The 55,790-nt window shown below is 67.3% G+C and carries 53 protein-coding genes (2 of these 53 cut by a window edge); 28 read left to right on the top strand and 25 right to left on the bottom strand.

Annotation, left to right across the window (positions count from 1 at the left end):
- Window positions 1-136, bottom strand: the start of a protein-coding gene (locus LJ725_RS10030) for a flavin reductase family protein (RefSeq protein WP_230550517.1). It extends 500 nt beyond the left edge of the window; 136 of the gene's 636 nt are visible here — the first part of the coding sequence; its start codon is at window positions 134-136; the stop codon falls past the left edge of the window.
- Between the two features lie 10 nt (window positions 137-146).
- Window positions 147-1,337 carry an NAD(P)/FAD-dependent oxidoreductase gene (locus LJ725_RS10025; RefSeq protein ID WP_230550516.1) on the bottom strand — a complete coding sequence of 397 codons (1,191 nt, stop codon included), beginning with the start codon at window positions 1,335-1,337 and terminating at the stop codon, window positions 147-149.
- A 30-nt stretch (window positions 1,338-1,367) separates the two neighbouring features.
- Here LJ725_RS10025 and LJ725_RS10020 point away from each other — a divergent pair, with 30 nt between their 5' ends.
- The 8 genes from LJ725_RS10020 (at window position 1,368) to LJ725_RS09985 (ending at window position 7,617) form a co-directional block, all read left to right on the top strand.
- Window positions 1,368-1,982, top strand: coding sequence for an SCO family protein (locus LJ725_RS10020; protein WP_230550515.1), 615 nt, complete (start codon window positions 1,368-1,370; stop codon window positions 1,980-1,982).
- Window positions 1,983-2,058: 76 nt separating this feature from the next.
- On the top strand, window positions 2,059-3,279 hold the full coding sequence (locus tag LJ725_RS10015; RefSeq protein ID WP_230550514.1) for a polyhydroxyalkanoate depolymerase: 1,221 nt from the start codon (window positions 2,059-2,061) through the stop codon (window positions 3,277-3,279).
- A gap of 60 nt (window positions 3,280-3,339) precedes the next feature.
- On the top strand, window positions 3,340-4,143 hold the full coding sequence (locus LJ725_RS10010) for a mechanosensitive ion channel family protein (protein ID WP_230550513.1): 804 nt from the start codon (window positions 3,340-3,342) through the stop codon (window positions 4,141-4,143).
- A 17-nt stretch (window positions 4,144-4,160) separates the two neighbouring features.
- On the top strand, window positions 4,161-5,018 hold the full coding sequence (locus tag LJ725_RS10005) for a metallophosphoesterase (protein WP_230550512.1): 858 nt from the start codon (window positions 4,161-4,163) through the stop codon (window positions 5,016-5,018).
- A 75-nt stretch (window positions 5,019-5,093) separates the two neighbouring features.
- Entirely contained in the window at window positions 5,094-5,495 is a 402-nt protein-coding gene (locus LJ725_RS10000; RefSeq protein ID WP_230550511.1) for a YciI family protein, read from the top strand.
- The gene (locus tag LJ725_RS09995) at window positions 5,492-6,736 is read left to right on the top strand and encodes an RNA polymerase sigma factor (RefSeq protein WP_230550510.1); all 1,245 of its coding nucleotides are present in this window, start codon (window positions 5,492-5,494) and stop codon (window positions 6,734-6,736) included. Before LJ725_RS10000 ends, LJ725_RS09995 begins: the two co-directional genes overlap by 4 nt.
- A gap of 78 nt (window positions 6,737-6,814) precedes the next feature.
- A complete protein-coding gene (locus LJ725_RS09990) occupies window positions 6,815-7,225 on the top strand; it encodes a VOC family protein (RefSeq protein ID WP_230550509.1) in 411 nt (136 codons plus the stop codon).
- A gap of 2 nt (window positions 7,226-7,227) precedes the next feature.
- A complete protein-coding gene (locus LJ725_RS09985) occupies window positions 7,228-7,617 on the top strand; it encodes a DoxX family protein (RefSeq protein ID WP_230550508.1) in 390 nt (129 codons plus the stop codon).
- A gap of 6 nt (window positions 7,618-7,623) precedes the next feature.
- Here the strand turns inward: LJ725_RS09985 and LJ725_RS09980 are convergent, their stop codons facing one another.
- From LJ725_RS09980 to recQ, 3 genes are all read right to left on the bottom strand, one after another.
- Window positions 7,624-9,669 (bottom strand): hybrid sensor histidine kinase/response regulator, encoded by a 2,046-nt coding sequence (locus LJ725_RS09980; RefSeq protein ID WP_230550507.1) that lies wholly within the window; start codon window positions 9,667-9,669, stop codon window positions 7,624-7,626.
- On the bottom strand, window positions 9,669-11,159 hold the full coding sequence (locus LJ725_RS09975) for an ATPase domain-containing protein (RefSeq protein ID WP_230550506.1): 1,491 nt from the start codon (window positions 11,157-11,159) through the stop codon (window positions 9,669-9,671). The genes LJ725_RS09980 and LJ725_RS09975 overlap by 1 nt, the downstream gene beginning before the upstream one ends.
- Window positions 11,160-11,275: 116 nt before the next feature.
- Window positions 11,276-13,096, bottom strand: coding sequence for a DNA helicase RecQ (recQ, locus tag LJ725_RS09970; protein ID WP_230550505.1), 1,821 nt, complete (start codon window positions 13,094-13,096; stop codon window positions 11,276-11,278).
- A gap of 160 nt (window positions 13,097-13,256) precedes the next feature.
- Here recQ and LJ725_RS09965 point away from each other — a divergent pair, with 160 nt between their 5' ends.
- Together LJ725_RS09965 and LJ725_RS28925 are read left to right on the top strand one after the other, a co-directional pair.
- Window positions 13,257-13,490 carry a DUF3309 family protein gene (locus tag LJ725_RS09965; RefSeq protein WP_230550504.1) on the top strand — a complete coding sequence of 78 codons (234 nt, stop codon included), beginning with the start codon at window positions 13,257-13,259 and terminating at the stop codon, window positions 13,488-13,490.
- Window positions 13,491-13,593: 103 nt separating this feature from the next.
- Window positions 13,594-13,728, top strand: coding sequence for a hypothetical protein (locus LJ725_RS28925; protein ID WP_268990564.1), 135 nt, complete (start codon window positions 13,594-13,596; stop codon window positions 13,726-13,728).
- 3 nt (window positions 13,729-13,731) lie between these two features.
- On the opposite strand, the gene LJ725_RS09960 is transcribed toward LJ725_RS28925, so the two are convergent.
- The gene (locus LJ725_RS09960) at window positions 13,732-22,287 is read right to left on the bottom strand and encodes a GH36-type glycosyl hydrolase domain-containing protein (protein ID WP_230550503.1); all 8,556 of its coding nucleotides are present in this window, start codon (window positions 22,285-22,287) and stop codon (window positions 13,732-13,734) included.
- A 232-nt stretch (window positions 22,288-22,519) separates the two neighbouring features.
- Here LJ725_RS09960 and LJ725_RS09955 point away from each other — a divergent pair, with 232 nt between their 5' ends.
- Entirely contained in the window at window positions 22,520-22,876 is a 357-nt protein-coding gene (locus tag LJ725_RS09955; protein ID WP_230550502.1) for a hypothetical protein, read from the top strand.
- A gap of 117 nt (window positions 22,877-22,993) precedes the next feature.
- Here LJ725_RS09955 and LJ725_RS09950 read toward each other — a convergent pair whose 3' ends face one another.
- From LJ725_RS09950 to LJ725_RS09940, 3 genes are read right to left on the bottom strand one after another with little or no spacing between them, the layout of a single operon-like run.
- A complete protein-coding gene (locus LJ725_RS09950; protein ID WP_230550501.1) occupies window positions 22,994-23,767 on the bottom strand; it encodes a short-chain dehydrogenase/reductase in 774 nt (257 codons plus the stop codon).
- A 10-nt stretch (window positions 23,768-23,777) separates the two neighbouring features.
- Window positions 23,778-24,668, bottom strand: coding sequence for an MBL fold metallo-hydrolase (locus tag LJ725_RS09945; RefSeq protein ID WP_230550500.1), 891 nt, complete (start codon window positions 24,666-24,668; stop codon window positions 23,778-23,780).
- A 10-nt stretch (window positions 24,669-24,678) separates the two neighbouring features.
- Window positions 24,679-26,361 carry an outer membrane protein assembly factor BamB family protein gene (locus tag LJ725_RS09940; RefSeq protein WP_230550499.1) on the bottom strand — a complete coding sequence of 561 codons (1,683 nt, stop codon included), beginning with the start codon at window positions 26,359-26,361 and terminating at the stop codon, window positions 24,679-24,681.
- A gap of 125 nt (window positions 26,362-26,486) precedes the next feature.
- On the opposite strand from LJ725_RS09940, the gene LJ725_RS09935 reads away from it, so the two are divergent.
- The 4 genes from LJ725_RS09935 (at window position 26,487) to LJ725_RS29150 (ending at window position 29,213) form a co-directional block, all read left to right on the top strand.
- Window positions 26,487-27,638 (top strand): CaiB/BaiF CoA transferase family protein, encoded by a 1,152-nt coding sequence (locus LJ725_RS09935; RefSeq protein WP_230550498.1) that lies wholly within the window; start codon window positions 26,487-26,489, stop codon window positions 27,636-27,638.
- An 8-nt stretch (window positions 27,639-27,646) separates the two neighbouring features.
- On the top strand, window positions 27,647-28,342 hold the full coding sequence (locus tag LJ725_RS09930) for an EI24 domain-containing protein (RefSeq protein ID WP_230550497.1): 696 nt from the start codon (window positions 27,647-27,649) through the stop codon (window positions 28,340-28,342).
- 9 nt (window positions 28,343-28,351) lie between these two features.
- On the top strand, window positions 28,352-28,741 hold the full coding sequence (locus LJ725_RS09925) for a hypothetical protein (protein ID WP_230550496.1): 390 nt from the start codon (window positions 28,352-28,354) through the stop codon (window positions 28,739-28,741).
- 118 nt (window positions 28,742-28,859) lie between these two features.
- Window positions 28,860-29,213: a hypothetical protein gene (locus LJ725_RS29150; protein ID WP_329958354.1), complete on the top strand. Its 354-nt coding sequence runs from the start codon at window positions 28,860-28,862 to the stop codon at window positions 29,211-29,213.
- Between the two features lie 16 nt (window positions 29,214-29,229).
- On the opposite strand, the gene LJ725_RS09915 is transcribed toward LJ725_RS29150, so the two are convergent.
- Complete coding sequence (locus LJ725_RS09915) at window positions 29,230-30,708, bottom strand: alpha/beta fold hydrolase (protein ID WP_230550495.1); 1,479 nt, start codon at window positions 30,706-30,708, stop codon at window positions 29,230-29,232.
- A 118-nt stretch (window positions 30,709-30,826) separates the two neighbouring features.
- Here LJ725_RS09915 and LJ725_RS09910 point away from each other — a divergent pair, with 118 nt between their 5' ends.
- Window positions 30,827-31,639 carry a LytTR family DNA-binding domain-containing protein gene (locus LJ725_RS09910; protein WP_230550494.1) on the top strand — a complete coding sequence of 271 codons (813 nt, stop codon included), beginning with the start codon at window positions 30,827-30,829 and terminating at the stop codon, window positions 31,637-31,639.
- Window positions 31,640-32,054: 415 nt separating this feature from the next.
- Entirely contained in the window at window positions 32,055-32,900 is an 846-nt protein-coding gene (locus LJ725_RS09905; RefSeq protein WP_230550493.1) for a class I SAM-dependent methyltransferase, read from the top strand.
- A gap of 30 nt (window positions 32,901-32,930) precedes the next feature.
- Here LJ725_RS09905 and gtdA read toward each other — a convergent pair whose 3' ends face one another.
- Window positions 32,931-33,974, bottom strand: a complete 1,044-nt coding sequence (gtdA, locus tag LJ725_RS09900; protein ID WP_230550492.1) for a gentisate 1,2-dioxygenase — start codon at window positions 33,972-33,974, stop codon at window positions 32,931-32,933.
- A gap of 7 nt (window positions 33,975-33,981) precedes the next feature.
- Window positions 33,982-34,797 (bottom strand): gamma-glutamyl-gamma-aminobutyrate hydrolase family protein, encoded by an 816-nt coding sequence (locus tag LJ725_RS09895; protein ID WP_230550491.1) that lies wholly within the window; start codon window positions 34,795-34,797, stop codon window positions 33,982-33,984.
- Window positions 34,798-34,968: 171 nt separating this feature from the next.
- Here LJ725_RS09895 and secB point away from each other — a divergent pair, with 171 nt between their 5' ends.
- Window positions 34,969-35,493 (top strand): protein-export chaperone SecB, encoded by a 525-nt coding sequence (secB, locus tag LJ725_RS09890; protein WP_230550490.1) that lies wholly within the window; start codon window positions 34,969-34,971, stop codon window positions 35,491-35,493.
- A gap of 39 nt (window positions 35,494-35,532) precedes the next feature.
- Here the strand turns inward: secB and dnaQ are convergent, their stop codons facing one another.
- Genes dnaQ through LJ725_RS09875 form a run of 3 tightly spaced genes read right to left on the bottom strand, consistent with a single transcriptional unit; the run spans window position 35,533 to window position 37,907 of the window.
- Entirely contained in the window at window positions 35,533-36,216 is a 684-nt protein-coding gene (dnaQ, locus tag LJ725_RS09885; protein ID WP_230550489.1) for a DNA polymerase III subunit epsilon, read from the bottom strand.
- A 26-nt stretch (window positions 36,217-36,242) separates the two neighbouring features.
- The gene (gene coaE / locus LJ725_RS09880; RefSeq protein ID WP_230550488.1) at window positions 36,243-36,905 is read right to left on the bottom strand and encodes a dephospho-CoA kinase; all 663 of its coding nucleotides are present in this window, start codon (window positions 36,903-36,905) and stop codon (window positions 36,243-36,245) included.
- A 24-nt stretch (window positions 36,906-36,929) separates the two neighbouring features.
- Window positions 36,930-37,907, bottom strand: coding sequence for a quinone oxidoreductase family protein (locus tag LJ725_RS09875; RefSeq protein ID WP_230550487.1), 978 nt, complete (start codon window positions 37,905-37,907; stop codon window positions 36,930-36,932).
- A 113-nt stretch (window positions 37,908-38,020) separates the two neighbouring features.
- On the opposite strand from LJ725_RS09875, the gene LJ725_RS09870 reads away from it, so the two are divergent.
- The 5 genes from LJ725_RS09870 to LJ725_RS09850 are packed head-to-tail and all read left to right on the top strand — an operon-like array spanning window position 38,021 to window position 42,306.
- Window positions 38,021-39,160, top strand: coding sequence for a PQQ-dependent sugar dehydrogenase (locus LJ725_RS09870; protein WP_230550486.1), 1,140 nt, complete (start codon window positions 38,021-38,023; stop codon window positions 39,158-39,160).
- Between the two features lie 4 nt (window positions 39,161-39,164).
- Window positions 39,165-39,764, top strand: a complete 600-nt coding sequence (locus tag LJ725_RS09865; RefSeq protein WP_230550485.1) for a Maf family protein — start codon at window positions 39,165-39,167, stop codon at window positions 39,762-39,764.
- On the top strand, window positions 39,761-40,663 hold the full coding sequence (locus LJ725_RS09860; RefSeq protein ID WP_230550484.1) for a shikimate dehydrogenase: 903 nt from the start codon (window positions 39,761-39,763) through the stop codon (window positions 40,661-40,663). The genes LJ725_RS09865 and LJ725_RS09860 overlap by 4 nt, the downstream gene beginning before the upstream one ends.
- A gap of 3 nt (window positions 40,664-40,666) precedes the next feature.
- The gene (locus tag LJ725_RS09855; RefSeq protein WP_230550483.1) at window positions 40,667-41,101 is read left to right on the top strand and encodes a PaaI family thioesterase; all 435 of its coding nucleotides are present in this window, start codon (window positions 40,667-40,669) and stop codon (window positions 41,099-41,101) included.
- On the top strand, window positions 41,098-42,306 hold the full coding sequence (locus LJ725_RS09850) for an MFS transporter (protein WP_230550482.1): 1,209 nt from the start codon (window positions 41,098-41,100) through the stop codon (window positions 42,304-42,306). The genes LJ725_RS09855 and LJ725_RS09850 overlap by 4 nt, the downstream gene beginning before the upstream one ends.
- A 136-nt stretch (window positions 42,307-42,442) precedes the next feature.
- On the opposite strand, the gene rho is transcribed toward LJ725_RS09850, so the two are convergent.
- The 10 genes from rho to ubiE all read right to left on the bottom strand — a co-directional run bounded on the left by rho (window position 42,443) and on the right by ubiE (window position 51,169).
- Complete coding sequence (gene rho, locus LJ725_RS29305; RefSeq protein WP_230550481.1) at window positions 42,443-43,822, bottom strand: transcription termination factor Rho; 1,380 nt, start codon at window positions 43,820-43,822, stop codon at window positions 42,443-42,445.
- 185 nt (window positions 43,823-44,007) lie between these two features.
- Window positions 44,008-44,922: an NAD(P)-dependent oxidoreductase gene (locus LJ725_RS09840; RefSeq protein ID WP_230550480.1), complete on the bottom strand. Its 915-nt coding sequence runs from the start codon at window positions 44,920-44,922 to the stop codon at window positions 44,008-44,010.
- Entirely contained in the window at window positions 44,919-45,392 is a 474-nt protein-coding gene (locus LJ725_RS09835; protein ID WP_230550479.1) for a GNAT family N-acetyltransferase, read from the bottom strand. The genes LJ725_RS09840 and LJ725_RS09835 overlap by 4 nt, the downstream gene beginning before the upstream one ends.
- Window positions 45,393-45,395: 3 nt before the next feature.
- A complete protein-coding gene (locus LJ725_RS09830; RefSeq protein ID WP_230550478.1) occupies window positions 45,396-45,830 on the bottom strand; it encodes a carboxymuconolactone decarboxylase family protein in 435 nt (144 codons plus the stop codon).
- A 36-nt stretch (window positions 45,831-45,866) separates the two neighbouring features.
- A complete protein-coding gene (locus LJ725_RS09825; protein WP_230550477.1) occupies window positions 45,867-46,328 on the bottom strand; it encodes an RrF2 family transcriptional regulator in 462 nt (153 codons plus the stop codon).
- 16 nt (window positions 46,329-46,344) lie between these two features.
- Window positions 46,345-46,827 carry a dUTP diphosphatase gene (dut, locus tag LJ725_RS09820; RefSeq protein ID WP_230550476.1) on the bottom strand — a complete coding sequence of 161 codons (483 nt, stop codon included), beginning with the start codon at window positions 46,825-46,827 and terminating at the stop codon, window positions 46,345-46,347.
- A 36-nt stretch (window positions 46,828-46,863) separates the two neighbouring features.
- Window positions 46,864-48,090, bottom strand: coding sequence for a bifunctional phosphopantothenoylcysteine decarboxylase/phosphopantothenate--cysteine ligase CoaBC (gene coaBC / locus LJ725_RS09815; protein WP_230550475.1), 1,227 nt, complete (start codon window positions 48,088-48,090; stop codon window positions 46,864-46,866).
- A 13-nt stretch (window positions 48,091-48,103) separates the two neighbouring features.
- Window positions 48,104-48,844 (bottom strand): sulfite exporter TauE/SafE family protein, encoded by a 741-nt coding sequence (locus LJ725_RS09810; RefSeq protein WP_230550474.1) that lies wholly within the window; start codon window positions 48,842-48,844, stop codon window positions 48,104-48,106.
- 3 nt (window positions 48,845-48,847) lie between these two features.
- Window positions 48,848-50,371, bottom strand: coding sequence for a 2-polyprenylphenol 6-hydroxylase (gene ubiB, locus LJ725_RS09805; protein ID WP_230550473.1), 1,524 nt, complete (start codon window positions 50,369-50,371; stop codon window positions 48,848-48,850).
- The gene (ubiE, locus tag LJ725_RS09800; protein WP_230550472.1) at window positions 50,372-51,169 is read right to left on the bottom strand and encodes a bifunctional demethylmenaquinone methyltransferase/2-methoxy-6-polyprenyl-1,4-benzoquinol methylase UbiE; all 798 of its coding nucleotides are present in this window, start codon (window positions 51,167-51,169) and stop codon (window positions 50,372-50,374) included.
- Between the two features lie 25 nt (window positions 51,170-51,194).
- On the opposite strand from ubiE, the gene LJ725_RS09795 reads away from it, so the two are divergent.
- From LJ725_RS09795 to LJ725_RS09775, 5 genes are all read left to right on the top strand, one after another.
- Window positions 51,195-51,929 (top strand): SDR family oxidoreductase, encoded by a 735-nt coding sequence (locus LJ725_RS09795; RefSeq protein WP_230550471.1) that lies wholly within the window; start codon window positions 51,195-51,197, stop codon window positions 51,927-51,929.
- A gap of 145 nt (window positions 51,930-52,074) precedes the next feature.
- Window positions 52,075-53,013 carry an ABC transporter permease gene (locus tag LJ725_RS09790; protein ID WP_230550470.1) on the top strand — a complete coding sequence of 313 codons (939 nt, stop codon included), beginning with the start codon at window positions 52,075-52,077 and terminating at the stop codon, window positions 53,011-53,013.
- Window positions 53,010-53,897 (top strand): ABC transporter permease, encoded by an 888-nt coding sequence (locus LJ725_RS09785; RefSeq protein WP_230550469.1) that lies wholly within the window; start codon window positions 53,010-53,012, stop codon window positions 53,895-53,897. The genes LJ725_RS09790 and LJ725_RS09785 overlap by 4 nt, the downstream gene beginning before the upstream one ends.
- Before the next feature lie 29 nt (window positions 53,898-53,926).
- Window positions 53,927-55,456 (top strand): ABC transporter substrate-binding protein, encoded by a 1,530-nt coding sequence (locus tag LJ725_RS09780; protein WP_230550468.1) that lies wholly within the window; start codon window positions 53,927-53,929, stop codon window positions 55,454-55,456.
- Window positions 55,457-55,481: 25 nt separating this feature from the next.
- A protein-coding gene (locus LJ725_RS09775) for an ABC transporter substrate-binding protein (RefSeq protein ID WP_230550467.1) crosses the window boundary here: on the top strand, window positions 55,482-55,790 show its start. It continues 1,263 nt past the right edge of the window; only the first 309 of its 1,572 coding nucleotides appear in the window; it begins with the start codon at window positions 55,482-55,484; the stop codon falls past the right edge of the window.

Genomic DNA, 55,790 nt, shown 5'->3' with positions numbered 1-55,790 from the left:
AAAAGCTGTAGGGCGCGAGGTTGACCCGGCCCTGTCCGTCGACCGTCGAGATCCAGCCGATCGGCCGCGGCACGATCAGCGCCTTGAGCGGATCCTGCGGCAGTCCATGGTCACGCTTGCTGGCATCGTAGAACATCTGTCGTCCCTCACCCGAATTTCACCGGTGGTGTCTGCACCGTCGGCGCGGCCGCATCAAGCAGCGCCTGCCGCCCGCCCGATCGCGGCGGATAGATGCGCTCGCGGTTGATCAGCTCCTTCGTCCGCTTGGCGGTCGCTCCGCTGGACACGAGCTTGCGGTCCCAGCCCTCGGTGTAGAGCGCCCCCCAGGGACCCAGGTCGAGGATGGTCGTGTACCAGCCGATGGCGAGCGGCAGCTTCGGCTGTCCCAGCAGGTCGCGGACGGCATTGTGGCCGGCGAACCGGCCCATCGGCCGTCCATGCTGGCACGACATCACGCATCCATGCGTGCCGTCGATCAGGAAGGACACGACGTCGCCGGCGGCGAACTCGGCCTGGAGGCCCCGGATCTTCAGCGTCGGATCGACCGGTAGACGGCCGAGCCGGTCGCGCTCGACCGCGAAGGCCGACGTGAGCGGATGGGCCCGCATGCCGGCGCACCACACGACGGTCGCCGCCTCGATGCGTTCGCCACCCTCGAGCATCGCTCCTCCGGCATCGACCGCCGTCACGGAAACGCCGCCCCGCATCTCGACACCCAGCGACCGCAACGCCTCCTCGATGACGGGCATCGCTTCGGCGCCCATGTCCGAACCGATGCGTGGCGCGTGATCAGCCAGGATCACGCGTGGCTTCGTTACACCCGCTACGCGCAGCTTGCCCGGCATCTCGGCCGCGGCTTCGATACCCGTCAGCCCGCCGCCCACCACCAGCACCGTCGACGCGGCCGCGTTCAGATCGGCAATATGACTGTTGAGCCGCATCGCCCCGTCATAGGTATCGACATCGAAGCCATGTTCCGCGAGGCCGGGGATCGGCGGCCGCGCGAGCCGGCTGCCCAGGGCGAAGACGAGGCGGTCGTAGCCGATGCTCCGCGCCACGCCATCGACTGCGTAGTCGACACGCCGGTTCCGAACGTCGATTGCCGTCACCGTTCCCTGGAGTCGATGCACGTCGACCGGCCCTAGCACGTCGTCGAGCGCGACGCGCGTATCCGACAGGTCGACCTCGTAGTTGCGAACCCGGATCGAATGCCATGGCGTGTCGTTCAGCAGCACGATCTCGAGATCGGCGTCGAACACCTCGCGCGCCCGCGCCGCGGCCAGTGCGCTCCACAGGCCGGCGAACCCGCCGCCCAGAACCAGGATGCGTTCCTTCATCACGTCGAGTTGTGCGACGAGCGGTCCGGCTTGTCGAGACGGCCCGCCCGGCCCATGTTCGGCGGCATGTCACGCACCATGAAGGCGCTGCTCGGCATCTGGATCGCGGCCCTCGTCTTCGCCGCCGGCTGGATCGCCTGGGATGCCACCAAGGACGGCAAGCCGTCGATCGGCGGCCCCTTCCAGCTCGTCGACCAGGACGGCCGGCCATTCTCCAGCGACCAGCTCAAGGGCAAGCCGACGCTCATCTACTTCGGCTTCACCTATTGTCCCGACGTCTGCCCGACCTCGCTGCTGCTGATGGAGACGGCAGTCGAGAAGCTGGGACCGGACGCGGCCAAGAAGGTGAACCTCGTGTTCATCACGATCGACCCCGAACGCGACACGCCGGCGCTGCTCAAGGGCTACGTGCCCAACTTCGGGGCGGGCATCATCGGCCTCACCGGCACGCCCAAGCAGATCGCCGACGTGGCCAAGGCCTATCGCGTCTACTACCAGAAGGTGCCGGGGAAGGAGGGCTCACCCTACCTGATGGATCACTCTTCGATCGTGTACCTGCTCGACCGCAACGGCCGCTTCGTCACCCACTTCACCCACGACGCCAAGGCCGAGGCGATCGCCAGCGCCGTGGGGCGGTTGCTCTAAGTCATTGAATTATAACGATTGTTGCGACGCACTATAAGCGTGACATAGGCGGTTCGGAGCGTACAATCCGCGCCCCATGCTCTATCAAGCCTACGAATTCCAGCGCCAGCTCGCCGCCCCCATCCGGATGTGGGCCAGCGCTCTCGAACAGGTCTATTCCAGCCCTTACAATCCGTGGACCGAGACCTGGTTCGGCAAGTCGGTCGCCGCCGGCGCCGAGATCATGACCCGCCTGACCCAGAACTACGGCAAGCCGGCGTTCGGGTTGAAGACCACGCAGGTCGGCGACGAGACGGTCGCGGTCAACGAAGAGATCCTGCTGCGCAAACCGTTCTGCCAGCTCCTGCATTTCCATCGCGACACGACGCGGCGCGACCCGAAGGTGCTGGTCGTGGCGCCGATGAGCGGCCATTACGCCACGCTGCTGCGCGGCACGGTCGAGGCGCTTCTGCCCGACCACGACGTTCACATCACCGACTGGATCGACGCGCGCGAAGTGCCGCTCAGCCAAGGCAACTTCGACCTCGACGACTACATCGACTATGTCGCCGAGTTCTGCCGGTACCTTGGCCCCGACGTCCACGTCATCGCCGTCTGCCAGCCCTCGGTCCCGGTCATGGGCGCCGCCGCGCTGATGGCCGAGGCGAAGGAGCCGCGCCAGCCCAAGTCGATCACCCTGATGGGCGGCCCGATCGACACGCGCGTCAGCCCCACGGTCCCCAACGACCTGGCGATGCGCAACTCGATGATGTGGTTCCGCCAGAATGTCATCTCGACGGTGCCGCTCAACTATCCGGGTGCGCTGCGCCGCGTCTATCCCGGCTTCCTGCAGCTGACCTCGTTCATCAGCATGAACCTCGACCGGCATGTGAACGCGCACATGCGCCAGTTCGAGCATCTGGTGAAGGGCGACGACGAGCCGGCCGGCGCGCATCGCACGTTCTACGACGAGTATCTCGCGGTGATGGATCTCAGCGCCGAGTTCTATCTCCAGACGATCGAGGTCGTGTTCAAGGAACACCTGCTGCCGCGCGGCGAATGGGTGAGCCGGGGCCGCAAGATCGACCCGTCCTTCATCGAGACGGCGCTGATGACGGTCGAGGGCGAGCTCGACGACATTTCCGGCGTCGGCCAGACCAAGGCCGCGCATGCCCTGACGCCGAATATCCCCGGCGCGCGTCACGTGCACTGGGAACAGCCCCGCGTCGGTCACTACGGCATCTTCAACGGTCGCAAGTGGCGCGAACAGATCATGCCGCGCGTGCGCTCGTTCATCCGCGAGAACGACGCCCGCTGACGCAAGCGTACCCGCCGGGCAAGAGGCAACCGGCGGCGCCGTCCGGGCGTTGCCTCCCTCATGGGTATCGAAGAACAGTGGAATAACGCCGCCAACGTGCTGGTGGCCCTGATCACGACCTACGGCCTTCGGGTCGTCGGTGCGATCATCATCCTGTGCGCCGGCTGGATGACGTCGCGTCTGCTCTACACGGCCGTGGTGCGGCTCTGTCAGCAGACCCCTCGCATCGACCGCACTGTGGCGCTCTTTCTCGGCAACGCGGCACGTTACACCGTTCTCGTCTTCACCTTCGTCGCGGTCCTCACGACCTTCGGGATAGCCACAACCAGCTTCGTCGCGGTCCTTGGCGCGCTGGGCATCGCGATCGGCCTGGCCCTGCAGGGAACGCTCAGCAACCTCGCGGCGGGCATCATGCTGGTCGTGTTCCGTCCCTTCCATATCGGCGATCGCGTCGAGACCGGCGGCGTCACGGGCATCGCGCGAGAGATCAACCTGTTCTTCACCGAGATCGACGGCGACGACAATACACGCGTCATCATCCCCAACGGCAAACTGTGGGGCGAGATCGTGAAAGTGCCGACCCGCAACGACACGGCGCGTCTGGAATTCCGCGTGCCCCGTCCCGCCAACGAGGATGTCGGCACCGCGATCTCGCGGCTGCGCGGCCTGATCGAGGGAGACCAGCGGGTACTGAATGTCGGCGCCATCGGCATCGATTCCCTGGAGGCGGACAAGTACACTCTCGCTGCACAGGTCTGGGTGCCGCGCGACGCCGCAACGCCCTTCAAGTTCGACCTCAATCGTAGCATCAAGGAAGAGTTCGACCGCAAGCCGCCCGCCGCGGTGGAGCGCCGCGCCGGATAGGGCTAACCTCGCTCCTCATGAGCGCCTTGCCCGTCGAAATCTCCGAGTGGAAGCCCGCGCCCTTCGACCTGAAGGGCGAGACAGTGTTCGCGATCGGCGACGTGCATGGCTGCGCCGCCGAGCTCGGGGCGTTGCGGGCCACGATCACGAGGCTCGCAGGCGAGGCAGAGGGCCGGCGCCGGCTGATCTACCTGGGCGACATGATCAATCGAGGGCCCGACAGTATCGGCGTACTCGAACAATGGGCCGGCAGCGAGGAGGCCCACGGCGTCGATCATGTCGACCGCCTGATGGGCAACCACGAGATCATGATGATGCTGACCGTCGTCGGCGGGCCGCACGCGCACAAGGCCGAGACGATGTGGCTGTCCAAGCGCATGGGCGGCCACATCCTGCTCGATCAGATGGCGGCCCGCGCTGGCCGTCCGGCGACGCATGCCGATCAGGGCCTGCTGCACGACGCCCTGGGCGAGGCAGTGGTGCACCGGCTGCAGGGCATGCGCTCGCACGTGCGGCTGGGCAACACGGTGTTCGTGCACGGCGGCCTCGACCCGCACGCCGAGGAGGATGAGTTCCTGGCCCGCCCCTGGCTGATCTTCACCGAGGCGCGCTGGGCGTGGATCAACCACGGTTTCCTCGACTGGAAGAAGGGGTTCGGCGGCACGCTGGTGGTCCATGGCCATACGCCGCCCGACAAGCACAAGGCGATCAGCGGCATGGACGACACGCACCTCTTCGAGGGCGATCGCCTGTGCCTCGATGGCGGCAGCGCCCGCACCGGCATCGTCGCCGGGGCGGAAATCCAGCACGGGCGTTACCGCATTCTGAAAGCCGGCGTTCCCTTCGAGAATCCTGTCTCGTCCGACGCCGAATAGGCGACAATTTTTGGGGCGAACCTGTCGGCAGGCGCCCCGTTCGCTCGTCCTGGGTAACAGAGGGACCGGAGACCCATGCTCTACGCCATTCTTTGCTACAATTCCGAGGAAGCCGTCGGCGCCTGGTCCAAGGACCATCACGACCAGACGATGCAGCGACTCTATGCCGTCAACGACAAGCTCGCCCGGCAGGGCCGGCTGGGTCCCGTGGCGCGGCTGCTGCCGACCACGGCCGCCACGACCCTGCGCAAAGGGCGCGAGGAGATGGTGATCGACGGGCCTTTCGCCGAGACCAAGGAGCAGCTCCTCGGCTTCTACGTCATCGACTGCGCCTCGCTGGAGGAAGCCATCCACACGGCCAAGGAGCTGGCAAAGGCCAATCCCGGCACCGGCAGCTACGAGATCCGACCGGTGGCCGAGTTCCATCCCAGCCAGTTGCCTGACGAACGGGGCCACGCGAAGAAGCCAGCCGCATGAACGATCTCGGCTGGATCGATCCGGTCCTCGGCGCGGCGCGACCCCAGGTGATGGGCGCGCTGCTCCGCTACTTCCGGAATCTCGATACGGCCGAGGAAGCCTTCCAGGAGGCCTGCCTGCGGGCACTGAAGAACTGGCCGCAGAACGGCCCGCCGCGCGATCCGGCCGCGTGGCTGATCCTGGTCGGCCGCAACGCCGCAATGGATCAGGTGCGCCGACAGTCGCGCATGACCGAGCTGCCGGACGAAACGGTGCTTTCGAACCTCGACGATGCCGAGGCATCACTGGCCGACCGGCTGGACGGCGAACACTACAAGGATGATATCCTCCGGCTGCTGTTCGTATGCTGCCATCCCGATCTGCCGGCCACGCAGCAGATCGCCCTGGCGCTGCGCATCGTCTGCGGCCTGTCGGTGAAACGGATCGCGCAGGCGTTCCTCGTCGGCGAGGCCGCCATGGAGCAGCGCATTACGCGCGCCAAGGCCCGCATCGGCGCTGCCGGTGTCCCCTTCGAGACGCCGGGTGCACCCGAGCGGGCGGAGCGCCTCGCCGCCGTCGCCGCGATGATCTACCTGCTGTTCAACGAGGGCTACTCGTCCAGCAGCAGTCGCGAGGCCGAGGCCCGCACGCCGCTGGCCGAGGAAGCGATCTGGCTTGCGCGCCTGCTGCTGCGCCTGTTCCCCGCCGAGCCCGAGATCATGGGCCTCACGGCGCTCATGTTGCTGCAGCGTTCGCGGGCAGAGGCCCGGTTCGACCGAGACGGCAACCTTGTCCTCCTGGAGGACCAGGATCGCAGCCTTTGGAGCCAGCCGCGCATCGCCGAGGGGCTGGCCCTGATCGACAAGGCCATGCGGCATCGCCGGCCCGGCCCCTACCAGATCCAGGCGGCGATCGCCGCGCTGCATGCGCGGGCCCGGCACGCCGAAGACACGGACTGGGCCCAGATCGACCTGCTCTACGCCAATCTGGAACGCCTCCAACCCTCGCCGGTGGTGACGCTCAACCGCGCCGTGGCGGTCTCCAAGGTCAAGGGGCCGCAGGCCGCGCTGGACATGATCGAGCCGCTCGGCGAGCGGCTGCGGGGCTATTTCTACTTCCACGGCGTGAAGGGTGCGCTGCTCGAGCAGCTCGAGCGGCCGGACGAAGCCCGCAAGGCATTCGGCCAGGCGATCGCCCTTGCCAACACGCCAGCCGAGGCCGCGCACATACGGCAGCATCTCGACCGCCTGTCCGCCAATTGAAGAAAATCGCGACGGGTGATGTCGGCATCGGGGCAGGCCGGTCGTCCTCCGAACACAACATCAGCCAAGGAGACCGTCATGAATGCACCCCAGCAGCCGCCCGTCCTCGGCGGGCCCTGCCCCTACCTCTCGGTCAGCAATGCCGGCAAGGCCGCGGACTTCTACGTCACGGCTTTCGGCGCGGAGGAAGTCGCGCGCATGCCGCCCGACGACAAGGGCCGCTACATGCACATCCATCTCGTCATCAACGGCGGTTCGCTGATGCTGGCCGATGCCTTTCCCGAGCATGGCGCGCCGCTGGAGAAGCCGGCCGGCTTCATGCTCCATCTCCAGGTCGAGGACGTCGATGCCGCTTTCGGCAAGGCGGTAAAGGCCGGCGCCACGGTGAAGATGCCGGTGCAGGACATGTTCTGGGGCGACCGCTACGGCCAGCTGGTCGATCCGTTCGGAGTGATGTGGACGATGGGCGCACCGATCAAGGCCGCCTGACCATGGTCTCGACTCCGGCCCTCTGGACGGGCCGCGTCATGAGCGGCCTTGCCGTCCTGTTCCTGCTCTTCGATGGGGGGATCAAGCTGGTACCGCTTGAGATCGTAATCACAACGTCGAAGGAAATGGGACTCCCCGCGACCGAGGCCTTTGCCCGTTTCCTCGGCGTCGTGACGCTGGTCTGCACCGCCCTTTACGCGTGGCCCCGCACCGCCCTGCTGGGCGCGGTCGTGTTGACCGGCCTGTTCGGCGGCGCGATCGCCACCCACCTGAAACTCCACAGTCCGTTGTTCAGCCATACGCTGTTCGGCCTCTATCTCGGCATCCTGGTATGGGGCGGCTTGTGGCTGCGCGACCCGCGCGTGCGGCAGGTGATGCCGTTCCTCGCCTGAGTGCCGTCAGCCGAGCAGGCCCTGGATTTGCTCGGCGAGCTGCATCTGCTGATAGGGCTTGTTGAGCCGGGGCAGCTCGAAGCGGCTCTTCGTGGGCAGATCGGCATAGCCCGTGGCGAGCAGGATCGGCAGACCCGGGCGGAGCGCGCGTGCTTCCTCGGCCAGTTGCAGGCCGGTCATCCCCGGCATCGCGTAGTCGGTGATCATCATGTCGATCGGCTCGCCGGTACGCAGCACTTCGAGAGCCTCCGCGCCGGAAGAGGCGGTCACGACAGTATGGCCGAGGTCCTCCAGCAGCGATGTTGTGCTGAGGCTGATCAGGAAATCGTCGTCCACGAACAGGAGTCGGGCGGCCTTCCTGGCTTCCGATGCGGCGTCCGCACCCGGTTGAGGCAGCACTTCGGCCGCGCCTTCAGCAACCGGCAGCCACAGCTCGGCCCGCGTCCCGCGGCCCGGCGTGCTGTAAAGCCGCAGGGTCCCCTTGAGCTGCTGCGCCAGCCCGTGGATCATCGACAGGCCGAGTCCCGTTCCCTTGCCGACGTCCTTGGTCGAGAAGAAGGGTTCGATCGCCTTGCGCAGCGTCTCGGCGTCCATGCCAGAGCCAGTATCCGCCACGATGACTCTCACATAGCGCCCGGCTGCGAGATCCCGCGCCGCGCCGGTTTCGGCCACATCGAGCGAGAGCGTCACGGTGCCGCCCTCCGGCATGGCATCGCGACTGTTGACCACGAGATTGAGCAGGGCGAGTTCGAGCTGGTTGGCATCGACATGGGCCGGAGGTATTCCGCGAGGAAGATCCTGCAGCATGGTGACCGACGGTCCGAGCGACCGACGCAGCAGATCGTCCATGCCACGGATGAGGCCAGCGAGGTCGACCGGGCGGACATCGAGCGCCTGGTGCCGCGCAAAGGCCAGCAGCCGCTGCGTCAGCGCCGCGCCCCGCTGCGCACCCTGCATGGCGCCGTCGATCAGACGGTCGCTTGCCGGATGGGAGGGCACCCGCTTGCGCAGGAGTTCGAGGTTGCCGATCACCGCCGTCAGCAGGTTGTTGAAATCGTGCGCGACACCACCCGTCAGCTGGCCGATCGATTCCAGCTTCTGCATCTGGCGGAGCTGCGCCTCGGTGCGCTCGCGCTCGGCGATCTGCGCCACCAGCTCGTCGTGCGCGCTGCGCAGCTGCGCCGTCCGTTCCTGGACACGTTTCTCGAGCTGCTCGTTCAGGTCCTGAAGCGTCTCCTCGGCCAGTTTGCGCGTCGTGATGTCCGAAGCGAGGCCCACGAAGCGCCGCGGGGCGCCGCGCGCGTCGCGGACGAGCCGCGCGCGCACATCGAGCCAGACGATCCTGTCGTCGGGCCGGCGGAACCGGACATCGGCAGCGAAGTCCCGACCGGAAGCCACGCTATGGCCGAGCGCCTTGCGTACGCTTGCGTGGTCATCGACCAGCATCCCCCGCATCAGCCAGTCGAGTCCGACATCCTCCATGAGGGGAAGGCCGAGGATCGTCTTGCCCTCCGCGGCGACCGTCAGGCGCGAGCTCGGGAAGTCGAATTCCCAGGCGGCCAGCCGGCCCGCATGCAGGGCCGTGCGCAGGCGCTGGTCGCTCTCCCAGAGGTTGGCGAGCAGGCGGCGCGTATCGTGCTGTCGCCGTCTTCCCTTGACCGCGGCGCGCGCCACGCTGAGCAGAGTCGTCGGATGGAAGGGGCGCTCGATGAACGAGACGTTCCCCAGCGTTTCCAGCCAGCGCGATGCAATCGGATTGCGCTCCGGGCCACCGCCGTGATCGGTCACCAGGAGGAAGGGCATATCCGACCAGGGCGGTTGTTTCCCGAGCCAGTCGGACAGCGGCCTGAGATCGGCGCCGCGGATCGCCTCCTCGGTGATCAGCAGGAAGGCGACATCGTCGTCGAGGACATCGACCACCGCCGAAAGACTGGAACAGGGGACGCACTCCACGCCCGTCTGGCGGATGAGCGCGCACGCGACCGCGGCGTCGCGCCCCCGCGGCGCCAGGACGAGCGCCCTCAGGGATCGATCGGGCCACTCGCTCGTCATCAGCGGGACGTCGGTCGAACGGGTGCGCGATCGCCGGGGAGGGACGGCGTGCCGCGCAGGACGCCGCGGAAGGCCGTCAGGGGCTCGCCAATATGAAGACCGCCGTCGATCCAGAATTCCCGAATCGTCTCCTCATGCTTTCCACCCCGCTTCTTGATGACGGACAAGGCCCGCCTGACGGCGCCGTCGGCCTCGAAGTAGCGTAGCAGGATGACGGCATCGGCGAGGTATGTGAGGTCCAGCGGCGATCTCATGTCACCGACGATGCCCTGTTGGGCCACAGTGAGGAATGTCGAGACTCCGGTGCGGTTCAGGTACTGAATGAGCTCGTGCATATGGAGAATGAGCGAGTTCTCCTCGGGCATCGCCGCCTGATAGCCGTTGAGACTGTCGATCAGGATCGTCTTGACGGCCGGATCGTCGGCGGCCCGTCGCACGTCGTGGGCGAACTCGCCCGGCGAGAGCTCCGCGGCGTCGAGTTGCGTGATCGTGAGCTGGCCCGTCGCCTGCATCGCGGCGAAGTCGAAGCCGAGCGGTCGGGCTCTGTCGAACAGCAGGCCGATTTCCTCGTCGAAGACGAACATCGCGGCCTTGTCACCCTTGCGGACGGCCTCGGCCACGAACTGCCAGGCCAGCGTCGTCTTGCCCGACCCGGCTGGCCCGACCAGCAGGGTGCTCGACCCCTGCTCGATGCCGCCCCCCAGAAGGCTGTCGAGCGCCGGAATGCCGGTCCCGATCCGCGCACGCTCGAAATCCCGACGATATTCGGCCGCGACCAGTCGCGGGAACACCCGTGCGCCATCCGCCCGGATGACGAAATCATGGTAGCCGCCGCGGAATCCCTGCGCCCGATACTTGACGATTCGAAGGCGACGCCGCTCGGCGCCATAACCCGGCGTCAGCTCCTCGAGCCGGATGACGCCATGCGCGACACTGTGAACCGTCTTGTCGTGCACGTCGGTCGTCAGGTCGTCGAGCATCAGCACAGTCGCGCCGTGCCGGGCGAAATAGTGCTTGAGCGCAAGGATCTGCCGCCGGTACCGCAGCGAGCTTTGGGCCAGCAGGCGGATCTCCGACAGCGAATCGAGCACCACGCGTTGAGCCCTGCTGCGCTCGACGGCCTGGAAGATCAGCTTCACCGTCTCGCCGAGTTCCAGATCGGATGAATAGAGCAGGCTCTGCTGCTGGTCGGCATCGAGCAGACTCTCCGGCGGCACGACTTCGAAGACCTCGGTCTTGTCGTCGAGCGACCAGCCATGTGCCTCGGCCGTGAACCTGAGCTCCGCCTCCGTCTCCGACAACGTGACGTAAAGCCCGCGCTGGCCCGCCCGCGCGCCCTCGACAAGAAAGCGCAGCGCCACCGTGGTCTTGCCCGTCCCCGGACTGCCTTCGAGCAGGAAGACGCGCCCCGATGCCAGCCCGCCCAGGAGAATATCGTCGAGGCCCGGAACTCCGGTGCGATCCTTCGATTTTCCCATCTCGGCGTTCATGATCCCTCTCCGATCGATGCCTGCCCGCAAATGGACGAAACGGCCCGGCCCGGGGTCGTTGGGAGGCCCCGCCTAGAACGAGAAACCGATGGGAGAAGTTCCTCGAAACGGCGCGGTCAGGGCCGGCGCGGCTGGATGATGGCGAGGAACTCGGCGCCGTAGCGCTCGAGCTTGGCGTCGCCGATTCCGTGAATTTCACGCATGGCCGCCGGAGTCGTGGGACGGTGGGTGGCCAACTCGACGAGCGTGCGGTCGGAAAAAACGACATAGGCCGGAACGTTCTGCGCCCGCGCCAGGTGAGTGCGCAGGGAGCGCAGGGCGTCCAGCAACTCGGTGTCGGCGTCGCCGACGATCGGCACGGTCGTCGCCCGCCGGTCACGGCGCCCGCCCTTGGCCGACGGCGACGCGACGAGCTTGCGAAGTTCGACCTTCTGCGCGCCTTTCAGAACCTTCCATCCTTCGTCAGTGACCGACCAGCGACCGTGCTCCATCAGGTCCTGGGCGATCAGGCCGACCGCCGAGAGCTGGCGAAAGATCGAGCGCCAGTCCGTCGCCTTGCGGTCCTTGCCCACGCCGAAGGTCGGCAGTCGGTCGTGGTTGAACTTCGCGACGTTGTCGGTGAGGTCGCCCGTGAGGATGGCGATGAGGTGTTCCATGCCGAAGCGTTCGCCAGTGCGGACGATCGCCGACATCGCCTTCTGCGCGTCGATGGTCGCGTCGAACAGCTCGACGCCTTCCTGACAGAGATCGCAGTTGCCGCAGGGCTCCGAGGACTCGCCAAAATAGGCAAGCAGCGTCTGGCGGCGGCAACGCGGCGCTTCGGCCAGCGCGAGGAGAGCCCCCAGCCGCTGTCGTTCGATGCGCTTGCGTTCGTCGGACGATTCGCCCTGCTCGATCTGCAGGCGGCGAAGCTGCATGTCGCCGAGGCCATAGAGCGTCAGCGTGTCGGCCGGAAGGCCGTCGCGTCCCGCACGCCCGATCTCCTGGTAGTAGGCCTCGACGTTCGAGGGCAGGTCGGCGTGGCAGACGAAGCGCACGTCGGGCTTGTCGATGCCCATGCCGAAGGCCACGGTCGCGGTCATCACGAGGCCGTCTTCCTGCTGAAAGGCATCCTGGTTGGCATCGCGCACCGCCTTTTCGAGGCCGGCATGATAGGGCCGCGCGTTGACGCCCGCGTCCTTAAGCGCCTCGGCCATCTCCTCGACCTTGCGGCGCGAGGCGCAATAGACGATGCCGCTCTCGCCCTTGTGCGACTGCACGAAGGACAGGACCTGGCGCGTGGAGCGTTCCTTGGGCTTGAAGGCGAGCCGGAGGTTGGGCCGGTCGAAGCTGCGCACGAAGACGCGCGGCGGCGCGACAAACAGCTTCTCGACGATGTCACCCCGGGTCGGCGCGTCCGCCGTCGCGGTGAAGGCCAGGGTCTGCAGGCGCCCGCCGATCTGGCGCGCGAGACTGCCCAGCGTCAGATACTCGGGCCGGAAATCGTGGCCCCATTGCGAGACGCAGTGCGCCTCGTCGATCGCCATCATCGACACGCCGGCGTCTGCCAGCATCTCGACCGTGTCGAGTCTCGCCAGCCGTTCCGGCGCTACGTAGAGCAGCCGCAGTTCGCCCCGCCGCAACAGCCCCATGACACGCGTGTTCTCGGAGGGCTCGTTGCTGGAGTTCAGGCTGCCGGCCGCGACGCCGGCCGCCGTCAGCGCCTGCACCTGGTCGCGCATCAGGGCAATCAGCGGAGAGACCACGAGGGTCAGGCCCGGACGCACAAGGGCCGGAAGCTGGAAGCAGAGTGACTTGCCGCTGCCGGTGGGCATCACGGCCAAGACGTTCTCGCCGTCCAGAACGGCGCGCACGATCTCCTCCTGCCCCGGCCGGAAGGCGTTGAATCCAAAGACGGAATGCAGAAGCGCGCGAGCGCTCGAGAGGGCGTCATCCATTATTGCCCGCAAACTACCCTCGCCCGCCACCTTGCGACCATGTGGAACGCCGTCGCTGGGGGACGAACGGTCTTTTGGTTCCGTATTGGAAAATGACCGTTCGAAGGCGGAACCCGCATCCTTCGTGCTCGTTCTCCGACCAACGAATAAAAGGATACGAATGCTGGGACTTAGCCTCGCCCTGATCCTGGCGACCGCGGGCGTAGTGGCCTTTCCGTGCTGGCGGTACAGCGCGGCCTGGGGCTATGGCCCCAGTGCCCTCGCGGGAGGGCTTCTGTTGCTCGTCGCCGTCCTGACGATCGGCGATCGTGCCGGACCTCATCCGCAGTTCGCGTCGCCGGAGCGAATCCTGGCGCCCCGTATTCCGTCGGTGGTCGCAAAGGTCGAGTTGTAGGCGCGATCGATCGTACTTTCCGTGGGAAAGCGCGTAAGCTCGCCCGCGTGGCCCGACGATCCGGAGATTTTCTCCGGCTCGACGCCAGGAAAACACCCCTCCCATGTCCATGAAACATCGCCGCGGCAACCGCGAGATGAAGAAGCCCAAGCAGAACAAGGCAAAGATCGTGGCGCCCACCTTCGCATCCGCCATGGCCTCCCCGGTGAAGCCGGCCGCCACCGCCAAGCGCAAGTAGCGCCTAGCCCAACGTCACCACGATCTTGCGCCGGGCGGGACTCTCGTCCAGGCGAACCACCGCCCGGCCGTCGACGACAGGCTGCGTCTCGCCGTCGAGCTCGACGGCGACGACACCGCGGCTGACGCCGTTCGGATTGCGCACCTCGATCTCGTAGACCGATCCATGCAGGGTCAGGGTCATCTCGAAACCCGGCCATGTCGTCGGCAAGCAAGGCGCGACCTCGAATCGGTCGCCCTTGACCCTGAGGCCGAGGATCGACTCGATGCCGGCCCGGTAGAGCCAGCCCGCCGAGCCGGTGTACCAGGTCCAGCCGCCGCGACCGACATGCGGCGCCACCGAGTAGACGTCGGCAGCCACGACATAGGGCTCGACCTTGTAGCGCAGCACGCCGGCGCGCGTGGCCGTATGATTGATGGGGTTGAGCAGCGCGAACAGCTCGTGGGCCTTGTCGCCCTGGCCCAGCGCAGAGAAACCCATGATCGACCATGCCGCGGCGTGGGTGTACTGCCCGCCATTCTCCCGGATACCGGGCGGATAGCCCTTGATGTAGCCGGGATCGAGCGGGGTCCTGTCGAACGGCGGCGTGAACAGCAGCGCGAGCCGGTCGCCGCGATGCACGAGCATCCTGTCGAGCGACTCCATGGCCTGTGCCGCCCGCGCCGGATCGGCGGCGCCCGAGATCGCCGCCCACGACTGGGCGATCGCATCGATGCGGCACTCCTCGCTCGTCGCCGAGCCCAGGGGCGTTCCGTCGTCGTAATAGCCTCGACGGTACCAGGCGCCGTCCCAGGCCTCACGGTCGAGCGCGGCCTTGAGCGCTTCGGCGTGTGCGCTCCACGCCGCCGCCCGGCGCGTCTCGCCACGGCGTTCGGCGATCGGCGCGAACGCCAGCAGGGCCGCGTACAGGAACCAGCCAAGCCACACGCTCTCGCCCTGCCCGGCTTCGCCCACCCGGTTCATGCCGTCGTTCCAGTCGCCGGTGCCGATCAGCGGCAGGCCGTGCGCACCCGTGGCGAGGCTCAGGTCGAGGCCGCGCGCGCAGTGCTCGAACAGCGGCGCACTCTCGTCTGCCTGGCCCGGCTGGAAGTAGAGATCGTGCTCGCCCTCGCGCAGCGCCGGTCCGTCGATGAACGAGACGGGCTCGTCGAGAATCGCCGCGTCACCCGTTGTCTCGACATAGTGCGCGGCCACGGTGGCCAGCCACGCGCGATCGTCCGAGATGCGCGTGCGCACGCCCTGGCCCGCGATCGGAAACCACCAGTGCTGCACGTCGCCTTCGACGAACTGCCGCGATGCCGCGCGCAGGATGTGGGCACGCGCCAGCGCCGGCATCGGCACCGAAAGTGACATCGCATCCTGGAGCTGATCGCGGAACCCGTAGGCGCCACTTGCCTGATAGAAGGCCGAGCGAGCCCAGTAGCGGCAGGCCAGCGACTGGTAGAGCAGCCAGCCGTTCAGCAGGATGTCTGTCGCGGGATCGGGTGTCTTCACCTGCACGGTGCCCAGCACGCCGTCCCAGAAACCCACCGCCTCGCGATGGACGGCGGCGAGGTCAGCTGTCCTGTACCGTCCGATCAGCGCGCGCGCCTCGGTCTCGTCGGCAGCCTGTCCCAGGAAGAAGACCGCCTCATGCACGCCGCCGCGCGGCAGCTCGATGGCGGACTGCAGGGCCGCGCAGGGGTCCAGCCCGGCGCCGAGGCGTTGCGACAACGGCAAGCCGGCGCTGAGGGCCGCGGGATTGTCCATGCTGCCGTTTCGACCGATGAATTCGCCGCGATCTCCCGTCCACGTGGTCTGGCGACCGGCGAGATCGGCAAAGGCTACCCGGCTGCCATGATGCAGATTCCACCGGTTGCGCGCGAAGATCGCGCCGGTCTCACCGTCACGTTCGGTGACGACCGTTGGACCGGAGGCGCCGCGGGCGAGGCCCAGTACCCATTCGGCATAGGCCGTGACCGAGAGCCGGCGCGGCCGGTCCGAGATGTTGCGCAGCGTGAGCCTTGAGATCTTTATGGAATCGCCTGTCGGGACGTATTGCAGCAATTCGAGCGCGATGCCGTTGGCCACTACTTCGAACCGGCTGTAGCCGCGGCCGTGGCGCACGATATAGGTCGCCTGCTCGAGCCGGATCGGCCGTGCCGTCGGCGTCCACACATTGCCGCTGTCGAGGTCGCGCACATAGAGCGCCTCGCCCGGCCGGTCGACGACCGGATCGTTCGACCAGGGCGTGAGCTGGTTGTCGCGGCTGTTCTCGGACCAGGTATAGCCGCCGCCATCGGCCGCCACCTGGAAACCGAACGACGCATTCGAGATCACGTTGATCCAGGGCGCCGGCGTCGACTGACCCGGGCCGAGCACAGTGACGTATTCGCGGCCATCGGGTGAGAAGCCTCCGAGGCCGTTGAAGAACTGTAGCGCGGCGAGTGCCACCGGCTTCGGCGGCATCGAACTCGCCCGGTCACCGGGCCTGGCGACATGGCGAAGCGGCGGTGCCACGCCGCGCGGGGACTTCAGGCGGTCGAGCTGGTCGGACAGGCTGCCGCGCCCGCCCCGCAGCACCACGCGTGCCAGGGCAAGCAGGAGTGCCCGGGTCTCGGTCGAGATCAGATCGGTGCGCAGGACGTGGACGACACCGGGCACGTTCTCGACGCCAAGATGGGTCCGGGACCGGCTGGCCCGCACGAGCGTATCCAGCATGGACTGGAGATCCTGCACATAGGACGTGCTGCGCTCGTTCAGGATCACGAGATCGACCGACAGCCCTTTCAGTTGCCAGTATTCGCGCGCGCGCAGGACCTCGCGCACGATGCCGGTGTCCTCGATCTCCTCCACGCGCACCAGCACGATCGGCAGATCGCCGGAGATGCCTTGCGACCACAGGACGGGGGGCCCGGCGAGACCGCGCCGGATGGCGTCGGGCGACGAGCGCAGCGCCGGATTGGCGTAGAGCACATGTCCGGCCAGGCGCTGGAAGTGACTCGCCTCGACCGCGTCGATGTCGAGATGGCGGAGTTGAACCTGCGCCTGCGTCCAGGCAAGCGTCGCCGCGCGGGTGAAGGCATTGGCATCGAGATGCCGGTCGATCGCGTCGAGCAGCGCTTCGCGGGACGCGGCCACCACCGTCCAGAAGGCGATCCGTGCGAGACCTCCCGCCGGTATGTGCAGACGGCGCCGCAATGCGAACACCGGATCGAGGACCGATCCCACCGTGCCGGAAAGCCGGCGACCGTCGGTCGCCGCGATCGCATCGCCGATCTCGTTACCGCGGCCGATGAAACGGGCGCGATCGCTTTCGACTTCGATCTCGCCAACAACTTCTCCTTCGACCACAGCCAGATGGGCCGCCCAGAGTTCGGGCTCGCCCGGGCCGCGGCGACGGCGCGTCGCCAGCAGCGCACCGGTGGCCGGCAGATATTCGGTGTGCACGAACATCTTGGAGAAGGCCTGATGCGCGGCATCCGCACCGCGCGGCGCCAGGACGATCTCGGCATAGGACGTCAACTCGACGGTGCGCGCGAGGCTGCCGACATTGCTCAGCGTCACGCGCCTTACCTCCGCATCGTCTTCCGGCGACACGACGACGTCGAGGCTGGTGACAAGCGTGCCGTCGTGGCGCACGAATTCGGCGCGGTCCTCCGCGAACATCACGTCGTAGCGGTCGGGACGCTGGCCACATGGCTGGTGCGTGGCCGACCATACGGCGCCGGTCTCGACGTCGCGCAGGAAGACGTAGCTCCCCCAGTCGTCGCGCGTCGTGTCCTCGCGCCAGCGGGTCACGGCCTGGGCACCCCATTGGCTGTAGCCAGAGCCTGCGGCCGTCAGCATGACCGAGTAGCGTCCGTTCGACAGGAGATGGACAGATGGGCTGGCGGCATGCGGATTGCGGAGGCGGCGCACCAGCGCAGGCTCGGCCTCCTTGGCCAGGGCGCTGGCGCCGACTTCCTCGGCGCGCGGATGGGCGACCGCGACATCGCGCGGCGCACGCTCCTGCAGCAGCAGTTCGGTCGCCTGCACCCCCGGCTCGGCATGGAAACGCGACCGCATCACGCCATCGAGCAGAGCATTGGCGATGGCCACGACCGTCATGCCCTGATGGTGGGCCATGTAGGCTTTCACGACCGCCCGGCTCTCGCCGTCGGGCAGGCGCAAAGGCGTGAAGTCGAGCGCCTCGTAGAAGCCATAGCGTCCGCGCGCGCCGAATGCGGCCAGTCGGTCGAAGTTGTCGGCGGCGGCCGCGGGATCGACCATGGCGGCGAGGCCGGTGGCGTAGGGCGCGATGACGAGATCCTCGCTCAGGCCCCGCTTGAAGCCGAGGCCGGGCACGCCGAAGTTCGAGTACTGGTAGGTGAGTTCCTTGTCTCGTGCATTGTAGGCCGATTCCGAGATTCCCCACGGAAGACCGAGATCGGTCGCGTACTGGACCTGACGTCGAACGACCAGCCGGTTGGTCTTCTCGAGCAGGCTGCCGAACGGGGCGCGCATGACCAGCGACGGCATCAGGTACTCGAACATCGAACCCGACCACGAGACCAGCGCCGCACTGTGGCCGACCGGTGTCACTTCGCGGCCCAGCCGGAACCAGTGGCGGGCCGGAATCTCGCCCGATGCGATCGCCACGAAGCTCGCCAGCCGCGCTTCGGAGGCGAGCAGGTCGTAGCAATTGATGTCGAGCCGGTCCTCGGCGACCAGGAAGCCGATCGACAGCAGCCGGCGGCTCTCGTCGAACAGGAAGTCGAACTCCATGGCGCCGGCCATGGCGCGTGCCGATGTCTCCACTGTCGACAGGCGACGATGCAGATCGTCCGTCATCTTATCGGTCCGACTGGCGTCGCGATGATGGCTTGCGACCGTGCGGTGGGCCGCCTCGATCCAGAAAAGCATGTCGGCGCTTTCCGGGTCGTCGCGCTCGCTGGCGAGGGTGCGCGCGAGATCGACGGCGGTTTCCGCCATCACGAGGATCGCAGCCGGCCGGAAGGGGATCGCGGACAGCGACACCGCCAGCCCGTCGAATGCGCGGACGAGTTCGGGCCGGGTGACGAGATGGGTGCGACGGTCGTCGGACAGGCCGGCCAGCGCCTCGCGGGCAAGGTCGAGACTGTCGGCTGCGCCACGCGCCCCATCGGGCGCCGCGGCACTGCGCGCGCGCCAGGCGCCACAGGCGTTGGCCAGGGCGATCAGGTGCCCGGCGAGGTTGCCGCTGTCCACGGTCGAGACGTAGCGCGGCTCGAGCGCACGCAAGTCGCTCGTGTCGTACCAGTTGAAGAAATGTCCGCGAAAGCGTTGCAGCCTTTCCATCGTCGCGAGAGTGGCTTCCAGGCGCTCAACGGCTTCCATGGTGCCGATCCAGCCGAACTCGCGCGCGGAGGCGGTCGAGAGCAACAGCAGGCCGAGATTGGTCGGCGACGTGCGGTGGGCCACGACCGGCGCCGGTGCCTCCTGAAAGTTGTCCGGCGGCAGCATGTTGTCTGCCTCGGTGACGAAGGTCTCGAAGAAGCGCCAGGTCCGGCGGGCGATCAGGCGCAGCGAGGCCGCTTCCGCGGGCTTGATCCGCAAACTGGCGGCGTCGTGGGGCGGGCGGCTCACCCAGTGGGCGATGAGGGGTGCCAGCAGCCAGGCCAGCACGAAGGGTGCGGCCACCGGCGCCGCGGCGACGCCGACCTGCCAGACCACCCCGGCGGCCACCATCGCCACCACGACGCTTCCGGCCATCTTGCCGTAGAGAGCGGGCCAGCCGGCCCGCAGGCTCTGCTTGGATTGAGCCGCCGTGATCCATTCGAGCAGGCGGCGATGGCTGACCACGAGCCGGAACAGCGTCCGCCCGATCGCGTCGATCATCAGCCATGCATGATGGGCCAGGAAGACGACGAGCAGGGCTGTCTGCGAAGCCGCTGCCACGATGTCTGTCCACAGCGCGTCGAGGTGACTGCGGGTGGTGATCTTCGCATGGCGCGGGAACAGCGCCGCCATCGCCGGCAGCAGTGTGGGCATCGCGATGGCCAGCAGCACGAACCCCGTCCAGACCAGCGCCGCGGGGAGCGGCAGCGTCCAGCCCGCCATCAGGGAGACGATGGCCGCCGGCGCCGACAACGTGCGACGCAGGTTGTCGAACATTTTCCAGAAGCCGATGGCAGGCAGGAAGCCCGACCGCCGGCCGGGTGCCGCCTTCACGACTCCCAGCATCCACGGCAGAAGCTGCCAGTCGCCCCTCGCCCAGCGATGCTGGCGCGCCGCCGCCACGTCATAACGCGCGGGAAATTCCTCGACGACCTCGATGTCGGAAGCAAGGCCCGAGCGCGCGAAGGTCCCTTCGAAGAGATCGTGGCTCAGCATCGTGCTGTCGGGAACGCGGCCGTGCAGCGATGCCTCGAAGGCATCGATGTCGTAGATGCCCTTGCCCGAGTAGGAGCCTTCGCCGAACAGGTCCTGATAGACATCCGACACGGCCGATGCATAGGGATCGATGCCGCTGTTGTTGGAGAAGATGCGCTGGAACCGCGAGCCCTCGGCGCCGACCGGGAGCGAGGGCGTGACGCGCGGCTGCAGCACGCCGTAGCCCTCGACTACGCGGCCCTCGGCGGCCTCGAAGCGCGGCCGGTTCAGCGGATGGGCCATCTTGCCGACCAGACGCACGATCGCATCGCGCGGCAGGCGCGTATCCGAATCGAGGGTCACGACATAGCGGACGTCGGCGGGCAGCGGCCGCACCGCACCCTCGGCCGCTACGACGAACGTCGTGTCCGTCGAGCCGCGCAGGAGATGGTTGAGTTCGTGGAGCTTGCCGCGCTTGCGCTCCCAGCCGATCCAGGCGCCTTGCGCCTCGTTCCAGCCGCGGCGGCGATGAAGCAGGAAGAACCGGTCGGCGCCATCCGGCGTCGGGTATCGAAGATTGAGGCGCGCGATGCCCTTGACCGCGGTCGCGAGCAGGGCGGCGTCGCCCGGCATCGATTCGGCGGGCGCATCGGTCCAGTCCGACAGCAGGGCGAAGTGTATGGCGCCGGCCGGATTGGAAAGATGATGGACTTCGAGGCTTTCGATCTGCTCCTCGATCGCGGCCTGCGTGGTGAGCAGGGTGGGGATCGCCACGAACGTGCGCAGATGCGCAGGCACGCCCTCGCGCAGTTCGAGGCCCGGCAGCAGCGTGGCGCCGAAGCCGCCGGTGATCAGCCGGTTGACGAGCAGCAGCGCCGCGTCGAGCGCCGGCAGCAGCCCCGCGGCCGCCATGACGATGAGCGGCCACCTCGCTATCCCGAGCAGCGACAGGCCGAAGAGCGGCGCCAGCAGCACGATGCCCGCGGTGACGCCGACGCTCGCGACATAACCGGCGAGGCCGGTCCGCAGCAGGCGCCGCCGGATCGTGAGGCCTCGGGTGCGAAATCCCACCGACCGCTCGAAAGTCCGTCGGCCGCGTCCGATCAGATGGTAACCGGGCTCGCGTCGCCGTCCGTCCGCATTGCTGTCGCTTCCGGCCGGCACGGCCGCTTCCGCGGCGGCGGCCAGGGCACGGCGGGCGATCTCCGGCTCGTCGAAAGTCGTGCCGCGCGCAATCTGCTCGATGGCCGTGCGATAGAGATTGCGGGTGGCGAAATCCATGTCTGCGAAAACGCCGCTGGTCCGCAGCACGTCATCGACCGGGCTCACCGCTTCGAAAAGTTTCGCCCAGTCGACGTCGGATATGAGCCGCATGCTGGTGATGATATTGCGGACCGTGACGTTGGTTGCGCCCTGGAGCTGGTGCTCGCGCCGCACCAGCTCGTCGGCGCTCGTCCCCTCACGCGCCAGACGCTTCTCGAGCCAGCCCACCGCTGGCGTCGTCTCGGGATCTTGATCGCGCAGGCGATGGACGAGCTGGACGGCGAAACCTTCGGAAAAGCCTTCGCGTTCGTAGGGCTGAAGCGCGGCCAGATCCGCCTTGAGATCCTTCAGGCCCAGCAGGCGGTCGGCGACCAGGTCGGCCTGTTCGCGCGCCGAGCGTCGATCCACGATCCGGCTGGCCGAACGGCGCAGATTCTCCACCAGGACGATGCGAAGCGTGATCGCGACGGCCCAGAGTTCCCCGATGCTGAGCGGCTGGACCGTCTGATAGGCCCGCACGAAACGGGTCAGCGTCTCGGGATCGAAGCGGCTGTCGGTATGGGCCACGAAGGCCCATGCCAGACCGAAGACCCGCGGGTACTCGGCCAAGGGGCCGTCGCTGAGCTTGGGAAGCTGGCGATAATACCCCGCCGGCAGGTCCGTGCGGACTTCGCGCACCTGCTTCTCGACGAGATGGAAGTTGTCGAGAAGCCACTCCGCGGCCGGCGTGATCGTGCGACCGGCATCGACCGCCGCGGCGATCGAACGGTAGGCCGCCAGCAGGACGCGCTCGTTGTCGCGCAGGCGGACGACGAGCGACTTGCCCGACGTCAGGGCGGCATGAACGGGCTGGCTGTTCGCCAGGCTCTGGGCATGCTGCTCCAGCCGCTCCATGCTGAACAGCTCGCTGCGGATGGCGTCTTCGTCTTCACGAATGGAAGCGGGTCGCGCACGCCCGAAGGCGCGCCACGCGAACGATTTCAATGGAAGTGCTGCCTTTCCGGCAAAAGCCGCGCATACAACGCAAAAGGCGTTTCGCGCGGGCATGGAACGTCCCCGGCAAGGGAGGCCGCTACGAGCGCCTCTTCTACAGCATACGACCGGCGCCGACGAATCGCGCCGCGGTGCGACTGCGAACCGTCAGATGCACTTCCAGGGGACTATTGAATGCGGTTTTGCTATCGCTTTCCCTGACATCATCACGGGAGACCGATTCATGCTTCGCCTTGCCCCCCTGGTTGCCGCCGCCCTGCTCGCCACCTCGGCGGTTCCCGCCCTGGCGCTGGACTGCCCCAAGCCGCAGCCGACCGCCAAACCGGGAATCCTGAAGGAGACGCCGGCCCAGATGGCGGCGGTCGGCAAGCAACTCGCGAGCGGCGACACGTTCAATGCCATCGCTTCGGCGGCCGCCGATCTGCGGATCCGCTATCCGGGCGTCGAGAGCGCCGAGGTCGTGAATTACCTCGTCACGGCCTATTGCCCCGCGGTTGCCGCGAACAACAAGCTGAGCGAAGCGCAGAAGAAGTCGGCGGTCGACGGTTTCGCCGCCCAGGTTATGCGCCAAGTCTACTAATCGGCAGGCGAAGCCCAGCCCGAGGAACGGCAGGACATTGCCTTGTGCAATGTCCGAGGGCACCGAAGGAAGAGCGATCATTGGGCGGCCTCACGGCGGCCGCCCTTCTCACTACTCCTAGTGCCGCGCGGCCTGGCCGCCGTCGAGAGTCATCACGACGCCGCTGATGTAGCTCGCGCGCTCGGAGGCCAGGAACACCGCGAGGTCGGCGACCTCGTCGGGCTCGGCGGCACGGCCGAATGGCATGTGCCTGGTGAGTTCGGCCCAGCGCTCGGGATCGCCGAACTTCTTCTCGGCCTGCTCGCGCAGCCGCGTCAGCATGCGGTCGGTGCGGGTGGCCGGCGGATTGATCCCCACCACGCGCACGCCGTGATCGACGCTCTTCGATCCCACGGCGCGGGTGAAGGCCATGATGCCGGCGTTGCCCATCGTGCCCGCCACATAGTCGTAATTGAAGCTCTCGCCGGCGAGGCCGATCACGTTCACGACGACGCCCGCCTTGCGGGCGTACATCTTCTCCAGCATGGCACGCGTGGCGTTTATGTAGCCGAACACCTTGAGGTCCCAGGCCTCGCGCCATTTGGGCTCGGTCATGCCGAAGATGTCCCCCTGCGGGATGGCGCCGGCGTTGTTGACCAGGATGTCGGCATGCCCGACCGCCTCGACGACGCGGCGGGCGGTGTCGCCGTTGGAGAAGTCGGCCGGATGGATCTCGACCGGCACGTTGTGGCGGGCGCGGATTTTCTCACGCGCGGCTTCCAGCGATTCCTTCGAGCGCGAGGCGATGTGAACGGTGCAGCCTTCGGCCGCGAAGCCCATGGCGCAGGCGAAGCCGATACCGCGGCTGCCGCCGGTGACGAGCACGGTCTTGCCCCCAAGCTTCATGTCCATTTGTTTTCCCCTAAAGCCGATAGACGCTGTCGATCGCGGCCCGGCCATCCTCGGTCTTGACCCTGCCGTCCTTCACCATCTGGACGAGATGGGCGAGCATCGAGCGGCCGGCCGCCGGATGAAGATGGACCGGCGTGTCGGCGTAATTCTTTGCCACCATCTGCGGGATGGTCTGCGGCCCGTCCTTCAGGCGCGCGATGATCTGCGCCTCGCGGCCCAGGCGATGCTCGATATAGGCCTGCACGAACGTATTGGGATCGCGGATCTCAGCGCCGTGGGTCGGGATGTAGAGGCTTTCGTCGCGCGGCAGCAGCTTGCGGAGCGACGCGAAGTAGTCGGCCATGTTGCCGTCGGGTGGCGAGATCACCGCCGTCGACCAGCCCATGACATGGTCGCCCGAGAGCAGCGCCTTGTCCTCCTTCACCGCGAAGCAGAGATGGTTGGAAATGTGTCCCGGCGTGTAGACCGCCTCGACGTTCCAGCCGTCGCCCTGGATCACGTCGCCGTCGTTCAGCTTCACATCCGGGGCAAACGAGAAGTCGCCTTCCTGCTCGGTCGAGACGCCTTCGGGTGTCGGATGCGGGCCATAGCTGTAGACCTTGGCGCCGGTCGCCCGGGCGAGCGCCGGCGTCGCCGGCACGTGGTCGATGTGGGTGTGCGTGACCAGGATGTGAGTCACCGTCTCGCCGCGCAGCGCACGCAAAACGGCATCGATATGTTCCTGGTCGTCTGGGCCCGGATCGACGACGGCGACGTTGCCGTGGCCGATGATGTAGGTGCCGGTACCCTTGAAGGTGAAGGGGCTCGGATTTTTGGCCACGACGCGGCGAATGAGCGGCGTCACCTCCATCGCGGTCCCGTAGTCGAACTTGAAATCCCTGATGAAAGGAATGCCGGCCATCGCGAGACCCTTACGGTGAAGGCGGTGTCAGTTTGTAGAGCGAATTGCGGATATCGGCGCTGACATAGACGATGCCGGTGCGACCGACGGCGACGCCGGTGGGCACCAGTGCAGGCGGCCCGCCCGGGAACGGCGCCAGGCCGATGTCGAGATTGGACGCGATCACCGTCTTCGCGCCGGTCGCGGGATCGATGGCGACGACGCGCTTCTGGCCGACCTCGGCCACATACAGGCGTCCGTCCGGACCGACGTCGATGCCCTCGGGGCCCGTGAGACCATCGGCCACCACCTTGCGCGCGCCGGTGGCTACGTCGATCTGGCTGACCGCACCGGCCGAGAGCTCGGTGATGTAGACCAGCGAGCCCGGCCCGTGCGCCATGGCGACCGGACCGCGCAGCTCCTTCACGACGATGCTGCGCTCCTTGCCGTCGGGGCTCACCTTCACGAGGTTGCCGCTGGCCAGCTCGGCCACGTATATCGAGCCGTCGGCGAACTCCACGGCATCGACCGGCGCCAGGAAATCACCCAGCGTCGCCGTCAGCTTGCCCGTCTTGCGATCGACCTTCTCCACGGTGTTGGAGAACCAGCTGGTGAGCAGCACGTTCTTCGGTCCCAGCGAGATGCCGATCGGATAGGCATGCGTCTCGCCATGGACGCGCAGCACGTCCGTCACGGCGCCGTTGGCGCCGTCGACCGTACGATAGCTGAAGACGTCGGCGACATGCACCGTGTCCTTGCCGCCGTCGCTCGAGACGGCGAGGTCGGTCGGGACCGCGAGCTTGCCTTCCACGATGGTGCGCCACGCGCCGGTCTGCTTGTCGACCAGGTAGATGCCGTTGTCGGTCATCGACGAGACGAACAGGCGGCCGCGCGAATCGAAGGCGAGGTTGTCGAGACCGGGCTTCATCGACGCCACGAGCTTCTTCACCTTGCTGGTGAGACTCACGCTCCAGATGCCGCCGGTGCCCGTATCGACGACATAGACGTTGTCGCGGTTCTGCGGATCGATGTTGGCCGCTGCCGGGGTCTTGAATCCCGACGCGATCACGTCGGTAGCGCCGGTCTCGAGGTTCACCTTGACGATGTCGCCCTTGAACCAGAGGGGACCGTAAAGGAAGCCGTCGTCCTTGTGGACCTCGAAGCCGTTGAGGCCGCCCAGCTTCTCGGCGATGCGACGCAGCTCGCCCCGTGCGAAGGGCTTGAAGTCCGGCTTGTCGACGTTCCTGATGTCGATCTCGTAGAGCGCATCGCCGAGGAAGACCTCGGAGACGAACAGCCTGTTGTCCTTGCCGAAGGCGAGCGAGTTCGGACCGCTCATGCCGTGCGCGACCTCGATGGTCTTGCCGTTCGGCTTGCGGACGTAGACCTTGCCGATGAGAAACGCCGTCCACGCCATTGTGCCGTCGTCGGCGAAGGCAATGTCGTCGGCCATGCCGGTCGGCGGATCGATCACCCGGTCGACTTCACCGGAGTCCACCTGCACGCGGTAGAGCGTCTGCCCGATCACCGAGCCGGCAAACAGCTGATCGTCCTTGTTGAAGGCAAGCCCGTGCACGCCATGGAACCACGATCCCTGAACCAGGAACTGCTGGCTGTATTCCTTGGGCGTCGGCTTTTCCGCCTGCTGCGCCCACGCGCCGCCGGCCATGCCGAACGCAAGCACCGCCGTCGCGACAATGCGGCCCAACCCCATCCCGTTTTCCTCCGACCGTCTCTCTCGCGGCGCGGACTTTAGACCGGGGGACGGGTTTTGTAACGCCGAACCCTTCGGCTACCATCGTTCCGACAAGGAAACGCGCATTCTGCAGGAGGAAAATCATGGCGGGTCCGCTCTCGGGACTGACGATCGTCGAGCTGGCCGGCATCGGCCCGGCACCGATGTGTTCGATGATGCTGGGCGACATGGGCGCCGACGTGATCCGCGTCGACCGGACGAAGGCGCACGTCATGGACCGTCTCGCCGACCCGAAGTTCGCCGTCCATAACCGCAGCCGGCGTTCGGTGTCGATCGACCTGCAGAAGAAGGAGGGCGTCGAGGTGGTCCTTCGCCTGATCGAGAAGGCCGACGGCATGACCGAGCCGTTCCGCCCCGGCGTCGCCGAGCGCCTCGGGCTGGGACCCGACGTCTGCCTCGCGCGCAATCCGAAGCTCGTCTACGGCCGCATGACCGGCTGGGGTCAGGAAGGACCGCTCGCCAAGGCGGCCGGACATGACATCAACTACATCGCGCTGACCGGCGCCCTGCACGCGATCGGCGGCAAGGACAAGCCCGTGCCGCCGCTCAACCTCGTCGGTGACTTCGGCGGCGGCGGCATGCTGCTGGCCTTCGGCATGGTCTGCGGCCTGCTCGAGGCCCAGCGCTCCGGCAAGGGCCAGGTGGTCGATGCCGCCATGGTGGACGGCGCGGCCCTGCTGCTGGGCGGCATCTACGGCATGGCGGGCGCCGGCCTGTGGAGCGACGAGCGCGAGAGCAACATGCTCGATGGCGGCGCCCACTTCTACGGAACCTACGAGACCAAGGACGGCAAGCATGTCTGCATCGGCTCGATCGAGCCGCAATTCTACGACCTGCTGCTCGACAAGACCGGCCTGAAGGGCGAATCGCTGCCGGCGCAAATGGACCGCAAGGCCTGGGGGCAGCTCAAGGCGAAGCTGGCCGGCATCTTCAAGACCAAAACGCGCGACGAATGGTGCGCGATCATGGAGGGCACGGACATCTGCTTCGCGCCGGTGCTCTCGATGAAGGAAGCGCCGCAACACGCGCACGCGAAGGCGCGCAACGCCTATGTCGACGTGGCCGGCTTCGCCCAGCCCGCTGCCGCGCCGCGCTTCTCGCGCACCAAGGAAGCGGTGAAGGGGCCGGCGGCCAGGCGCGGCCAGCACACCGACGAAATCCTGGGCGAACGCGGCTTCTCGGCCAAGGAGATCGGCGAGCTCAAGGCCGCGGGCGTCGTCGGCCCGCAGGCCTAGGGCAAGCCATGGTCCGCGCCTTCGAACTGGCGGTGCAGCAGCTTGGCGACCCCAGGCTGCGTAGCATCGTCTGGCAATCGCTGGCGCTGTCCCTCGTCCTGCAGATCGCACTGGGCGTGCTGGCCTGGTGGACTTTGCAGTCATTCGCCACGTTCCAGTGGTCGTGGGTGAACGAAACCATCCGCTGGCTGGGCGGCGGCGCCGTGACCGTGCTGGCGCTGATGCTGTTTCCGGCGAGCTTCGGAATCGTGATCTCGATCTTCATGGAACGGATCGCCGACATTGTCGAAGCGAGGCACTATCCCCACCTCGGACCGGCACGGGGCATCCCGCTCTGGACCGGCCTGTGGTCGGGCATCGTCTTCCTGGCCGTGCTGGTAGCGATCAACCTGGTGATGCTCCCCTTCTACCTGGTCGCCCTCTTCGTGGCCGGGCTGGGCGCGGTGCTGTTCTACGGCGTCAACGGTTGGCTGACCGGGCGCGAGTATTACGAGCAGGTCGCCCTGCGCCGGCGCGATCCGGCCGAGGTGAAGGCCTGGCGCAAGGCCAATGCCGGAACGCTTTGGCTGACCGGCATCGTGATCGTCTTCCTGGGGACGATCCCGATCCTCAACCTGATCGTGCCGGTGCTGGGGGTCGCGATGATGGTCCATATCGCCCAGACCCTGAAGCCACCCCTTAACCGGCCGGCTGCCTCGCGCTAAACTCTCACGATGAAAGCTGCATACGGGGCACTGGCCGCCACCCTTCTGCTGGCCGGCTGCCAGACCGGAGGGCCCCAGGAATATTCTCTGGGCGCTGGCGAGAAGGGGGTCTTCAGCTCGCGCAACGCCGGCACGCCGATTCCGGCGGATCGGATCAAGGGACTGGACGAACCTCAGCTCGTCGCCCTGTTCGGCGCTCCCCAGTTCGACCGCAAGGACGGAACGGCACGCGTCCTGCGCTACCATTCCGACGCCTGCACGCTGTTCGTCTCGATGTACCAGCGCAACGGACAGCCGTTCAAAGTGGAGTTCGCCGACGCGTACGACACCCATCTCCGGCCGCTGCCCCCCGACCAGTGTGCCGGTTCGATCGCCGCCCAGAAAAAGCGGGTTGCTTGAACGGGTTGCGTCGCAACTCGAATTCCGGCCCGGGCCCTACCGCAACTTTTGCCCTCCGATTCTGTTGTACGAGGGGGCCGTCATTCACGACCGGCGCCCGAAATCACAGGAGGGCGGCATGGACAGTGCCCGCACGGAACTCAAGGACAACGTCGAGAAGCTGCGCAATGCCAAGCAGGTTGCGGCAGCACCCACCGCATCGGAGCGCGACGCTGCCGACCTGAAGATTCTCGAACAGGAAGTGCAGGCGCAACGGCTTCAGATGAAGCGGGAAGCGGGCAAGGACCCGAACGAAGCCTGCGTGACCGCCAAGCCGGGCGAACCGGCCGAGAAGGTGCTCGACCGCAAGCTCGATGCCGCGCTGAAGGAAAGTTTTCCCGGCAGCGACCCGGTGTCCTTCGTCCAGGCCGCGCCCGTGAAACCCGAGGACGAGGAGCTCACGTCGGTCAAGGGCGGTACCAACAAGGGCTGATGCCGGCCTGGTCCCGCTATCGCAGCCGTTGCCAGGCCCGGGCGACGGCTGCAGCGGCCTGTTCGCGGGCGATCATGTCCAGGTGGCCAAAGCCTGGGACAACTTCGACCGCGATCCTCGGGTTCAGCGAATCGAGCAGCGGCCCATACCGGTCAGCAAGAAACAGCTCGTCATCGGCGCCCACGAGCACGATGGTGGGCCGGTCGATCCGCGCGAGAGCCGCCTTCCAGTCACGGCCAAGCTGAAGGCCGGCCGCCAGCCTGAACGAATACACCGGGGTCCTGTTTTCGCTCGGAGCCGCGGCCGTGGCGAAGCGGACGACCTCCAGTTCCTGGAACCACGGCATGCCGAACCCGTCGAGAACCGACAGCGCGACGACGCGGGGCACGGCAACGCTCGCCCAGCCGCCTGACGCCGGGCGCGTCGTCGGAGAGTCGGGTGCGATGTATGGCGAGATCGCAATATAGCCGTCGAAGGCTTGCCGGTTCGGACCGCTCGCCGTGCGCAGCACGAAGCCGCCGCCGGACGAGAAGCCGATCAATGTACGCCCGATCCCCGGCGCCGTGAGACCGGTCGCGTTGATGAAATCCACCAGATCGTCGTCGAGCTGGCCAACATAGGACGTGTCTCCATTGGAGAAGCCGCTGCCGCCGTGACCGCGCAGGCTGACCGCATAGACCGTCGCCCCGGCTGCCTGTAGCGCCTGCGCCGACTTGTGCATCGAGATGCTGGCGCCGGACGAACCGTGGATCAGCACCACCGCCCGGTCGGCGCGACCCGGATAGAGGCGGTAGGTGAGAGGCGCACCGTCGCGCGCGGCAACGCGCTGGACGGCGGGGATTTCGGCCGGGTTCCACGTGTCGCTGCCCGGCAGCGAGTCTCCCGCCATCAGACGCGGCAGTTGGCCGGGCGTACTGAAGACGATGACCCCACCGAGGACGGCGGTCATGGCTACCGCCAGAGCGGCAGGCATGCAGGCGATGCGCGGCAGCCAGCGGCCCGACCGATCGCCGCCCACGCCTGCCAGCCAGCCCAGCCCGATGCCCGCCACGAAACCGCCGACGCCGCCGGCCAGGCCGATCCAGACCGGGTCGGCCCTGAGCGACGGTGCCATCCCGAAGACGATGCCGAGCGCGTAGCGCACCGCGAAGATCGACAGGCCGAAGGCCAGCATGAACCAGCCGCCGGCCAGTTCGAGGCGGCCATCCGCGAGCCGCCGTACGCCACGGCGCCGACCCAGCCACAAGCCGAGCGGCAGACCGATGGCGAGGGCGATCAGCCAGGCGATCAGGGCCAGCGCCGGTCGGGGCGACTGGCCGATCCCCGCCAGGGAGATGACGAGCCCGACGACCGGCAGGATCGCCAGCCGCCAGAGAGGCAGCGTTCGCGGCCGCAGACCCGACGCGCCCAGCCAGATCACGAGGAGCATCAGCGGCCACACCCAGAGAGGCGTATGGACGACGATCTGGAAGACGGTTTCAAAAAGAGACGACATGCGGGCTCCGGGGCGAAAGGCGTTGGCCTCACCTTCCGGGCGGCGGGCCCGTCGCACCATCTTCGCTGCGTGGAAGGACTGGCGCTTTTCGTGATCTGACGGCATTCATCCGTTCACGATGCGCGAATCGCCCTACATCCGATCGTTGCCGATCCAACTGCCGGCGGTTGCCGCACTGGCCGTGGTGCTGGGCGTCATCGGGCCCTTTGGCACTTACGACCACATGGATCTGGGCCGGCGGGTCGCCTACTTCGCCATCATCGGCGGACTGAGCTGGGTGCAGATCGTCACCCTGGCCGCCTGGTTCGGGCGAATCGAGCCGATCGACCGCTGGCCCGTCGCGGGCCGCATGACCCTGGTCGGCGTGCTGGCGTCGATCCCCAGCAGCTTCGAGGTCATCCTGGTCCAATCGTGGCTGGGCCGGCCGATACCGCTTTCGGCCGCGCCCTCCGTCTTCCCCGAGAACGCACTGCTGACGACGTCGATCGCGGTGGTCTTCGGCCTCGTCGTCGAACAGCGCCTGCGCGCGAAAGCCGACGCCGAACTGGCCCGCGTGGCGGCCCTGCCCCCGCAGCCGGCCGACGTTGCCGATTCCGTTTCATCGCCGCCGTCGTCCCCCGATTTCCTGCGCCGGGTACCGCCGGCGCTCGGCCGCGACCTGCTGGCCCTCGAGATGGAGGATCACTACCTGCGCATCCACACCGCGCTCGGCAGCGACCTCGTTCTGATGCGCCTGCGGGATGCACTCGCCGAGCTGGGGCCCGACCGCGGCCGCCAGGTCCATCGCTCCTGGTGGGTGGCGACGGGCGCGATCGCGTCGGTCGACCGGACGGGCGGGCGTCTCGTCCTCACTCTGCGCAACGGGCTCAAGGTCCCCGTCAGCAAGACCTACCGGGACAGCGTCCGGGAAGCGGGCTGGCTCGAAAAGTAAGATGCCGTCGTCTCGACCGGAGCGCTGCCCCGGGAAGCCTCGGGGCAGGCTCGGCGCCACGCCTCGCTGCGCAAGGCTGGCAGGGCGACGATGATCGTTGATGGCTTGCGGCCGTTCTCTCGACAGAGATTTTCGTAGGCCTTGTCGCCGTGCCGGCGAGCATTCGAGGACGGCAAGCAAAAGGAAGGAAGCGTGGGAGATGCGCGCGTTACAGGAACCGCGCCAGCTTACCCAAGTAATTTAGACAAAACATAGTTTCGATCAAGAGTTGTTCTTTCGGCTTTCCTTCGCCAGTTTCCCGAAACCAAACACTTCTCGCATCTATTCGTCCTCCAGGCAGCGTCGTCGCGCGGGATCATGATTGATCCCAACGCGAGCGAACGAAATCGCTTGCTCTCCAGACAGTGGTGAATCCATGAACGAACGACAGCCAAGCCGGACCGCTCTTGGCGCAGCCGGATATCGCGCTGCCCATCAGTTGCTGGAGGGCGGCAAGGTATTCTCCGACCCTTTCGCTCGCACCATTCTCGGTGACGGCGCCGACGCGATTATCGCGGGACTATCGGCAGGCCCGGCACAACAGCGCATGCGCCTCTTCATGGCGATGCGCAGCCGCTTCGCCGAGGATTGCCTCGGCGCCGGGGTGTCACGCGGCGTGCGACAGGTGGTGGTTCTCGGCGCCGGCTTCGATACATTCGCGCTGCGCAATCCTTATTCGGATGTGGGGTTGCGGGTTTTCGAGGTCGATCATCCCGCGACCCAGGCCTGGAAACGAAAGCGCCTGTTCGAAGTCGGCCTCGCTATTCCGCCGTCGCTGACCTTTGCGGCGATCGACTTCGAACACGATGATCTTGGTCTGGGGCTGCGTGATGCCGGTTTCGATCCCGATCGCCCTGCGTTCTTCATCTGGCTCGGCGTCGTCCCCTACCTCGGGCGAACAGCCATAGCGGCCACGTTGCGTTACATCGCGAGCATCCCCGAATCCGAGATGGTATTCGACTACAGCGAACCGCTGGAGAACTATCCGCCGGAGCAGCGGCCCGAAATCGTCGCGCTCGGGGCCTACACGGCTGAAATCGGCGAACCCTGGCTCAGTCATTTCGATCCCGATGAGATCGCGCAGGAACTCCGCGGATACGGCTTCGGGGATATCGAAGACCTCGGCATGTCCCAATTGGCCGTCCGCTATCTGGGCGTGCCCCCCGGCGCGTCCAAAAGTGCTCCCGGGGGGCACATGATGCGGGCAGCTCGTATTCCGTGAGCGTCAGGATTCTTTGGAAGTCGGATCTCGTTACTTGCCGCCACGATCCTCGCGCCACAGGTCGAGCTTTTCCTGGATCGGGCGGTCCGAGAAGGAGAACAACACCGCGTCGCTGTCGGTACGATGCTCGACTCGGGCCCAGCTCGGCACCACGAAATGGTCGCGCTTCTTCCAGCGTATCACCGTGTCGCCGATCCGGCTTTCGCCTTCGCCCTCGACCACCGAGAACACCGTGCCGTCGGTGCAGCGATACGGCGACGTCGCGAAACCCTTCGGGACCAGCTGCATGAAGGTGCCCATCGTGGCGATCGGCGCGCCGCCGTTTGCCGGATTGACATAGCGCAGCTTGTAGCCGTGACAGGGGTCGGGCGCGCCGGCCCGGGAAAGCCCGTGCAGCGCCTCGCGGGTGCGCGCGTAGGGATAGTTGAAGATCGGCGAGGTTTGACGGGACGGCCTCCAGTCGACCGGCAGGAGGCCGCTGGCATACTTCGCGTCCGCCGTGCCCTCGGGCGTGGTGACGGCCTGCTCATCGGTCTCGCCGTTCTCCGCGAAGCCCGCGTTGAACATCGCGACCAGCGGGATGTCGAGCCCGTCGAGCCAAACCATCGGCTTCGACGAATCGTTGCCGTGATCGTGCCAGGTCCAGGTCGGCGTGATGACGAAGTCGCCCTCGCACATGATCGTGCGTTCGCCGTCGACGGCGGTATAGGCGCCCTCGCCCTCGACGATGAAGCGCAGCGCCGACTGAGTGTGACGATGACTGGGCGCGACCTCGCCCGGCAGGATGAGCTGCAGACCGGCATACAGGGTGGGCGTGATGCAGGCACTGCCCGTCATCGCCGGATTTTCCAGGATCAGCACGCGCCGCACCGCTTCCTTGGCGGTGATCAGCGCACCCGATTCCATCAGGAACGGCCGCACCTTGTCGTAGTCCCAGTGCGCAGGCACGTACTTCGGCGCGGGCTGCGGCGGCACGAGCTGATGCAGCGATTCCCACAGTGGCGCCATCGAGAGGCCACCGATGCGCTCGTAGAAATCGCGCCGAGCGTTGTTTCCGGTCGCCGGCGCGGCCATCGGTAACTTACTCGGCGGCGCGCAGCAGCGGGGCGGAGCGAGCCGTCATGCGCGCCCGGCAGGCCGACGAGAAAGCGTCGAACAGCTTCATCGAGACGGGGTTCGACAACGCCTTGTATTCGGGGTGCCATTGCAGCGCGAGCACGAAGCCGGGCGCGTCCGGCACGCTCAGCGCCTCGATCTGTCCGTCGTCGCAGCAGGTGGCTTCCACGCGGGCACGCGGCGCCAGCACGTCGACACCCTGCGCATGCAGCGAGTTCACCTTCACGCGGCGCTCGCCCAACAGCTTGTGGAGAAGCCCACCCTCGGTGACGTCGATGTCGTGGGTCGGCGCATAGTTCACGTCCATGTCCGGCGACTTGGGCGAGCGATGATCGCGGCGCCCCTCGACCTCGTGCACGTGCTGGTGGAGCGAGCCGCCCAGCGCCACGTTCACTTCCTGGAGGCCGCGGCAGATCGCGAACAGGGGAACGCCGCGGTCGATCGCGTGGCGGATCAGCGGCAGGGTCGTCGCGTCGCGGGCCCGATCGTGCTCCGTGCCGGCGCGACTCTCCTTGCCGTAGTGATGCGGCTCGACGTTCGACGGACTGCCGGTCAGCAGCACGCCGTCGAGACTGTCCAGCAGGCGATCCATGGCGGCGACGAAACCGGGCTCGTCATCGAATTCCGGACCGATGGCCGGGATCAGGACGGGCATGCCACCCGCGGCCCGCAGCGCCGCCTGGACGTACTTGTCACCGACCGTGTGGTGCCAGCCGCCTCGGCCGTTCTCCTTGAGACAAGCAGAGACACCGATCAACGGGCGCGATGAGGAACGATTCATTGTCTGCCGAAGCGTGCAAATTGCGAGGCCTGCATTTTCGCCGCTGGTTACCGCCTTGGCAATTGCCCGGCGCCCGGTCCTGCCCGCATCTTGTGCACTGCAGCCCTGCATGGTACCGCCGCGCCGCGGCAACACGTGCCCCATGATTCGCCCGACATTGGAAAGAGTGCCATGACCACCACCCCTCCGCCGTCCGCCCCGCCCTCCGGCCAGACCGCCCAGGCAGGTCCCGCCGCGCCGCTGACGATGCACGGCCAGTACATCAAGGACTTCAGCTTCGAGAACCCGCGCGCGCCGCAGAGCCTGATCGAGCAGACCCAGCCGCAGCTCACGCTGAACGTGCAGGTGGCCAATCGTCAGTTCGACGCCAAGACCTTCGAAGTGTCGCTGACGATCGAGGCCTCCGCTCACACGCCGGAGAAAGAGCCGCTGTTCATGCTCGAACTGATCTACGCCGGCACCGTGACGCTGGGCGAGATCCCGCAGGAAGCCTTCGGCCCGATGCTCTTCATCGAGACGCCGCGCCTGCTCTTCCCGTTCGCGCGCGCGATCGTGGCCAATGCCACGCGCGAGGCCGGCTTCCCGCCGCTCAACATTGCACCGGTCGACTTCGTCGCCCTCTATCGCCAGCAGCTGGAAGCCAATGGCGGCCAGGCGCCGGGCGTCGTTCCCTCGGGGCCCGTCGGCCACGCCTGAAGCCCGATCGCTGCCTCCGCCGTCACGCGACGGAGGTGATCAGGCCTCGACCTTCAGCCAGAGCGGCTCGCTGATCGTCTTCAGGAAGTCCGCATGCGCGGCGAGTTCGGCCGCGCTGGCCGCATGCGGGCGCGGCGGACGCAGGGTCCGGGTCTGCACCGCGGCGCCCGGCACGCCGGCCGCCGCCATCTCCGGCGCGAGGCCGAGATCGCGCTGCCGACCGCCGCTCAGCTCCAGGTAGACTTCAGCCAGCAGCTCCGAATCGAGCAAAGCGCCGTGTTTCGTGCGCTTCGTGTTGTCGATGCCGAACCGGTCGCACAACGAGTCGAGGCTGGCGCGCTGGCCGGGGAATTTGCGGCGCGCCATCGAAACCGTGTCGACATAGGCATTGCTGAGTTTCGGCCGGCCGAGGCGGTTCAGCTCGGCATTCAGGAATCCCAGGTCGAACTGCGCGTTGTGGATGACGAGCTGGGCGTCGCCCAGGAACTCGAGCAGCTCGTCGACCTTGTCGGCGAACAAGGGCTTGTCGGCCAGGAACTCGTCGGTGAGGCCGTGCACTTCCTGCGCCCCGGCCGGCATCGGCATCTCGGGATTGAGGTAGAGCTGCAGTGACCGGCCGGTGGCCACGAGATTGACCAGCTCGATGCAGCCGATCTCGACCACGCGGTTGCCGGCGAGAGGATCGAGGCCGGTGGTCTCGGTATCGAGGACGACTTCACGCATGCCGATCTTTTAGACCAGTTGCCCACCTACTTGCGACGCGCGCGCGCGAGCCGGGCTGTGAATTTCTCCCGCCACGGATTGGACGGCCAGAAATTGCCGCGCAGGCCGCGCAGTTCCGCGACCGCCCGACCGAGCGCGGCGCGCGTCGTCGCCAGCCCCATGCCGGTCGGGATCACGATGCTGGCCTTGCGGCGCTTGAGCGCGTCCGGCACCTGCTGGCGCAGGATGCCTTCGAACTTCTCGACGGTCATGCCCGGGCGGGCCAGCACGCGGCGGCGCTGCAGGAAGGCGGGCGCGCTGACCACCAGCGTGGCATCGACGCGACGCTCTCCCATCCCCTCGAACAGCAGCGGGATGTCGAGCACGACCAGCTTCTCGCCGGCCAGCGCGGCGCGCCGCAGGAAGGCACGCTGCATGCGATGGACCAGCGGATGCACGATGGCCTCCAGGCGGCGCAGCGCCTCCTTGTTCCCGAAGACGCGCGCGCCCAGCGCCTGGCGGTCGAGCACGCCCGCCTTCACGACGCCGGGAAAAGCCGCCTCGATGCCCGGCAGCGCCGCGCCGCCAGGTGCCTGCAGCGCATGGACGGCGGCATCGGCGTCGTACACGGGCACGCCCATCTCCCGCAGCATTTTCGCTGCGGTCGACTTGCCCATGCCGATCGAGCCGGTCAGTCCGACGATGACCATTCTACGGCAACGCTCGCAGCAGGATCAGGGAACCAGGACGGTCTGGCCCGTGGTCTTGCGGCTCTCCAGGTCGATATGCGCCTGCGCGGCCTCTGCCAGCGGATAGTGCTGGTCGATGGAGATCTTCACCTTGCCGCTCTTCACCATCTTGAACAGCGATCGGGCGCTGGCTTCGAGATCGGCGCGGGTGGCGGTGTAGGCGCCGAGGCTGGGGCGCGTGACATAGAGCGAGCCCTTGGCGTTGAGGATGCCGATCGGAATCGGCGCGACGGCGCCCGAGGCGTTGCCGAACGAGACCATCAGGCCGCGCGGCTGCAGGCAGTCGAGCGAAGCCGCCCAAGTGTCCTTTCCGACGCCGTCGAACACCACCGGCACGCCCTTGTTCTTGGTGATCTTCTTCACCTCGGCCACGATATCCTGCTTGGTGTAGTCGATCACCCACTTGTAGCCGTTCTTCTTGGCTAGGGCGGCCTTCTCCGGCGACGAAGTGGTGCCGATCACCTTGTAGCCGCGCGCCTTGGCCCACTGGCCGAACAGCAGGCCGACGCCACCAGCGGCTGCGTGGAACAGGATCGTGTCGCCCTTCTTCAGCCAAGCCTTGGCGGTGCGGTCGACCAGGTACTCCGTCGTCATGCCCTTCAGCATGATCGCCGCGGCCTGCTCGTCGCTCACGCCGCTCGGCACCTTCACGAGCTGGTCGACGCCCATCACGCGCTCCTGGCAGTAGGCGCCCAGCACGCCGCAATAGGCCACACGGTCGCCCTTCTTGAAGCCCTTCACGCGCGGGCCGACTTCGACGATCACGCCCGCCGCCTCGCGGCCGACAGCGTTGGGCAGCGGCGTCTGGTAGAGGCCGGACCGGGTGTAGACGTCGATGAAGTTGAGGCCGATGGCGGTGTGGCGCAGCTTGACCTGGCCGGGGCCGGGCTTGCCGACCTCGACGTCCTCGAACTGCATCTTCTCCGGGCCGCCGTTCTCATGAATCAAAATGGACTTGGACATCTGAATTTCTCCCCTTGCAGCGGCGACCGAGGAACGTCGCCTGCTTGCGCACGTCGAGTATAGTGACCGGCCTTTCAGGCGCCAGCCCGGCGCGGCCTTCGCCAGGAGAGTTTATGCCCAGGAAGCTCCTCATCGGGCGTCGTCGCCTTCTTGCCGCTTCCGCCACCGCCGTTCTGGCCGCCCCTGCCGTCGCGCGGGCGCAGCAGGTCCTGCGCAGCACCAAGGCGGCCTACAGCCTGAAGATGCTGACCCTCGATCTCGAGCAGCCCTGGGGCATGGCTTTCCTGCCCGACGGCCGGATTCTGATCACCGAGCGGCCGGGTCGCCTGCGGATCTTCGCCAACGGACGGCTCGAACGGGCGCCGGTGGGCGGCCTGCCGAAGGTCTATGCCCGCGGCCAGGGCGGCCTGCTCGACGTCTGCCTGCACCCCGGCTTCGCCCGCAATTCCCTGATCTATCTCACCTATGCCGGCGAGGGCGACGGCGGCGTGGCGACCGTGCTGGCGCGGGCGGAGTTCCGCAACAACGCGCTGGTCGGCCTGCAGCGTATCTTCGACGCCCTGCCGCGCACCTCGGGCGGCCTGCATTTCGGCTCGCGAATCGTCTTCGACAAGGCGGGCCTGCTCTACGTCACCTGCGGCGAACGCTACCAGATGCAGCGCGCCCAGAACCTGGCCGATCTCGGCGGCAAGGTCGTGCGACTGCGCGACGACGGCTCGGTGCCATCCGATAATCCGTTCGTCGGCCGCGAGGGCGCGCGGCCGGAGATCTTCACCTGGGGCCATCGCAATCCGCAGGGGCTGGCGATGCATCCGGGCACCGGCCGCATCTGGCTGGTCGAACACGGGCCGCGCGGCGGCGACGAGCTCAACCTGCTGAAGTCCGGCGCCAACTACGGTTGGCCGCTGGCGACCCACGGCATCGACTATAGCGGCGCGACCATCAGCCCGAACAAGAGCCTGCCGGGCATGGAGGATCCGGTGCGCGTCTGGGTGCCGTCGATCTCGCCGAGCGGCCTCGCCTTCTATACCGGCGATCGCTTCCCCGGCTGGAACGGCTCGCTCTTCACCGGAGCCCTGTCGGACAATGCGCTGCACCGGATCGAACTCGACGGCGACCGGTTCGTCGGCGAGGAGCGGTTGCTCGTCGACGTGCTTCCCTATATCCGCGACGTTCGTCAGGGGCCCGACGGCCTCCTCTACGTCGTCACGCACACCGACAGTGGCGGCCTCTATCGCCTGGAGCCTGCGTAACGCCATGTTGATCCTCGCCTCCGCCAGCCTTTCGCGCCGGCAGATGCTGCAGAATGCCGGTCTCGACTTCTCCGCTGAAACCTCGGGCGTCGACGAGGACGAAGTGAAGCTCAGCCTGTCGGCGGAGAACGCGACGCCGCAGGACATCGCCGAGACACTGGCCGAGCTCAAGGCACAGCGCGTCTCAAAGCGAAATCCTCGCGCCCTGGTCATCGGCGCGGACTCGACGCTCGCCTGCAACGGCCGGCTGTTCGACAAGCCGCCGACCACGGCGGCGGCCCGCACGCAGCTGAAGGCGCTGTCAGGGCAGAGCCACGAACTTCACTCCTCGGTCGTGGTGGCCCGGGGCGGCGTGCGGCTGTGGCACTGCAACGAACGCGCGCGCCTGACGATGAGGCCGCTCGACGACGCCTTCCTGGACGCCTATCTCGCCAGGGCTGGCGAAGCCGTGCTGACCTCGGTCGGCGCCTACCAGCTGGAAGGCGTGGGTGCCCACCTGTTCACGAAGGTCGAGGGCGACTACTTCACTATCCTCGGCCTGCCGCTGCTGCCGCTGCTCTCGTTCCTCACCGGACACGGCATCGGCCTGGAGAAAGCCGCATGAGCGCCGCCCCGAGCCCCTACGACACGCTTCTGGCCGAAGCCGCCGGCCGTCCCTTCTCGGCCATCGTCGGCTGGCCGGTCGAGCATTCGCGCTCGCCCGCCTTGCACGGCTACTGGCTGAAGAAGCATCGCATCGACGGTCACTATGGCCGCCTGCCCGTCGAACCGAACGCCGCCGCGCTCGGGACGCTGGCGGATTTCCTGCGCTCGACACCCAACGCGCGCGGCTGCAATCTCACGCTGCCGCACAAGATCGAGATCATGCCCTTCCTCGACCGCATCGATGCGGTGGCGCGGCGCATCGGCGCGGTGAATACCGTGGTGAAGCAGCCCGACGGGACGCTGGAAGGCCGCAACACCGACGCGTTCGGGTTCCTCGAAGCGTTGAAATACAACGCCCCGCACTGGATGGCGGACACCGGCCCGGTGGTCGTGCTGGGCGCGGGCGGCGCCGCGCGTGCTGTTGTCGCCAGCCTGATCGACGCCGGCGTGCCGGAGCTGCGGCTGGTCAATCGCACGCGCGAGACTGCGGTCGATCTCGGCGTCGCCTTCACGCCCGCGGGGGGCCAGCGCATCGTGGTCGGCTCCTGGGACGAGCGCAGCGCGCTGCTCGAAGGCGCGACCCTGCTGGTCAACACGACTTCGCTCGGCATGAAGGGACAGCCCGGCCTCGACATCGACCTCGCAAGACTGCCGCACGAGGCGGTGGTCTACGACATCGTCTATGTGCCGCTGGAAACCTACCTGCTGGCAGCGGCGCGCTCGCGCGGCAACCGGTGCGTCGACGGGCTGGGCATGCTGCTCCACCAAGGCCGGCCGGGCTTCGAGGCCTGGTTCGGCCCGACGGTCGACGTGACAGCCGAGCAGCGCCATGCCGTCGCCGCCGATCTCGGAGCCTGACCCATGGATATGCCGAAGGACGACAGCCAGCCGCCGGAGGGCTTCAAGCCGCTGTTCCGCACAAGCCCGTTCCTCGACCACAACGGGCCGTTTTTCTATCGCGAGAACGGCGACGGCACCTTCGTCGTGGGCCTCCGCATCCAGCCGAAACACGCCAATGCGCGCGGAGTCGCCCATGGCGGCATTCTCATGACGCTGTGCGACATCTCGCTGGGCTATCGCACGACGCGCAGCCAGACACCTTCGCCGCTGATCGTCACCGCCAGCGTGAAGACGGATTTCGCCGGGTCGGCGAAGATCGGCGACTGGGTCGAGGCCCATGTCGACGTCCATAAGGTCGGCGGGCGTCTGGCCTTCGCCAACTGCTACCTGAAGGTCGGCGAGGAGCGCATCGTGCACGCGAGCGCGGTGTTCGCACGGACCGGCGATCGCCCTTGAGGCTCTTCTTCACGGCGTTCCTGCCGTTTGCGCTGGGTTACTTCCTCAGTTTCCTGTTCCGCTCGCTGAACGCCGTCGTGGCGCCCGCGCTGCGCGGTGAACTCGGCCTCGACGACGCCGCCATCGGCGTCGTGACCTCGATGTATCTCGCGGCCTTCACGCTGGCCCAGCTCCCGGCCGGGGTGGCGCTCGACCGCTTCGGCCCGCGTCGCGTGGCGCCGGTCATGCTGCTGGTGACCGCGCTGGGCTCCGTGATCTTCGCCCTCGGCGACGGTGTCTTCGTGCTGAGCGTCGGGCGTGCCTTGATCGGGTTCGGTCTGTCGGTGGCGTTGATGTGCGGCTTCAAGGCCAACGTCCTCTACTGGCCGATTGGCCGGCTGCCGCTGGTCAATGCGGTGATGATGACGTTCGGCGGGCTGGGTGCCGCGATGGCGACGCGCCCGGTCCAGTGGCTGCTGGTCGACTTCGACTGGCGACAGGTCTTCCTCGGCCTCGCCGCCATCACCGTCGCGGTCGCGCTCTACCAGATCTTCGCCGCGCCCGCCTATGAACGCGGCGGCAAGGGCCGGCTGGCCGACGAACTGAGGGGCCTGACGGGCGTGCTGCGGACACCGCTCTTCTGGCGGGCGGGCCTCGCACCCACTTTCTCGCTGGGGGTCTGGGTCTGCTATGCGAGCTACTGGGCGGCGGGGTGGCTGCGCGACGTGGCGCATCTAGACGAGCCCGCGGTGGGCGTCGCGCTGTTCGCCGTCTCCATCGCCATCGTACCCGGCTACTTCTTCAGCGGCATGATCGTCGACCTGCTGCACAGGCGCGGCGTGCGGGGCGGGCGCGTGCTGCTGGTGTACGGGCTGCTGTTCCTCGCGATCCACGTGCCGATCGCGCTCAACGTCACCGCAATGCCCACGCTCCTGTGGTTCGCCTACGTGATGTTCGGCGGGATGTCGGTGGTCTGCTACGCGCTGGTGACGCGCGCCTTCGCGCCGGAACTCGCCGGCCGGGTCAACACGACGCTCAACCTCATCTGCATGCTGATCGCCTTCATGGTGCAGGCGGCGATCGGCCCGGCGCTGGCCTGGATGGACGTGGCGCACGGGCTGTCACGCGCCGAGGCGCATCAGGTCGTGACGTTCGCGCTGCTGGCGATGCAGGCGGCGGTCTGGGCTTGGTTTGCGGCGAGCCGGGACGCCTGGGGCCTGCCCTGAAACAGGAAGAGCGCCGATTGGTCGGCGCTCCTTCGAGTTCCTATCCGTTCTGGATCGTGTGGGTCGGCGCCGTTTACAGCGCCTGACTCGCGCTTGGTTACAAGCGCCGCCGCCCACCCGCGCCTCTGAAGGCGCGTTACTGATTCATGGATCCGAAGAAATCCTGGTTGGTCTTCGAGGTGCGCAGCTTGTCGAGCAGGAACTCGATCGCATCCACCGCGCCCATCGGCATGAGGATGCGGCGCAGCACCCACATCTTCGACAGCGTCGCACGGTCGACCAGCAGCTCTTCCTTGCGGGTGCCCGACTTGGTGATGTCGATCGCCGGGAAGGTGCGCTTGTCGGAGACCTTGCGGTCGAGGATGATTTCCGAGTTACCGGTACCCTTGAACTCCTCGAAGATGACCTCGTCCATGCGGCTGCCGGTGTCGATCAGGGCGGTCGCGATGATGGTGAGCGAGCCGCCTTCCTCGACGTTGCGGGCCGCACCGAAGAAGCGCTTCGGGCGCTGCAGGGCGTTGGCGTCGACACCGCCGGTCAGCACCTTGCCGGAGCTCGGCACGACGGTGTTGTAGGCGCGGCCGAGGCGGGTGATCGAGTCGAGCAGGATCACCACGTCCTTCTTGTGCTCGACCAGGCGCTTGGCCTTCTCGATCACCATCTCCGCGACGGCGACATGGCGGCTGGCGGGCTCGTCGAAGGTCGAACTCACGACCTCGCCCTTCACGGTGCGCTGCATGTCGGTCACTTCCTCGGGCCGCTCGTCGACGAGCAGCACCATGAGGTAGACCTCGGGATTGTTGGCCGTGATGGCATGGGCGATGTTCTGCAGCAGCACCGTCTTGCCGGTGCGCGGCGGCGACACGATCAGGGCGCGCTGGCCCTTGCCGATCGGCGCGATCAGGTCGATCACGCGGGTCGAGATGTCGAGCTGCTGCTGCGGCGTCGTGCCGGCCTTCTTGGTCAGAGTGCCGGTGCGGCGGGTGCCCACGCGACCCGACGAGGTCGCCTTCGAGCCGCCGATCGATTCCTCGGTGACGGCCGGCGCCATGGCGGCCGCGCCGCCGTCGAGCTCCAGTTTCAGCTTCTCGTCCGGATAGAGCGGTGTCAGCGAGTCGAAGTTGATGCGATGGCGCAGCGCGTCGGGATCGTCGAAGTTGATCTTGTTGATCTGCACCATGGCGAAGTAGCGCTCGCCGTCCTTGGGCGCGCGGATCTCGCCTTCGACCGTGTCGCCGGTGCGCAGGCCGAACTTACGCACCTGCTGGGGGCTGACATAGATGTCGTCGGCGCCCGGCAGGTAGTTGGCTTCCATCGAGCGCAGGTAGCCGAAACCGTCGGGGATCACCTCGATGGTGCCGACGCCGAAGATCGCCTGGTCGGCGGCGGCGATCTTCTGGAGGATGGCGAACATCAGCTCCTGGCGGCGCATCATCGCCGCACCCTCGACGCCCTGCTCTTCGGCGAACGCGAGCAGTTCGGGAGGCTTCTTCTTCTTGAGGTCCTGGAGATTCATGGGTCTTCGATCTGATGGGGAAATGACGCACGCGCTTGCCGCGACCGGAGCGGCCGAGCCTTGGAATACAGCGCTGTGTCGTACTGGATGGGCCCTATCGAGTTGCCGCCGGGGAGACGACGCCAAGGGTCCCGAGCGGCAATTCTATAGGGGTCGGGCCGCGCCCTGTCAAAGGGCCGGCAGGCTCAGTCGCCCTGCTCGGCCAGCATCTCGGCGTAGCGAAAGATCTCGGTATGGTCGGCGCCCTTGCCGAGCTTGCCGTCGGCTGCGGTCCAGTAGGCCACGGCCTGCTCGAGGTGCGGCATCCTGAGCTTGAGATGCCTGGCCACGTCGCCCGCGGTGCGCAGGTCCTTGGCCATCAACGCCGTCGTGAAGCCCGCCGAGAAGTTGCGCGGCACGACGAACTGACGACCCTTGACCTCGGTGGCATTGCTCTTGCCGGTCGAGGTGTTGAACACATCGACCATCGTGCCGGGATCGAGGCCGAACGCCTCGCCGACCACAAGGGCCTCGCACATCGCGACGAGACCGGCCGCGGAGAGGTAGTTGTTGAGCGCCTTCAGCGCGTGGCCCGCGCCGGCCGGGCCGCACAGCGTGATGGTCTTGCCCATGGCGCCGAACACGGGACGCGCGCGTTCGAGGTCGGCGGCCGCGCCGCCCACCATGATGCTGAGCGAGCCATCGACCGCGCGCCTGACGCCGCCCGACACCGGCGCATCGAGCAGCGCCACGCCGCGCGCCGCCAGGTCGCGGGCGAGCTTCTGCGTGTCGACCGGATTCGACGAGCTCATGTCCATGACGACCGCGCCCGCATCCAGCCCTTCGATCGCCGGGTCCTGTCCCTCCAGAACGGCCTGTCTCACGATCTTGCCGTCGGGCAGCATGGTGATCAGGGCCGCGGCGCCCTGGGCCGCGGCCTTCGCCGAGGCGGTGGCCAGAGCCGAGGGATGGGCGCCGACGAAATCGGAGACCGCCTTCTGCGAGACGTCGAACACGCGCAAGGTGAAGCCCGCCTCGACCAGGCGTTTCGCCATCGGGCGGCCCATCATGCCGAGACCGATGAAAGCGATGGTGGCGGGAGGCACGAGCGTCGTCGTCATGGTTCAACCCCTGCAGTGAGATCGTATTCATAGAACGGCAGCACGCGGCCGGGAATCGCATCCGACGGCTCGTTTCGCAGGAAGCGGGCGCCCATGCGCTCGTAGAACGGCGCGGCGTTCACGTCGGCGAGGATGGTCATGCGCCGGTAGCCCAGTCCTCGCGCAAGCGTGACGGCGGCCTCGAACAGCGTCCGGCCGGTCCCGCCGCCGATCGCCGCCGGATCGACGAACATCAGCGCCAGCTCGGCATCGTCGCCGTCGCGGCCGACACTGACGGTGCCGATCGTGCGGCCGTCCGCATCGATCGCCACCAGCACGCGGCCCTCGGCAATGCTCTCTTCCTTCACCGTGAGCGAGGGCACGCACAGGCGCATGAACCCGGCGTCGTAGCCCCAGTGCGCCTTCGACCGCAGGCAGAGCGCGGTGAGGCTGGCAGCCTCACCAGCTCGCGCCGGCCGAACGCCGGCCATCGTTCAGATGCCGCGGTCCTTGAAGACGTCGCGCGCGGTCTTGAAGGCGTCGAGGCTGGCGGGGATGCCGCAATAGATCGCGACCTGCAGGAAGATCTCCTTGATCTCGTCCTTGGTGAGGCCGTTGTTCAGCGCGCCGTTGATGTGCAGTTTCAGCTCGGGGCCGCGATTGAGCGCTGCCAGCATGGCGAGGTTCAGCATCGAGCGGCTCTTCTTCGACAGGCCCGGACGCGTCCAGGCATAGCCCCAGCAGTACTCGGTGGTGATGTCCTGGAAGGCCATCATGAATTCGTCGTTGGCGGCGCCGGCCAGCGAATTGTCGACGTAGGCCGCGCCCAGCACGGCTTTGCGCATCTTCATGCCCTCGTCGTAGAGCTTCTTGTTGCGCGGCGCGGGCTTGGCTTTCTTCGCCTTCGCGACAGCGGTCTTCTTGGCCATGTCTTGCTCCTCCGGATGAAACCGGGGAGCTGTATATCAGATCGTCGCGTGGCCTGCGTGCTGTGCCGTCGCCGAAACGTTGAGGCCCTTCGAGCGGGCCTGCTGGCAGAGATCCTCGATCGTCACGCGGTCGAGCTGCGCCATCATTTCCTCGCGCAGCTTCTCCCACAGCGGCCACACGACCTCGTGGGCGAGCGGCGAGCCGATCGAGGGATCGCTGGGCTCGGTCTCGACCTCGAGATTGCGGACCACCCGCACGACCTCGCCGAGGGTGATGGTCGACCTCTCCCGCCCCAGCCGATAGCCGCCCCGGGGACCGCGCTTGCCGGCCAGGATGCCGGCCCGCACCAGATGCTGAAGCACCTGCTCGAGGTAGCGCTTGGGAATGCGCTGACGCTCGGTGATGTCACCGCTGCGCACCGGGTGCTCGCCGACGTGGAAGGCCACGTCGAGAACCGCCTCGATCGCGAACATCGTTTTCTTGCTGAGGCGAGGCATCCCGTTCTCGTCCCTCTCAGGCTCTCTTGCTCGAGCCGGTCACAACCCCTGTCGACCCGAAGCCGCCGGCACCGCGGGCCGTCTCGTCGAGGGCCGGGACCTCTCGCCAGACGGCACGGGCATGGCGTGCCACGACCATCTGTGCAATTCGCATGCCGCGTTCGATGCGGAACGGCTCCTTGCCCAGATTGATCAGGATCACCCCGACCTCGCCGCGATAGTCCGCGTCGATGGTGCCGGGGGCGTTGGCGACCGTCACGCCGTGCTTGGCCGCCAGCCCGGAACGCGGGCGGACCTGGGCCTCGAAGCCGACCGGGAGGGCGATCGAAATACCCGTCGGCACGATCTTCCGCTCGAGCGGCCCGAGTTCGATGTCCTTGTCGATGGCGGCCAGCAGATCGGCGCCGGCGGCCGAAGCCGTCGCATAGTCGGGAAGCTGCAGGTCATGCCCGTGCGGCAGCCGCACCACCTCGATCTCGATGCTCTCGACGCCCTTCATCGTTCCCCCGTCAAATGCCCGGCCGCGCAGGCCCACTTATTCCGCCGCCTGCTTCCGGACCGCTTCCGCCAGATGACCGGCGATCCGGCCGGCCAGCCGCATCGCGACGTCGCCCTTTCCGAGTGGAGGCCAGTCCTCGGTGCCGGCGGCGGTGATCAGGTGAACGGTGTTGCGCTCGCCGCCGAAGGTGCCGGTGGCCGGCGACACGTCGTTGGCGACGATCCAGTCGCAGCCCTTGCGGCCGCGCTTCTCGATCGCATTGGCCACCACGTTCTCGGTCTCGGCGGCGAAGCCCACGACAAGCGCCGGCCGCTTTGGACCAGCCTTGGAAAGCGTCGCCAGGATGTCGGGATTGGGCGCCAGCTCGAGGGCCGGCGGCGGGGCACCGGCCTTCTTCTTGATCTTGCCGGCGGCCGGCCGGGCCGCCTTCCAGTCGGCTACGGCCGCGGCGCACACGGCGATGTCGAGCGCGCCGGCATCCAGACACGCCGCCAGCATCTGGTCGGCCGATTCGATCTTCATGACCTTCACGCCCTGTGGATCGGGCACGGCGACCGGCCCGCTCACCAGCGTCACGTCGGCGCCCAGCGCGGCCAGCGCCGCGGCGATCGCGTGGCCCTGCTTGCCCGAGGAATGATTGGAGATGAAGCGTACCGGGTCGAGCGCCTCGCGCGTCGGCCCCGACGTCACCAGCGCGCGCCTGCCGGCAAGGGGCCGGTCGCGCACCAGGACGGCCTCGATGGCCGCGACAATCTCGGCCGGCTCCGACATGCGGCCGGGCCCATGCTCGTTGCAGGCCATGGCGCCGTCGTTCGGGCCGACGAATGTGATGCCGCGCTTCTTCAGAGTCTCGACGTTGGCCACGGTAGCGGCATGGGTCCACATGCGCACGTTCATGGCGGGCGCAGCGAGGACCGGCTTGTCGGTCGCGAGCAGAACGGTGGCCGCCAGATCGTTCGCGAGCCCACCCGCCATGCGCGCCAGCAGATCGGCGGTCGCCGGCGCCACGACCAACAGGTCGGCGTCGCGCGAAAGCTGGATGTGACCCATCTCGCTCTCGTCGGTCAGCGAGAACATGTCGCCGTAGACGCGGTCTTCGGACAGCGCCTGCAGGGTGAGCGGCGTCACGAACTTCGCGCCCGCCTCCGTGAGGACGCACCGCACCGAGGCGCCGCGTCCGCGCAACAGCCGGATCAGTTCGGCCGACTTGAAGGCCGCGATTCCGCCCGCGACGATCAGCAGGATGCGCTTGCCGTGCAACATGGCGATCAGCCTATCACAAGAGGCGGGTGGCGACAGTATAGAGGCCGGTCGCCAGCAGCGCCCAGAATACGGCCAGGCGGAACTGGTCGACCGACAGGCGCGAGCGGATGCGCTGGCCCAGCCACATCCCGCCGATGGCCGGCAGGACGGCGGCGCCCGAAACGATGGCCCGCGGCCCGTCGAGCACACCGAAGGACAGAAGCGAGGCGGTCAGGGTCAGCGACGTGGCGCACAGGACGACGCCCAGCGTCTGCACCAGTTCGAGCGGCTTGATGTCGAGGCCCTGGAGATAGGGCATCAGCGGGACGACGGGCACGCCGACCAGCCCCGCGACGAACCCGGACACGACGCCGATGACCGGCGCCAGCGGCTTCTCCAGGTCGGCATGGATGGTGAGCCGGATGCGCAGGAGCCCGAGCGCGCTGTAGATGATCAGAACCGTGCCCAGCACGATGAAGGCCCAGTTGGGCCCCTTCTGGCCGACCAGCCAGACCGTCAGATAGAGCACGATCGTAAGCGGCAGCATCAGCGGCCACTGGCGCCGCACGATGTGCCAGAAATGGCCACCCACCGCGGCCTGCCAGACGTTGGTGACGATGGTCGGCAGGGCGATCAGGGCGATCGCCTCCGACAGCGGCAGGAACAGCGACATAAGCGCGATCGAGATGGCCGGCAGGCCCAGCCCCACCAGGCCCTTCACGGTGCCGGCGAGCAGGAAGATCGCGAGGCCGATGACGATCTGGTCGGTCGGCACGGATCAGCGCCACCACGCCGCGATGGCGGCCACCAGGGCCAGGACGGCCACCAGTTCGGCGAAGCGCGGACGGAAACGGCTGGATGGCGGCGGCAGCTCGACGTCCCGCTCCGCCTTGCGCCGCTCGTGCTCGGCCACCAGGTGGAGGCTGTCGATCAGGCGCGGCAGGCGGCGCAGGCCCTTCGCCAGATCCTCGGCGGCGCGGCCGACCGTGGCGCGCGGCCCGAAATGCGTCACCATCCAGTCCTCGATCAGGGGCCGCGCCAGCTCCCAGATGTTGACGTTGGGATTGAGCTTGGTGCCCATGCCCTCGGCCATCAGCATGGTCTTCTGGAGCAGCAGCAGCTGCGGCTGCGCCGCCATCTGGAACTGTTCGGTGACCCGCAGCATCTGCGCCAGCAGGCGGGCGATCGAGATCTGGTGGCTGGGCTTGCCGAAGATCGGCTCGCCGATCGACCGGCAGGCCTGGGCGAAGATTTCGAGCGACTGGTCGGGCGGGACGTACCCGGCGCGGAACTGGACCTCGGCGACGGCGTGATAGTCGCGCCGCAGGAAGGCGACCAGCAGCTCGGCGAGGTAACCGCGCGTGTCCTGGTCGACCCGGCCCATGATGCCGAAATCGACCGGCACGATGGTGCCCTGGCGATCGACGAAGGCATTGCCGCCGTGCATGTCGGCGTGGAAGAAGCCGTCGCGGAACACCTGATAGAAGAAGGCCTCGGCGGCCTTCCGCATGATCTCGTGCGGATCGTGGCCGGCGGCGATGATCGCCTCCCGGTCGCCGATCGGGATGCCGTCGACCCGCTCCTGCGTCATCACGCGCTCGGCGGTACGGTCCCAGTCGATCTTCGGCGCACGGTAGTTCGGATCGTCGGCGAAATTGTCGCCCAGTTCCTCGGCGGCCGCGGCCTCCATGCGCAGGTCCATCTCGACCCGCACCACGTCGGCAAAGGCCCGCACCGATTCGACCGGCTTCAGGCGGCGGAAGCGCGGCTGGGTCCGCTCGACCAGCTCGGCCACCCAGTAGAAGAGATCGAGATCCTGCTCGAACGCCTTCTCGATGCCGGGGCGCAGCACCTTCACCGCGACGTCGCGACCGTCGGTCGTGACCGCGAAGTGGACCTGGGCGATCGAGGCGGCCGCGACAGGCACGTCGTCGAAGCTGGAGAACACGGCGGCAAGCGGCTGGCCCAGCTCGCTTTCGATGATCCGTCGCGCCTCGGCGCCGGGAAACGCCGGAATATGGTCCTGCAGGCGCGCCAGATCGGCGGCGACCTCCTCGCTCAACAGATCGGCACGAGTGGACAGCGCCTGGCCGAGCTTGATGAAGGACGGCCCCATGTCCTGCAGCGCCGCCGCCAGCCGTTCGCCCGGACGCCGGGTGTCGCCGCGCGGCGCGAACAGACGGGCCCAGGCGATCAGGGCCGGCGCAATGCCCAGCGTCTCGAGCGGAAACAGCGCGTCGTGGCGCGCGAAGCTCACCGCCATGCGCAGCAGGCGCCAACCGTTTCGAAGGGCGCGGAACATCTAGATTCGCCAGCCCTGATGCAGGGCCACCACGCCGAGCGACATGTCGCGCCACGACACGTTTTCGAAGCCGGCGGCCCGCATGCGCGCGGCCAGTTCGCGCTGCGGCGGAAAGCGGCGAATGCTCTCGTGCAGATAGCGATAGGAATCGGCATCCCGGGCGATCACGCGGCCAAAGAACGGCAGCGCCCGTTCCGAATAGGCGTCGTAGACCCGGCCGACCGGCGCCGAGGTGACCTTGCTGAATTCGAGGCAGAAGAAGCGACCGCCCGGCTTCAGCACACGGTAGGCATCGCGCAGCGCCTGGTCGATGTCGGTAACGTTCCGCAGGCCGAAGGCGATCGTGTAGGCGTCGAACGAGCGGTCGGGAAACGGCAACCGCTCCGCGTCACCGGTGGCCCAGGTGAGTCCCCGCAGCAGCCCGCGGTCGACGGCGCGGTCGCGCCCGACTTCGAGCATGGCGGGATTGATGTCGCAGATGGTGACGTCGGGCCGCTCGCCCTGGCGGCGCAGCAGGCGGAAGGCGATGTCGCCGGTGCCGCCGGCCACGTCGAGCAGCTTCTCGCCCGGCCGCGGGTTCACCACGTCGACCATGGCGTTCTTCCAGAGCCGGTGCACACCGCCCGACATCAGGTCGTTCATCAGGTCGTAGCGCGGGGCCACGCTGGCGAAAACTTCGCGCACCATCCCGGCTTTCTCGGCCGCCGGGACGTCGCGAAAGCCGAAGGACGCACGACCGTCCGGGGCCTGTGTCTCGGAACGGGCTGCGCTAGGATCGTCAGGGGAGGCTCGGTCCATGGGGCCGCAACCTAGAGGAATAGACATGCTGCTGAAAGACCGGGTGATCCTGATCACCAACGTCGAGAAATTCGCAGGCCACGGCACCACACGGGTGGCGCTCGCCCAGGGCGCGACGGTTCTGGCGCACGATCCCTCGTTCGAGACCCCGAGCGCGCGGCACAAGTACGAATCGCAGTTCCCCGGCGCCCATGCCCTGTCCGCCGTCGAGCCGGCGACGATGGTCGAGCTGGCCCTGAAACGGCACGGCCATATCGACGCACTGGTCAACAACGACGCCTATCCCGCCCTGCGGGCGCCGCTCGGCGAGGCACGGATCGAGGATTTCCGCGACGCCCTCGAGATCATGGCCGTGGCGCCCTTCCGCATGACTCAGCTCGTCGCCCCGTCGATGCGCAAGCGCAAGTCGGGCCGCATCGTGTTCGTCTCCTCGGCCGCCCCGCTGCGCGGCATCGCCAATTATGCGCCCTACGTCTCCGCGCGCGCGGCGGGCAACGGCCTCGTCTCCTCGCTCGCCAAGGAGCTGGGACGCGACGGCATCACGGTGAACGCGGTCGGCTCGAACTATGTCGAGAACCCCGACTACTTCCCGCCGGCCCTGCTCGCCAATCGCGAGGCGATGGCCAAGATGACGGCGCAGATTCCGCTCGGCCGTCTCGGCAAGTCGGAGGAGCTGGGCGCCACGGTCTGCTTCCTCTGTTCCGACGGCGCCGGCTTCATCACGGGGCATGTTCTTCCCCACGCCGGAGGCTGGGCGTGACATCGGCAAAATTCGCATGCAGTATTCCTGCATAACGAACGCCGCGCAGGTCTGACCGAAGCAGCGGCTGCCAGGGAGAAACGTCGAGACACGCTGGGAAACCGGCGCGCTTCCCCTTGGCCGAAAATCGGTCCGAGGACGGCGCATGGGAAGACAGATCGTCCACCGCCTGCTGGTCTCGTTCCCCGCGTTGCTCGGGGTTCTCTTCCTGTGCTTCTGCCTCCTGCAGGTGGTGCCTGCCGATCCGGCGATGATCATCGCCGGCCCTGACGCCAAGGCCGAGACCATCGCGGCGATCCGCCAGGAACTCGGCCTCGATCGCTCCATCCCGATCCAGTTCGCCGAGTATATCGGCCGCGTCCTGCGCGGCGATCTCGGCCGCTCGATCATCTCCAACAAGATGGTGAGCGAGGAGCTGGCGCTCACCATCGGCCCGACCGTCGAGCTGATGCTGGGCGGCATGCTGATCGCCATCCCCTTCGGCCTGACCCTGGGCACGCTGGCCGCCGTGCGGCGCGGCACCCTTCTCGACCGCGCGATCATGGCGATCTCGGTCGCCGGCGTGTCGATGCCGGTCTTCTTCATCGGCCTCGTGCTGATCCAGTACATGGGCTTCCAGTGGGGCCTGCTGCCCTTCACCGGCCGCACCGGCCCGATCTGGGACGGCGGCCTGCCGAGCCTCATCCTGCCGGCGCTCACGCTGGGCAGCGTGCTGATCGGCCCGATCGCGCGCCTGACGCGCACCGCCGTGCTGGAGGTGCTGGGCGCCGACTATGTCCGCACCGCGCGCGCCAAGGGCCTGCGCGAGACGGTGGTGATCGTGCACCACGCGCTGCGCAACGCGATGATCCCGGTGGTGACGCTGATCGGGTTGCAGGCCGCGTTCCTGCTGGGCGGCGCCGTGGTGACGGAGACGATGTTCTCATGGCCGGGGGTCGGCCGACTGGCGGTCGGCGCCATCGTGTCGAGCGATTTCCCGACGGCCCAGGGCGCGATCATGATCCTCGCCATCGCCTTCCTGTCGATCAACCTGATCGTCGACGTTCTCTACGTCTATCTCGATCCGAGGATGCAGCGGTCATGAGCGTCGAAACCCTCAACGCCGCCCCCGCCCGCAGCGAAGAGAACGGCCTGTTCGCCCGCTCCGGCGTCCTGCGCCGGCTGATGCGCGACAAGGTGGCCGTAGTGGCCGCCCTGCTGCTCGCCACGATCGGCTTCGCCGCCCTCTTCGCGCCGCTGGTCGCGCCTTACGATCCCTATCTCACCGATCTCACCAAGGTGATGCAGCCACCCAGCGCGGAGCACTGGTTCGGCACCGACAATACCGGCCGCGACATACTGAGCCGGGTCATCTACGGCGCGCGCAATACGCTGATGCTGGGATTGATCGGCGTCATCGTCGGCGGGTTCCTGGGCGGATTCCTCGGCATCATGGCGGCCTATCACCGCCGCCTCGACGGCTGGATCATGCGCCTGGTCGACGTGATGCTGGCCTTCCCGGCGATTCTGATCGGCCTCGCGGTCGCGGCGATCTTCGGGGCCGGCCTCACGGCGGTGGTGATCGCGCTGGTGGTGGCGACGGTGCCGGACGTGGCGCGCGTCGCGCGCGGTGCAGCGATCGGCATCATGAGCCAGGAATTCATGGAGGCCGGCCGCGCCGTCGGTGTCTCCGACCGCACGCTGATCTGGCGCTATCTCACGCTCAACTGCATCTCCACCATCTTCGTGTTCCTGACGCTGCGGTTCGGCCAGATCATCCTGATCGGCTCGGCGCTGGGCTTCCTCGGCATGGGCGCCCAGCCGCCGACCGCCGAGCTCGGCATGATGGCGGCCCAGGGCCGCGACTTCCTGTTCATGGCGCCGCACATCGCGACGATCCCGAGCTTCGCGATCTTCGTCATCGTGCTGGCGGCCAACCTTCTGGGCGACGCACTCCGCGACGTCCTCGATCCGAGGCTGCAGACATGATCAGACAAGCTCTGAGTGCAGCGTTCGCGTTGAGTATCGCATATCCGGCGACGGCGCAGACCCTCAACATGATGAAGTCGATCGATGCGCCGCACTACGATGCGCAACGCACGACCTGGGGACCGACCTCCGACATCGTCAACATGTTCCAGGACACGCTGGTGGCGCTGGACTGGGATGGCAAGACGTCCATCCCCTACCTGGCAAAGTCGTGGACGGTGAGCCCCGACGGCAAGCTCTACACCTTCAAGCTGCGTGACGACGTCACTTTCTGCAGCGGCAAGAAGTTCACCGCCGAGGACGTCGTCTATTCCTTCAAGCGGCTCAAGAGCCCGGAGATCAAGGGGCCCTTCGCCTGGCGTGCCGGAGACATCAAAGAGCTGCGTGCCCCCGATCCCTACACGGTCGAGTACGAACTGGAGGAACCGTTCTCCGAGCTACTGCTGCAACTCACCATGTTCACGAATGTCATCCATAACAAGGAGAGCGTCGAGGCGCTGGGCAAGGACTACGGCATCAAGGGCGCCGACGGCACCGGCCCCTGGTGCTTCGAGAGCTGGCAGCCCCGCACCCAGATCGTGCTGAAGCGGCACGACGCCTACAGATGGGGTCCCTCGATGTACGCCAACAAGGGGCCGGTGAAGTTCGAGAGGCTGGTGATCAAGATCGTGCCGGAGGATTCGAGCCGTGTCGCCGCCATGATGGCCGGCCAGTTCGACATCACCCACCAGTTTCCGTCCCAGTTCATCGCCCAGGCCAAGGCGGCGCCGATGCTGCAGGTCCAGGAAGCGAAGCCCAACTTCCAGCTCCTGTACTTCGGCTTCAAGACCACGCGCCCGATGGTGGCTGACAGGCGCGTGCGCGAGGCCATGAGCATCGCCATCAACCGGGCCGAACTCGCCAAGGCCATCCTGCTCGGCAACGCCGACCCGGCCTTCACCAACGTCGACCCCGATGCGCTGGACTTCGACCCGAAGACCCGGGACATCGTGAAGGAGGATCTCGAGCGGGCGAAGAAGCTGCTGGACGAAGCGGGCTGGAAGCCCGGCGCCGACGGCGTCCGCGAGAAGGACGGCGTGAAGCTGCAGCCCAAGGTCTACTTCACCCAGGCCGGCAACACGCCCCGGATCGCGGAAGCCATCCAGGGATATCTGCGCCGCATCGGCGTGCAGTGGCAGCTCCAGCCCTGGGACTCGACCATCGCGGCAGCCAAGATGGCCGAGCAGGATTACGAGATCTGGTCCGTCACCGTGCCCTATCTGTCGGCCGGCGACCTGATGAACATCTACTTCAATTCCAAGAACATCCCGACACCGAACCGGATGAACTGGAACGATCCCGAAACCGACGAGTGGCTGCGCCTCGGGCGCTCGGCGCTGACCGAGGCCGACCGCGCCAAGTACTACGCGATGGTGCAGCAGAAGGTGACGCGCGAGCACCTTTGGATCCCGGTGCTGAACATCAACATGCACCAGGTGACCAACAAGAAGCTGAAGGGCGCCCGCCCGCACATGATCTACCAGAACACCTTCTACAAGGGTCTCGACGCGACCTACTGAACAACGACAAGAGAGCGAGGGAACGATGCGTAACTTCTTGAAGGGCGTGGCAGCGTTACTTGGCGTGGTCGGCATTTCCCAGGGCGCGGAGGCGCAGACCCTGCGGATGATGAAGTCTCTCGATGCGCCGCACTACGACGGGCAGCGCACGACCTGGTCGCCGACCTCCGACATCGTGAACATGTTCCAGGACACGCTGGTGGCGATGGACTGGGACGGCAAGACGCCGATCCCCTACCTGGCCAAGTCCTGGACGATCAGCCCCGACGGCAAGCTCTACACCTTCAAGCTGCGTGACGACGTCACCTTCTGCAGCGGCAAGAAGTTCACCGCC

It is taken from the genome of Reyranella aquatilis, from assembly GCF_020880995.1.
Classification (GTDB): domain Bacteria; phylum Pseudomonadota; class Alphaproteobacteria; order Reyranellales; family Reyranellaceae; genus Reyranella; species Reyranella aquatilis.
The sequence above is the reverse complement of the archived record's forward strand: the minus strand, read 5'-3'. Positions and strand labels throughout refer to the sequence as shown.

Excerpts from the sequence above, each read along its gene's own strand:
- LJ725_RS29150 (WP_329958354.1), top strand. The coding sequence starts at position 28,860 with ATGGACAGTGCCCGCACGGAACTCAAGGACAACGTCGAGAAGCTGCGC.
- LJ725_RS09895 (WP_230550491.1), bottom strand. The coding sequence starts at position 34,797 with ATGAATCGTTCCTCATCGCGCCCGTTGATCGGTGTCTCTGCTTGTCTC.
- recQ (WP_230550505.1), bottom strand. The coding sequence starts at position 13,096 with ATGGATGACGCCCTCTCGAGCGCTCGCGCGCTTCTGCATTCCGTCTTT.
- LJ725_RS09840 (WP_230550480.1), bottom strand. The coding sequence starts at position 44,922 with ATGACGACGACGCTCGTGCCTCCCGCCACCATCGCTTTCATCGGTCTC.
- LJ725_RS10005 (WP_230550512.1), top strand. The coding sequence starts at position 4,161 with ATGAGCGCCTTGCCCGTCGAAATCTCCGAGTGGAAGCCCGCGCCCTTC.
- LJ725_RS09945 (WP_230550500.1), bottom strand. The coding sequence starts at position 24,668 with ATGGCCGGCATTCCTTTCATCAGGGATTTCAAGTTCGACTACGGGACC.
- LJ725_RS09790 (WP_230550470.1), top strand. The coding sequence starts at position 52,075 with ATGGGAAGACAGATCGTCCACCGCCTGCTGGTCTCGTTCCCCGCGTTG.
- dut (WP_230550476.1), bottom strand. The coding sequence starts at position 46,827 with ATGAAGGGCGTCGAGAGCATCGAGATCGAGGTGGTGCGGCTGCCGCAC.
- ubiE (WP_230550472.1), bottom strand. The coding sequence starts at position 51,169 with ATGGACCGAGCCTCCCCTGACGATCCTAGCGCAGCCCGTTCCGAGACA.
- LJ725_RS09940 (WP_230550499.1), bottom strand. The coding sequence starts at position 26,361 with ATGGGGTTGGGCCGCATTGTCGCGACGGCGGTGCTTGCGTTCGGCATG.
- LJ725_RS10000 (WP_230550511.1), top strand. The coding sequence starts at position 5,094 with ATGCTCTACGCCATTCTTTGCTACAATTCCGAGGAAGCCGTCGGCGCC.
- coaBC (WP_230550475.1), bottom strand. The coding sequence starts at position 48,090 with ATGTTGCACGGCAAGCGCATCCTGCTGATCGTCGCGGGCGGAATCGCG.
- LJ725_RS09860 (WP_230550484.1), top strand. The coding sequence starts at position 39,761 with ATGAGCGCCGCCCCGAGCCCCTACGACACGCTTCTGGCCGAAGCCGCC.
- LJ725_RS10025 (WP_230550516.1), bottom strand. The coding sequence starts at position 1,337 with ATGAAGGAACGCATCCTGGTTCTGGGCGGCGGGTTCGCCGGCCTGTGG.
- LJ725_RS09830 (WP_230550478.1), bottom strand. The coding sequence starts at position 45,830 with ATGGCCAAGAAGACCGCTGTCGCGAAGGCGAAGAAAGCCAAGCCCGCG.
- LJ725_RS09965 (WP_230550504.1), top strand. The coding sequence starts at position 13,257 with ATGCTGGGACTTAGCCTCGCCCTGATCCTGGCGACCGCGGGCGTAGTG.
- LJ725_RS09950 (WP_230550501.1), bottom strand. The coding sequence starts at position 23,767 with ATGGACATGAAGCTTGGGGGCAAGACCGTGCTCGTCACCGGCGGCAGC.
- coaE (WP_230550488.1), bottom strand. The coding sequence starts at position 36,905 with ATGGTCATCGTCGGACTGACCGGCTCGATCGGCATGGGCAAGTCGACC.
- LJ725_RS09930 (WP_230550497.1), top strand. The coding sequence starts at position 27,647 with ATGGTCCGCGCCTTCGAACTGGCGGTGCAGCAGCTTGGCGACCCCAGG.
- secB (WP_230550490.1), top strand. The coding sequence starts at position 34,969 with ATGACCACCACCCCTCCGCCGTCCGCCCCGCCCTCCGGCCAGACCGCC.
- ubiB (WP_230550473.1), bottom strand. The coding sequence starts at position 50,371 with ATGTTCCGCGCCCTTCGAAACGGTTGGCGCCTGCTGCGCATGGCGGTG.
- LJ725_RS09855 (WP_230550483.1), top strand. The coding sequence starts at position 40,667 with ATGGATATGCCGAAGGACGACAGCCAGCCGCCGGAGGGCTTCAAGCCG.
- LJ725_RS09925 (WP_230550496.1), top strand. The coding sequence starts at position 28,352 with ATGAAAGCTGCATACGGGGCACTGGCCGCCACCCTTCTGCTGGCCGGC.
- LJ725_RS09910 (WP_230550494.1), top strand. The coding sequence starts at position 30,827 with ATGCGCGAATCGCCCTACATCCGATCGTTGCCGATCCAACTGCCGGCG.
- LJ725_RS09935 (WP_230550498.1), top strand. The coding sequence starts at position 26,487 with ATGGCGGGTCCGCTCTCGGGACTGACGATCGTCGAGCTGGCCGGCATC.
- LJ725_RS10010 (WP_230550513.1), top strand. The coding sequence starts at position 3,340 with ATGGGTATCGAAGAACAGTGGAATAACGCCGCCAACGTGCTGGTGGCC.
- LJ725_RS09975 (WP_230550506.1), bottom strand. The coding sequence starts at position 11,159 with ATGAACGCCGAGATGGGAAAATCGAAGGATCGCACCGGAGTTCCGGGC.
- LJ725_RS09870 (WP_230550486.1), top strand. The coding sequence starts at position 38,021 with ATGCCCAGGAAGCTCCTCATCGGGCGTCGTCGCCTTCTTGCCGCTTCC.
- LJ725_RS09995 (WP_230550510.1), top strand. The coding sequence starts at position 5,492 with ATGAACGATCTCGGCTGGATCGATCCGGTCCTCGGCGCGGCGCGACCC.
- LJ725_RS09795 (WP_230550471.1), top strand. The coding sequence starts at position 51,195 with ATGCTGCTGAAAGACCGGGTGATCCTGATCACCAACGTCGAGAAATTC.
- rho (WP_230550481.1), bottom strand. The coding sequence starts at position 43,822 with ATGAATCTCCAGGACCTCAAGAAGAAGAAGCCTCCCGAACTGCTCGCG.
- LJ725_RS09915 (WP_230550495.1), bottom strand. The coding sequence starts at position 30,708 with ATGTCGTCTCTTTTTGAAACCGTCTTCCAGATCGTCGTCCATACGCCT.
- LJ725_RS09875 (WP_230550487.1), bottom strand. The coding sequence starts at position 37,907 with ATGTCCAAGTCCATTTTGATTCATGAGAACGGCGGCCCGGAGAAGATG.
- LJ725_RS09785 (WP_230550469.1), top strand. The coding sequence starts at position 53,010 with ATGAGCGTCGAAACCCTCAACGCCGCCCCCGCCCGCAGCGAAGAGAAC.
- LJ725_RS09980 (WP_230550507.1), bottom strand. The coding sequence starts at position 9,669 with ATGACGAGCGAGTGGCCCGATCGATCCCTGAGGGCGCTCGTCCTGGCG.
- LJ725_RS09835 (WP_230550479.1), bottom strand. The coding sequence starts at position 45,392 with ATGGCCGGCGTTCGGCCGGCGCGAGCTGGTGAGGCTGCCAGCCTCACC.
- LJ725_RS09905 (WP_230550493.1), top strand. The coding sequence starts at position 32,055 with ATGAACGAACGACAGCCAAGCCGGACCGCTCTTGGCGCAGCCGGATAT.
- LJ725_RS28925 (WP_268990564.1), top strand. The coding sequence starts at position 13,594 with ATGTCCATGAAACATCGCCGCGGCAACCGCGAGATGAAGAAGCCCAAG.
- LJ725_RS09990 (WP_230550509.1), top strand. The coding sequence starts at position 6,815 with ATGAATGCACCCCAGCAGCCGCCCGTCCTCGGCGGGCCCTGCCCCTAC.
- gtdA (WP_230550492.1), bottom strand. The coding sequence starts at position 33,974 with ATGGCCGCGCCGGCGACCGGAAACAACGCTCGGCGCGATTTCTACGAG.
- LJ725_RS09955 (WP_230550502.1), top strand. The coding sequence starts at position 22,520 with ATGCTTCGCCTTGCCCCCCTGGTTGCCGCCGCCCTGCTCGCCACCTCG.
- LJ725_RS09865 (WP_230550485.1), top strand. The coding sequence starts at position 39,165 with ATGTTGATCCTCGCCTCCGCCAGCCTTTCGCGCCGGCAGATGCTGCAG.
- LJ725_RS09985 (WP_230550508.1), top strand. The coding sequence starts at position 7,228 with ATGGTCTCGACTCCGGCCCTCTGGACGGGCCGCGTCATGAGCGGCCTT.
- LJ725_RS10015 (WP_230550514.1), top strand. The coding sequence starts at position 2,059 with ATGCTCTATCAAGCCTACGAATTCCAGCGCCAGCTCGCCGCCCCCATC.
- dnaQ (WP_230550489.1), bottom strand. The coding sequence starts at position 36,216 with ATGCGTGAAGTCGTCCTCGATACCGAGACCACCGGCCTCGATCCTCTC.
- LJ725_RS09825 (WP_230550477.1), bottom strand. The coding sequence starts at position 46,328 with ATGCCTCGCCTCAGCAAGAAAACGATGTTCGCGATCGAGGCGGTTCTC.